The 56870-nt window shown below is 73.8% G+C and carries 48 protein-coding genes and 1 riboswitch (2 of these 49 cut by a window edge); of the genes, 22 read left to right on the top strand and 26 right to left on the bottom strand.

The window, feature by feature from the left end:
* From ACZ64A_RS31015 to ACZ64A_RS31005, 3 genes are all read left to right on the top strand, one after another.
* On the top strand, window positions 1-299 hold the 3' end of the coding sequence (locus ACZ64A_RS31015) for a pirin family protein (protein WP_469815095.1). Its footprint begins 679 nt before the window's first position; only the last 299 of its 978 coding nucleotides appear in the window; the start codon falls outside the window, past its left edge; the stop codon is at window positions 297-299.
* Window positions 300-417: 118 nt separating this feature from the next.
* Window positions 418-1458 (top strand): AI-2E family transporter, encoded by a 1041-nt coding sequence (locus ACZ64A_RS31010; protein WP_469815094.1) that lies wholly within the window; start codon window positions 418-420, stop codon window positions 1456-1458.
* A gap of 164 nt (window positions 1459-1622) precedes the next feature.
* Window positions 1623-3242: an MFS transporter gene (locus ACZ64A_RS31005; protein ID WP_469815142.1), complete on the top strand. Its 1620-nt coding sequence runs from the start codon at window positions 1623-1625 to the stop codon at window positions 3240-3242.
* A gap of 56 nt (window positions 3243-3298) precedes the next feature.
* Here ACZ64A_RS31005 and ACZ64A_RS31000 read toward each other — a convergent pair whose 3' ends face one another.
* On the bottom strand, window positions 3299-5521 hold the full coding sequence (locus ACZ64A_RS31000; RefSeq protein ID WP_469815093.1) for a SpoIIE family protein phosphatase: 2223 nt from the start codon (window positions 5519-5521) through the stop codon (window positions 3299-3301).
* Between the two features lie 220 nt (window positions 5522-5741).
* Here ACZ64A_RS31000 and aspS point away from each other — a divergent pair, with 220 nt between their 5' ends.
* Window positions 5742-7505 carry an aspartate--tRNA ligase gene (aspS, locus tag ACZ64A_RS30995; protein ID WP_469815091.1) on the top strand — a complete coding sequence of 588 codons (1764 nt, stop codon included), beginning with the start codon at window positions 5742-5744 and terminating at the stop codon, window positions 7503-7505.
* Between the two features lie 60 nt (window positions 7506-7565).
* On the opposite strand, the gene ACZ64A_RS30990 is transcribed toward aspS, so the two are convergent.
* The 5 genes from ACZ64A_RS30990 to ACZ64A_RS30970 all read right to left on the bottom strand — a co-directional run bounded on the left by ACZ64A_RS30990 (window position 7566) and on the right by ACZ64A_RS30970 (window position 13608).
* Entirely contained in the window at window positions 7566-7931 is a 366-nt protein-coding gene (locus tag ACZ64A_RS30990; RefSeq protein WP_469815089.1) for a PH domain-containing protein, read from the bottom strand.
* 48 nt (window positions 7932-7979) lie between these two features.
* The gene (locus ACZ64A_RS30985) at window positions 7980-8669 is read right to left on the bottom strand and encodes a hypothetical protein (protein ID WP_469815087.1); all 690 of its coding nucleotides are present in this window, start codon (window positions 8667-8669) and stop codon (window positions 7980-7982) included.
* A 117-nt stretch (window positions 8670-8786) separates the two neighbouring features.
* The gene (gene metG / locus ACZ64A_RS30980) at window positions 8787-10403 is read right to left on the bottom strand and encodes a methionine--tRNA ligase (RefSeq protein WP_469815086.1); all 1617 of its coding nucleotides are present in this window, start codon (window positions 10401-10403) and stop codon (window positions 8787-8789) included.
* Between the two features lie 107 nt (window positions 10404-10510).
* Window positions 10511-12322 (bottom strand): VWA domain-containing protein, encoded by a 1812-nt coding sequence (locus tag ACZ64A_RS30975; protein WP_469815084.1) that lies wholly within the window; start codon window positions 12320-12322, stop codon window positions 10511-10513.
* A gap of 347 nt (window positions 12323-12669) precedes the next feature.
* A complete protein-coding gene (locus tag ACZ64A_RS30970; protein WP_469815083.1) occupies window positions 12670-13608 on the bottom strand; it encodes a LysR family transcriptional regulator in 939 nt (312 codons plus the stop codon).
* Window positions 13609-13785: 177 nt separating this feature from the next.
* On the opposite strand from ACZ64A_RS30970, the gene snpA reads away from it, so the two are divergent.
* Complete coding sequence (gene snpA, locus ACZ64A_RS30965; RefSeq protein ID WP_469815082.1) at window positions 13786-14442, top strand: snapalysin; 657 nt, start codon at window positions 13786-13788, stop codon at window positions 14440-14442.
* 300 nt (window positions 14443-14742) lie between these two features.
* Here snpA and ACZ64A_RS30960 read toward each other — a convergent pair whose 3' ends face one another.
* Window positions 14743-15675, bottom strand: coding sequence for an endonuclease/exonuclease/phosphatase family protein (locus ACZ64A_RS30960; protein ID WP_469815081.1), 933 nt, complete (start codon window positions 15673-15675; stop codon window positions 14743-14745).
* 239 nt (window positions 15676-15914) lie between these two features.
* Window positions 15915-16706, bottom strand: a complete 792-nt coding sequence (locus tag ACZ64A_RS30955; protein WP_469815079.1) for an alpha/beta fold hydrolase — start codon at window positions 16704-16706, stop codon at window positions 15915-15917.
* 74 nt (window positions 16707-16780) lie between these two features.
* Here ACZ64A_RS30955 and ACZ64A_RS30950 point away from each other — a divergent pair, with 74 nt between their 5' ends.
* Entirely contained in the window at window positions 16781-18109 is a 1329-nt protein-coding gene (locus tag ACZ64A_RS30950) for an aminotransferase-like domain-containing protein (protein WP_469815077.1), read from the top strand.
* 134 nt (window positions 18110-18243) lie between these two features.
* On the opposite strand, the gene ACZ64A_RS30945 is transcribed toward ACZ64A_RS30950, so the two are convergent.
* Together ACZ64A_RS30945 and ACZ64A_RS30940 are read right to left on the bottom strand one after the other, a co-directional pair.
* Window positions 18244-19140 (bottom strand): hypothetical protein, encoded by an 897-nt coding sequence (locus tag ACZ64A_RS30945; protein ID WP_469815076.1) that lies wholly within the window; start codon window positions 19138-19140, stop codon window positions 18244-18246.
* 297 nt (window positions 19141-19437) lie between these two features.
* Window positions 19438-19926, bottom strand: coding sequence for a hypothetical protein (locus ACZ64A_RS30940; RefSeq protein WP_469815074.1), 489 nt, complete (start codon window positions 19924-19926; stop codon window positions 19438-19440).
* Between the two features lie 282 nt (window positions 19927-20208).
* Here ACZ64A_RS30940 and ACZ64A_RS30935 point away from each other — a divergent pair, with 282 nt between their 5' ends.
* The 5 genes from ACZ64A_RS30935 (at window position 20209) to ACZ64A_RS30915 (ending at window position 27377) form a co-directional block, all read left to right on the top strand.
* On the top strand, window positions 20209-21312 hold the full coding sequence (locus tag ACZ64A_RS30935; protein WP_469815140.1) for a PP2C family protein-serine/threonine phosphatase: 1104 nt from the start codon (window positions 20209-20211) through the stop codon (window positions 21310-21312).
* A gap of 468 nt (window positions 21313-21780) precedes the next feature.
* Complete coding sequence (locus ACZ64A_RS30930; RefSeq protein WP_469815073.1) at window positions 21781-22860, top strand: hypothetical protein; 1080 nt, start codon at window positions 21781-21783, stop codon at window positions 22858-22860.
* A 77-nt stretch (window positions 22861-22937) separates the two neighbouring features.
* Window positions 22938-23294: an effector-associated constant component EACC1 gene (locus tag ACZ64A_RS30925; protein ID WP_469815071.1), complete on the top strand. Its 357-nt coding sequence runs from the start codon at window positions 22938-22940 to the stop codon at window positions 23292-23294.
* 4 nt (window positions 23295-23298) lie between these two features.
* A complete protein-coding gene (locus ACZ64A_RS30920) occupies window positions 23299-25947 on the top strand; it encodes a substrate-binding domain-containing protein (RefSeq protein ID WP_469815069.1) in 2649 nt (882 codons plus the stop codon).
* Window positions 25948-26000: 53 nt separating this feature from the next.
* Window positions 26001-27377 (top strand): extracellular solute-binding protein, encoded by a 1377-nt coding sequence (locus ACZ64A_RS30915; protein WP_469815068.1) that lies wholly within the window; start codon window positions 26001-26003, stop codon window positions 27375-27377.
* Between the two features lie 56 nt (window positions 27378-27433).
* On the opposite strand, the gene ACZ64A_RS30910 is transcribed toward ACZ64A_RS30915, so the two are convergent.
* Both ACZ64A_RS30910 and ACZ64A_RS30905 read right to left on the bottom strand, forming a co-directional pair.
* Window positions 27434-27631: a hypothetical protein gene (locus ACZ64A_RS30910; protein ID WP_469815067.1), complete on the bottom strand. Its 198-nt coding sequence runs from the start codon at window positions 27629-27631 to the stop codon at window positions 27434-27436.
* Between the two features lie 317 nt (window positions 27632-27948).
* Window positions 27949-28731, bottom strand: coding sequence for a hypothetical protein (locus tag ACZ64A_RS30905; protein ID WP_469815066.1), 783 nt, complete (start codon window positions 28729-28731; stop codon window positions 27949-27951).
* Window positions 28732-28874: 143 nt separating this feature from the next.
* Here ACZ64A_RS30905 and ACZ64A_RS30900 point away from each other — a divergent pair, with 143 nt between their 5' ends.
* The gene (locus tag ACZ64A_RS30900) at window positions 28875-29840 is read left to right on the top strand and encodes a nucleoside hydrolase (RefSeq protein WP_469815065.1); all 966 of its coding nucleotides are present in this window, start codon (window positions 28875-28877) and stop codon (window positions 29838-29840) included.
* Between the two features lie 182 nt (window positions 29841-30022).
* On the opposite strand, the gene nicT is transcribed toward ACZ64A_RS30900, so the two are convergent.
* Window positions 30023-31129, bottom strand: coding sequence for a Nickel transporter NicT (gene nicT / locus ACZ64A_RS30895; protein WP_469815063.1), 1107 nt, complete (start codon window positions 31127-31129; stop codon window positions 30023-30025).
* Between the two features lie 27 nt (window positions 31130-31156).
* Window positions 31157-31340, bottom strand: a riboswitch (cobalamin riboswitch).
* Window positions 31341-31485: 145 nt separating this feature from the next.
* On the opposite strand from nicT, the gene ACZ64A_RS30890 reads away from it, so the two are divergent.
* Both ACZ64A_RS30890 and ACZ64A_RS30885 read left to right on the top strand, forming a co-directional pair.
* A complete protein-coding gene (locus ACZ64A_RS30890; RefSeq protein WP_469815062.1) occupies window positions 31486-31845 on the top strand; it encodes an ArsR/SmtB family transcription factor in 360 nt (119 codons plus the stop codon).
* 85 nt (window positions 31846-31930) lie between these two features.
* Window positions 31931-33574 (top strand): glycoside hydrolase family 13 protein, encoded by a 1644-nt coding sequence (locus tag ACZ64A_RS30885; protein ID WP_469815061.1) that lies wholly within the window; start codon window positions 31931-31933, stop codon window positions 33572-33574.
* Window positions 33575-33637: 63 nt separating this feature from the next.
* On the opposite strand, the gene ACZ64A_RS30880 is transcribed toward ACZ64A_RS30885, so the two are convergent.
* A complete protein-coding gene (locus ACZ64A_RS30880; protein WP_469815138.1) occupies window positions 33638-34348 on the bottom strand; it encodes a DUF4142 domain-containing protein in 711 nt (236 codons plus the stop codon).
* Between the two features lie 210 nt (window positions 34349-34558).
* On the opposite strand from ACZ64A_RS30880, the gene dnaK reads away from it, so the two are divergent.
* The 6 genes from dnaK to sigJ all read left to right on the top strand — a co-directional run bounded on the left by dnaK (window position 34559) and on the right by sigJ (window position 43196).
* Entirely contained in the window at window positions 34559-36481 is a 1923-nt protein-coding gene (gene dnaK / locus ACZ64A_RS30875; RefSeq protein WP_469815060.1) for a molecular chaperone DnaK, read from the top strand.
* Between the two features lie 201 nt (window positions 36482-36682).
* Window positions 36683-37402, top strand: coding sequence for an Ig-like domain-containing protein (locus ACZ64A_RS30870; protein WP_469815058.1), 720 nt, complete (start codon window positions 36683-36685; stop codon window positions 37400-37402).
* 115 nt (window positions 37403-37517) lie between these two features.
* Complete coding sequence (locus ACZ64A_RS30865; RefSeq protein ID WP_469815056.1) at window positions 37518-38180, top strand: DUF6445 family protein; 663 nt, start codon at window positions 37518-37520, stop codon at window positions 38178-38180.
* 181 nt (window positions 38181-38361) lie between these two features.
* A complete protein-coding gene (locus ACZ64A_RS30860; RefSeq protein ID WP_469815055.1) occupies window positions 38362-40674 on the top strand; it encodes an ATP-binding protein in 2313 nt (770 codons plus the stop codon).
* Between the two features lie 335 nt (window positions 40675-41009).
* The gene (locus ACZ64A_RS30855; RefSeq protein ID WP_469815054.1) at window positions 41010-42200 is read left to right on the top strand and encodes an NAD(P)/FAD-dependent oxidoreductase; all 1191 of its coding nucleotides are present in this window, start codon (window positions 41010-41012) and stop codon (window positions 42198-42200) included.
* Between the two features lie 195 nt (window positions 42201-42395).
* A complete protein-coding gene (gene sigJ / locus ACZ64A_RS30850) occupies window positions 42396-43196 on the top strand; it encodes an RNA polymerase sigma factor SigJ (RefSeq protein ID WP_469815137.1) in 801 nt (266 codons plus the stop codon).
* 39 nt (window positions 43197-43235) lie between these two features.
* Here sigJ and ACZ64A_RS30845 read toward each other — a convergent pair whose 3' ends face one another.
* From ACZ64A_RS30845 to ACZ64A_RS30815, 7 genes are all read right to left on the bottom strand, one after another.
* The gene (locus ACZ64A_RS30845) at window positions 43236-43568 is read right to left on the bottom strand and encodes a TcmI family type II polyketide cyclase (RefSeq protein WP_469815053.1); all 333 of its coding nucleotides are present in this window, start codon (window positions 43566-43568) and stop codon (window positions 43236-43238) included.
* A 12-nt stretch (window positions 43569-43580) separates the two neighbouring features.
* Window positions 43581-44066: an SRPBCC family protein gene (locus tag ACZ64A_RS30840; RefSeq protein WP_469815051.1), complete on the bottom strand. Its 486-nt coding sequence runs from the start codon at window positions 44064-44066 to the stop codon at window positions 43581-43583.
* Window position 44067: 1 nt separating this feature from the next.
* Window positions 44068-44349, bottom strand: a complete 282-nt coding sequence (locus ACZ64A_RS30835) for an acyl carrier protein (protein WP_469815050.1) — start codon at window positions 44347-44349, stop codon at window positions 44068-44070.
* Window positions 44350-44383: 34 nt separating this feature from the next.
* A complete protein-coding gene (locus ACZ64A_RS30830) occupies window positions 44384-45616 on the bottom strand; it encodes a ketosynthase chain-length factor (RefSeq protein WP_469815049.1) in 1233 nt (410 codons plus the stop codon).
* Entirely contained in the window at window positions 45613-46881 is a 1269-nt protein-coding gene (locus ACZ64A_RS30825) for a beta-ketoacyl-[acyl-carrier-protein] synthase family protein (RefSeq protein WP_469815048.1), read from the bottom strand. Before ACZ64A_RS30825 ends, ACZ64A_RS30830 begins: the two co-directional genes overlap by 4 nt.
* Window positions 46878-47285 (bottom strand): cupin domain-containing protein, encoded by a 408-nt coding sequence (locus tag ACZ64A_RS30820; protein WP_469815046.1) that lies wholly within the window; start codon window positions 47283-47285, stop codon window positions 46878-46880. The genes ACZ64A_RS30825 and ACZ64A_RS30820 overlap by 4 nt, the downstream gene beginning before the upstream one ends.
* Window positions 47286-47377: 92 nt before the next feature.
* Window positions 47378-48508 carry a SchA/CurD-like domain-containing protein gene (locus ACZ64A_RS30815; protein WP_469815045.1) on the bottom strand — a complete coding sequence of 377 codons (1131 nt, stop codon included), beginning with the start codon at window positions 48506-48508 and terminating at the stop codon, window positions 47378-47380.
* Window positions 48509-48726: 218 nt separating this feature from the next.
* Here ACZ64A_RS30815 and ACZ64A_RS30810 point away from each other — a divergent pair, with 218 nt between their 5' ends.
* A complete protein-coding gene (locus ACZ64A_RS30810) occupies window positions 48727-50409 on the top strand; it encodes an FAD-dependent oxidoreductase (RefSeq protein ID WP_469815043.1) in 1683 nt (560 codons plus the stop codon).
* Between the two features lie 616 nt (window positions 50410-51025).
* Here ACZ64A_RS30810 and ACZ64A_RS30805 read toward each other — a convergent pair.
* The 3 genes from ACZ64A_RS30805 to ACZ64A_RS30795 are packed head-to-tail and all read right to left on the bottom strand — an operon-like array spanning window position 51026 to window position 52432.
* Window positions 51026-51505 carry an RNA polymerase sigma factor gene (locus tag ACZ64A_RS30805; protein WP_469815041.1) on the bottom strand — a complete coding sequence of 160 codons (480 nt, stop codon included), beginning with the start codon at window positions 51503-51505 and terminating at the stop codon, window positions 51026-51028.
* The gene (locus ACZ64A_RS30800; RefSeq protein ID WP_469815040.1) at window positions 51495-52070 is read right to left on the bottom strand and encodes a class F sortase; all 576 of its coding nucleotides are present in this window, start codon (window positions 52068-52070) and stop codon (window positions 51495-51497) included. Before ACZ64A_RS30800 ends, ACZ64A_RS30805 begins: the two co-directional genes overlap by 11 nt.
* Window positions 52067-52432 carry a sortase-dependent protein gene (locus ACZ64A_RS30795; protein ID WP_469815038.1) on the bottom strand — a complete coding sequence of 122 codons (366 nt, stop codon included), beginning with the start codon at window positions 52430-52432 and terminating at the stop codon, window positions 52067-52069. The genes ACZ64A_RS30800 and ACZ64A_RS30795 overlap by 4 nt, the downstream gene beginning before the upstream one ends.
* A gap of 297 nt (window positions 52433-52729) precedes the next feature.
* Here ACZ64A_RS30795 and ACZ64A_RS30790 point away from each other — a divergent pair, with 297 nt between their 5' ends.
* Window positions 52730-55003, top strand: a complete 2274-nt coding sequence (locus ACZ64A_RS30790; RefSeq protein ID WP_469815136.1) for a peptidoglycan recognition protein family protein — start codon at window positions 52730-52732, stop codon at window positions 55001-55003.
* Window positions 55004-55079: 76 nt separating this feature from the next.
* Here the strand turns inward: ACZ64A_RS30790 and ACZ64A_RS30785 are convergent, their stop codons facing one another.
* Both ACZ64A_RS30785 and ACZ64A_RS30780 read right to left on the bottom strand, forming a co-directional pair.
* Window positions 55080-56306 carry a serine/threonine-protein kinase gene (locus ACZ64A_RS30785; protein WP_469815037.1) on the bottom strand — a complete coding sequence of 409 codons (1227 nt, stop codon included), beginning with the start codon at window positions 56304-56306 and terminating at the stop codon, window positions 55080-55082.
* 122 nt (window positions 56307-56428) lie between these two features.
* Window positions 56429-56870, bottom strand: partial view of a B3/B4 domain-containing protein gene (locus ACZ64A_RS30780; RefSeq protein ID WP_469815035.1) — the 3' portion only. Its footprint extends 266 nt past the window's final position; 442 of the gene's 708 nt are visible here — the last part of the coding sequence; its start codon lies beyond the right edge, outside the window; the stop codon is at window positions 56429-56431.

Raw genomic sequence — 56870 nt, 5'->3', positions numbered from 1 at the left:
TGGCCGGTCGCGGCAGCGTGGGCGCCGAGCGGCGGCCGATCCACCTGGGCCAGACCGCCGTGTTCGGCGCCGGGTCCTCGCTGACCGTCCGCGCGGACGACAAGCAGGACGGGCACACGCCGGACCTGGAGGTCGTGCTGCTCGGCGGCCGGCCGATCCGTGAGCCGATGGTCCACTACGGCCCGTTCGTGATGAACACCAAGGACGAACTCATGCAGGCCTTCGAGGACTTCCAGAAGGGCCGCCTGGGCACCGTCCCCGCCGTGCACGGCATGACGGAGGAAGGCCCGCAGGCCTGACACCCCGTACGTCGGCACCCTGTCGCACCCCGACGCACCCCGACGCACTCTGACGCCCTGTCACCCGGGCGGGCCGTCCCGACGGGACAGCCCGCCCGGGCCGTGGTGCGGTGAAGGGGTGCAGCTGCTCCCCGACTCCGCCCGCCGTCTCGCCGCGTGGTGCGCGCTCGCCCTGCTCGTCGCGGGCGTCGGCTGGGTCGGCGTACAGCTGTGCTCGGAGCTGCGGACGGCCGTGACGCCGGTGCTGCTGGCGCTGCTCGGCACCGCGCTGCTCGGGCCGCTGCACCGGCGGCTGGTGCGGGCGCACGTCAACCGGTCGCTGGCCGCGGGGCTGACCTGCGTCGCCGTCGTCGCCGTGGTCGGCGGCGCGGTGTACATCGTGGTGGCCGCGCTGATCGACACCGGCGACCAGATCGTCTCCTCCCTCAAGGAGGCCGCCCGGGGCGTCACCACCCACTTCGGGGCGGCCGGCACCTCGCTGGACGACCTCGCCACCAACGGCCGTCAGCTGCTCGGCAAGTTCGGCGGGACCGCCGCGCACAACGTGATCAGCGGCGTCAGCGTGGTCGGCGAGTCCATCGCCATGGCCGTGCTCGCCCTGCTGCTCGTCTTCTTCTTCCTGCGCGACTCCGACAAGGCCGCCGGCATCGTGCGGGCGCTGGCCCCGCGCGGGAACGCCGACACCCTGGAGGCGGTGGCCCGCCGGGCCTACCGCGCCGTCGAGGGCTTCATGCGCGGCACCACGTTCATCGCCCTCATCGACGCCCTGTGCATCACCGTCGGCCTGCTGATCCTGCGCGTGCCCGGCGCGGTCGGCCTCGGCGCGCTGGTGTTCGTCGGGGCGTACATCCCCTACCTCGGCGCGTTCATCTCCGGCGCGGTCGCCGTGCTCGTCGCGCTCGCCGACCGCGGGTTCGTCATCGCGCTGTGGGCGCTCGGGGTGGTGCTCGCGGTCCAGGTGCTGGAGGGGCACGTGCTCCAGCCGGCGATCCAGAGCCACACCGTGCAGATGCATCCCGCCGTGGTGATGCTCGCGATCACCGCGGGCGCCTCCGTGGCCGGCATCCTCGGCATGCTGCTCTCCGTCCCGCTGACCGCGGCCGCCTTCGGCGTCGTCCAGGAACTGCGCGAGCGCGGCGGCGAGCCCGCGGACGCGTAAGTCCTGGGAACGCCGCTGCGGATGGGTCGCACGGGAGTGGTCGTGCGGATGCGGCCTCAGGTGCCCGGGCGCAGACTGATCGGGTGAGCGGAACGCGCACGAGACGACGTCGGAGCGCGGACGGCGCCGGACGCGCCGCCTCCCAGCCACTGGCGCTCGCGGCCATGATGTGCGCCGTGGCGATGACCTTCATCGACCAGACGATCGTGTCGATCGCCGCCCCCGACATCGTCTCCGAACTCCATCTGACCAGCTCCGGCATGCAGTGGGTGGTCAACGCCTACCTGCTCGCCCTCGCGGCGTTCTTCGCGCTCGGCGGCCGCCTCGCCGACCTGTTCGGGCCGCGCCGTGTCGTCGTCGCCGGCTCGCTGATCTTCGTCGTCTCCTCGGTGCTGTGCGGCTGTGTGCCCACCGGCGGCTCCCCGCTGACCTGGCTCGTCGTCTTCCGGGCGACCCAGGGGCTGGGCGCCGCCCTGCTGTTCCCGGCGGCGCTCGCGGTGGTCGTGGCGGTGTTCCCGGTGGAGCGCAGGGGCCGTGCCCTCGCCCTGTTCTTCGGCCTGACCGGCGCCCTGACCGCCATCGGCCCGCTGCTGGGCGGCTGGCTGACGGACTGGACCTGGCGGGCGATCTTCTGGGTCAACGTCCCCGTCGCGATCGTGGCGCTCGCCCTCACCGCGCTCGCCCGCATCCCCGCCCAGCGCCGCGACGAGCCGCTCGACGTGCCCGGCGCGGTGCTCATCGCCGTCGGCATGGGCCTGAGCGTGCTCGGCTTCCAGCAGGCCGCGACCTGGGGCTGGGACTCCGCGGCCACCTGGGGCTGCATCGCCGGCGGCCTCGCCGTCCTCGGCCTCTTCTGCCGCTACGAGCTGGGCGTGCGCCACCCCTTGATCAACCTCGCGGTGTTCCGCGACCGGGCCTTCACCGTCGACGTGCTGGTGCTGTTCTTCGCGATGCTGGCGTTCGTCCCGCTGTTCTTCTTCGCCTCGGTCTACGCCCAGATCTCGCTCAGCGCCTCCCCCAACCAGGCCGCGCTGTTCCTGCTGTACTTCTTCGCCGGGTTCGCCCTCGCCTCGCAGTGGGGCGGGCGGATCCTGGACCGGCGGGGGGCGCGACCCGCGATGAAGGCGGGCTGTGTGATCGGCGCCGTCGGCTTCGCGCTGTGGGCCGGGAAGCTGACCGACCTGTCCATGCACGACCAGTGGCCCTACGCCGCGCTCGCGGGCGCCGGCATCGGCTTCATCCTCGCGCCCGCCTCCACGGACGCCGTCAACCGCGCGATCGGCGCCTCCTACGGCGAGGTCACCGGCGTCACCCAGACCGTGCGCAACTTCGCCGCGAGCATCGGCCTCGCCGTCTACGGCACGCTGCTGACCCACGCGATGACCGCCCATGTCACGGACACCCTGCGCGGACGCGGTATGCCACCGGACGCGGCGCGCTCCGCGGCCGGCCGCGTGGCCGAGGCGGTCACCGGCAACCCGGACGCCGCCACCCCCTCCGGCGGCGGCCCGCTCGCCTCGACCATGCGCACCGCGATGTCCGCGATCCGGAGCGACTTCGCCGAGGCCAACCAGTGGGTCTTCTACGGCATGGCGATCGCCCTCGGCATCGGCTACCTGTGCGCCCTGCGCCACCCGGGCGGCCGCGCCGGCCAGGAACCGGCCCCGGCCGCCCAGGAGCCGGAGGAGCGGCAGCGGAACGGCGCGGGCAGCGCCGGCAGTGGCGACAGCGCCGACAGCGCCGACAGCGGCGGACGGCGGTCGTCGGGGCACCGCGCCCGGTAAGGCGGCCGGCAGCCGGGAAGCCGGTTCGCCGACCGCGCCTACGCCCTGCTCAGCACCTACGCCTGGCTCTCCACCCCGTCGAGGTGCTCGCCGAGGTGCTCGCCGACGTGCTTGTCGAGCTGCTCGTCGGGGTGTGCCTCGCCGTCCCCGCTCCTTCCGCCCGGCGCGAAGCCGTCCCCGCTCTTCTCGCCCAGCTCGAACCAGATGCTCTTGCCCTCGCCGCGCGGGGCCACGCCCCAGGTGTCGGCGAGCAGCTCCATCAGGACCAGGCCGCGCCCGGAGGACGCCAGCTCGCCGGGCCGGCGCCGGTGGGGCAGGTCGTCGCTGGTGTCGGTGACCTCCACCCGGATGCGGCGCTCGCCCGGCGCGCCGCCGACCTCGGCGACGAGCAGCGCGTCGGCGTCGGTGTGCACGAGGACGTTGGTGAGCATCTCGGAGACCAGCAGGACGGCGGAGTCGACTTGGTCGGGGGAGGGCCAGTCGTGCAGCAGCTCGCGCAGCTGCTGCCGGGCCGTGGCGACCCGCTCCGGTTCGGCCTGCGCGACGGTCAGCACCGAGCGCCGTACCGGCGTCCGTACGGCGGCGGAGCCGTTCTCGCCCGCCGGGTGCCGGCCGAGCAGCACCAGGGCGATGTCGTCCTCGCGGCGGTCGGTGAGCGGGCCGGTGGTGTGGTGCGAGGACGGGCCGTGGACGGCCTGGACCAGGGCGTCGGCGAGGGCGTCGAGGTTCCCGTCGTGGGTCTCCATGATCGTGCGGACCCGGCTCCAGCCGGAGTCCAGGTCATGGCCGCCGGTCTCGATCAGGCCGTCGGTGCACAGCAGCAGCGTCTCGCCGGGCATCAGGGTGAGCCGGGTCGTCGGATAGTCGCTGTCCGGGTCGATGCCGAGGGGGAGGCCGCCGGCGGTGGGCCGGTGCAGCACCGTCCCGTCGGGCATGCGGACCGCCGGGTCGAGATGCCCGGCGCGCGCCGAGAGCACGACCCCGGACGCCGGGTCGACCTCGACGTAGAGACAGGTCGCGAAGCGCAGCTCGCCGGGGTCGTCGGTGTGGGTGATGCCGTGGAAGAAGCGGGAGGCGCGGGAGAGGACCGCGTCGGGCCGGTGGCCCTCGGCGGCGTAGGCGCGCAGGGCCGTGCGCAGCTGGCCCATCAGTCCGGCCGCCCGTACGTCGTGGCCCTGGACGTCGCCGATGACCAGGGCGAACCGGTTGCCCGGCAGCGGGATCATGTCGTACCAGTCGCCGCCGACCTGGAGTCCGCCGCCGGTCGGGACGTACCGGGCGGCGATGCTCATGCCGGGGATCTTCGGGCCCAGCACGGGCAGCATCGAGCGCTGGAGTCCGTCGGTCAGCTCCCGCTCGGTCTCGGCCGCGCCGGCCCGGGACAGGGCCTGGGCGAGCATCCGCGCCACCGTCGTCAGCACGGACCGCTCGTCGGGCGTGAAGGCGACCGGATAGGTGAACGCGGCCATCCAGGCGCCCATCGTGCGCCCGCCCACGGTGAGCGGCAGGAACGCCCAGGAGCGGCGGTTGAAGCGCTGGGCGAGCGGCCAGGTCAGCGGGTAGCGCGCCTTGTACTCCTCGGGCGAGGACAGGTACACCGCGCGGCCGGTGCGCACCACCTCGGCGGCCGGGTAGTCCGTGCCCAGCGCCATCTGCGCGAACGGTCCCTCGTCGCCGGGCTGCTGCCCGTGGTGGCCGATGATCGTCAGCCGGTCGGCCTCCGCGCCGAACACCGCGAGTCCGTCCGGTGAGAATCCCGGCATCGACAGCCCCGCCGCCACCCGCAGCACCTCGGCCGTGGAGCGGGCCTCGGCCAGCGCGCGGCCCGCGTCCAGCAGGAACGCCTCCCGGGAGCGCCGCCAGTCGCCGGTCACCGCGCTGCGGCCGGCCGGGGTGCCCGGCGCCGGTTCGGTGACCTCCTGGAGGGTGCCGATCAGTTCGTACGCCTTCTTCTTTGGGTCGAAGGCCGGCTTGGAGCGGGAGCGCACCACGCGCAGGACGCGGCCGGTGTCGTCCATGATCCGGATGCGTACCTCGGCGAGGGTGCCCTCGGCGACCGCCAGCTGGATCACGCCGGTGATCTCGTTCCAGTCGACGGGGTGCAGCCGGGCGCGCACCTGGGCCTCGGTGAGGACGACCGGCTCGGCGGGCAGCCCGAGCAGCCGCGCCGCCTCCGCGTCCACGGTGACCTGCCCGGCTGCGGTGTCCCAGTGCCACAGGCCGGTCGCGAGGGCGGCGAGGACCTCCTCCACGGCGGGCAGGGGCTCACCAGTACGCATTGCCCCACTTTAAGAAGATCTGTTCGCATCATGCCACCGAAGCAGGTCGGCGCAGGGGCCGACGGCTCTCCGGGAGGGCCCGCGCGGCGACGGAGACGGGCTCGTCGCGGCGGCCCGCGCGGTAATGGTGGGGAGGCGATCGCGGGGCGGCCGGTACCCTTGAAAAGTCCGGGCACCGGGCCCCGGAGATACCCGATCCGCGAAGACTGGATGAACGACGATGCATCGGTACAGGTCCCACACCTGCGGCGAGCTCCGCGCCTCTGACGTCGGCACCGACGTCCGGCTGAGTGGCTGGCTGCACAATCGGCGCGACCTGGGCGGCATCCTCTTCATCGATCTGCGCGACCACTACGGCATCACGCAGCTGGTCGCCCGCCCCGGCACCCCCGCGTACGAGGCGCTGGACTCGATCTCCAAGGAGTCCACGGTCCGCGTCGACGGCCGCGTTGTTTCACGTGGAACCGAGAACGTGAACCCCGACCTGTCCACCGGCGAGATCGAGGTGGAGGTCGCCGAGGTCGAGCTGCTCGGCGCGGCACAGCCCCTGCCCTTCACCATCAACGCCGAGGACGGCGTCAACGAGGAGCGGCGTCTGGAGTACCGCTTCCTCGACCTGCGCCGCGAGCGCATGCACAAGAACATCATGCTGCGCACGGCCGTGATCTCCGCGATCCGCCACAAGATGACGGCGCTGGGCTTCAACGAGATGGCGACGCCGATCCTGTCCGCGACCTCCCCCGAGGGCGCCCGTGACTTCGTCGTGCCCTCCCGCCTGAACCCGGGCAAGTTCTACGCCCTGCCGCAGGCGCCGCAGCAGTTCAAGCAGCTGCTGATGATCTCCGGCTTCGACCGCTACTTCCAGATCGCGCCCTGTTTCCGCGACGAGGACGCGCGCGCCGACCGCTCGCCCGGCGAGTTCTACCAGCTCGACATCGAGATGTCCTTCGTCGAGCAGGAGGACGTCTTCCAGCCGGTCGAGAAGCTGATGACCGAGCTGTTCGAGGAGTTCGGCGGCGGCCGTCATGTCACGTCCCCGTTCCCGCGCATCCCCTTCCGCGAGGCGATGCTGAAGTACGGCTCCGACAAGCCCGACCTGCGCGCCAAGCTGGAGCTGGTCGACCTCACGGACGTCTTCGAGAACAGCGAGTTCAAGGCGTTCGCCGGCAAGCACGTGCGCGCGCTGCCCGTCCCGGCGGTCCAGGACCAGCCGCGCAAGTTCTTCGACCAGCTCGGCGACTTCGCGGTCTCCCAGGGCGCCAAGGGCCTGGCCTGGGTCCGCGTCGGCGAGGACGGCCAGCTGTCCGGTCCGATCGCGAAGTTCCTCACCGAGGAGAACGTCAAGGTCCTCACCGAGCGCCTCGGCCTGGAGGCCGGCCACGCCGTCTTCTTCGGCGCGGGCGAGTTCGACGAGGTCTCCAAGATCATGGGCGCGGTGCGCGTCGAGGCCGCCAAGCGCGCCGGGCAGTTCGAGGAGAACGTCTTCCGGTTCTGCTGGATCGTCGACTTCCCGATGTACGAGAAGGACGAGGACACGGGCGCGATCGACTTCTCGCACAACCCGTTCTCCATGCCGCAGGGCGGCCTGGAGGCCCTGGAGACCCAGGACCCGCTGGACATTCTGGGCTGGCAGTACGACATCGTCTGCAATGGCGTCGAGCTGTCCTCCGGCGCGATCCGGAACCACGAGCCGGAGATCATGCTCAAGGCGTTCGAGATCGCGGGCTACGACCGCGAGACCGTCGAGGAGAAGTTCGCGGGCATGCTCCGCGCGTTCCGCTTCGGCGCCCCGCCGCACGGCGGCATCGCCCCCGGCGTCGACCGCATCGTGATGCTGCTCGCGGACGAGCCGAACATCCGCGAGACCATCGCCTTCCCGCTCAACGGCAACGCCCAGGACCTGATGATGGGCGCGCCGACCGAGCTCGAGGCGGCCCGCCTGAAGGAGCTGCACCTGACGGTGAACAAGCCGCAGCCGAAGTAGCGGCGACAGCGCGAGCGGCCCGGAACCGACGCAGGTTCCGGGCCGCTGCCGTACCCGCGGCTACTTGGCGACGAACTGCGTCAGGATCGCCTGGACCTCGTAGATGTCGACGCCCTTGGTGAACGTCTTCTCGATCGGGGCGGCCGTGCCGGAGACCCAGATCTTCAGCTCGGCGTCCAGGTCCAGATGGCCGGCGGTCTCCACCGAGAAGTGCGTGATGCTGCGGTAGGGGACGGAGTGGTACTCCACCTTCTTGCCGGTGATGCCCTGCTTGTCGATCAGGATCAGCCGGCGGTCGGTGAACAGGATGGTGTCGCGGATCAGCAGGTAGGCGGCGTGCACCTGCTCGCCCTGGCCGAGCAGCCGGGCGTAGTCCCGCTGGGCCTCGGCCGAGTCGATGCTGTGCGCGTTGCCGAACAGTGCCATGTGGTTCCCCCCACGTGTAGGTGATCTCCGTCGGTGATCACCGGCAATCTATCCGTCCGCACCCTCGGCGTCATCGGGTGAGGCGCCCTCCTCCAGGAGGCGTTCGGCGATGTCGTCGGACCAGTGCTGGGCCCAGGCGCGCAGCGCGGCGATCTCCTCCGCCGGCAGGCCGTACGCGGTGAAGGCGCCGTCCGGGTACCAGTCGGTGCCGGTGAGACGGGACTGCAGGGTCGGCAGGTCGAAGGGGTCGTGGGCGTGGCGGCGGCCCAGTTCCTCAAGGTCGGGGAAGCCGAAGCGGGCGGCGGCGGCCCGCGCGTCGATCAGGTCCACGGCGGCGCCCCGGTCGTACAGGGCCCGGATCTTGGTGCCGACCGCGTCCTCCAGGGACAGCGCGGGACCGGCCTCGCTGAGCACGGGCGGATGCCAGAACGCCTCTTTGTGCAGGGCCAGGGCGCACTCCTCGCCGGTGGGCGGGTCGGTGACGGCCAGCTGCGCGGACAGCGGGGTCAGGGAGACGGCGCGCACCTGACGCCCGCGTGCCTCCAGGGCCGTACGGACGTCGTCCGCGATCCGGTCCATCGGGTCGGGGCTCTGCGTCGCGAGGTCGACGTTTGCGTGCGGGCGGGTCAGCAGACCGTGCGCCTGAAGGGCGTATCCGCCGGCCAGGACCAGCCCGTGCGGGGGGCCGGCGGTGACGGCGTCCGCGAGGAGGCGGTGGTGGGGTGCGGAGAGGTTCACGAAGGCCCCATGCTGTCAGACGCCGGGGCCGTCGCGGTGCCGGGCGCGCCGGGGGCGGACAGCGGACCGCCCCCGGGAGCGGTGCTCCCCGGGGGCGGCCGGCGCGTGTCTACGGCGTCACGCGGTGGGCTTCTCCTCCAGGCGCGGGAAGAGGACCGCGCCCTTGGTGACGGTGGCGCCGGCGGGCAGGCGGCCCCAGTCGGCGGCCTCCTGGACCCGCTGCTCGGCCAGGGCGCCCAGGACGGGCTCCGCGCCGAGCGAGTCCCACAGCTTCTGCGAGGTCTCCGGCATGACCGGGTTCAGCAGCACCGCGACCGCGCGCAGCGCCTCGGCGGCCGTGTAGAGGATCGTCGCCAGACGGGCCCGGCCCTCCGCAGAGTCGTCCTTGGCGACCTTCCAGGGCTCCTGCTCGGTGATGTAGCCGTTGACCTGCTTGACGAAGTCGAAGACCGCCAGGATGCCGCCCTGGAAGTCCAGCTCCTCGCCGATCTTGCGGTCGGCCTCCGCGACGGCCTTGGCCAGCCCGTCGTGGATCGCCTTCTCGGCGTCCCCGTCGGCCGTCGCCTCGGGCAGCGTGCCGCCGAAGTACTTGCCGACCATGGCCGCCACCCGGGAGGCGAGGTTGCCGTAGTCGTTGGCCAGCTCGGAGGTGTACCGGGCGGAGAAGTCCTCCCAGGAGAACGAGCCGTCCTGGCCGAAGGCGATCGCGCGCAGGAAGTACCAGCGGTAGGCGTCCACGCCGAAGTGCGAGGTGAGGTCCTGCGGCTTGATGCCGGTCAGGTTCGACTTCGACATCTTCTCGCCGCCGACCATCAGCCAGCCGTTCGCGGCGATCTTCTTCGGCAGCGGCAGGCCCTGCGCCATCAGCATGGCCGGCCAGATCACCGCGTGGAAGCGGAGGATGTCCTTGCCGACGAGGTGCACGTCGGCCGGGAAGGTCGCCTCGAACTTCTCCGGGTTCTCGTTGTAACCGACCGCCGTCGCGTAGTTCAGCAGCGCGTCGACCCAGACGTAGATGACGTGCTTGGCGTCCCACGGGATCGGGATGCCCCAGTCGAACGTCGAGCGGGAGATCGACAGGTCCTGCAGGCCCTGGCGGACGAAGTTCAGCACCTCGTTGCGCGCGGACTCCGGCTGGATGAAGTCGGGGTTCGCCTCGTAGTGGGCGAGGAGCTTGTCCGTGTACTCGCTCAGCTTGAAGAAGTAGTTCTCCTCGCTGAGGATCTCCACCGGCTTCTTGTGGATCGGGCAGAGCTTCTGACCCGCGTACTCGCCCTCGCCGTCGAGCAGCTCGCCGGGGAGCTTGTACTCCTCGCAGCCGACGCAGTACGGGCCTTCGTAGCCGCCCTTGTAGATCTCGTCCTTGTCGTACAGGTCCTGCACGAACTCCTGGACGCGGTCGGTGTGCCGCTTCTGCGTGGTGCGGATGAAATCGTCGTTCGCGATCTCCAGGTGCTCCCAGAGAGGCTTCCAGGCCTCGGTGACGAGCTTGTCGCACCATTCCTGGGGGGTGACGCCGTTGGCGTCGGCCGTGCGCATGATCTTCTGACCGTGCTCGTCCGTGCCGGTGAGGTACCACACCTTCTCGCCGCGCTGACGGTGCCAGCGCGTGAGCACGTCCCCTGCAACGGTCGTGTAGGCGTGGCCCAGGTGAGGAGCGTCGTTGACGTAGTAGATGGGCGTGGAGACGTAGTACGCCTTCCCCGCCTGCTTCTCGGATCCAGTGGCCGCCATGGTCGAAATCCTACTGGGCTCGTGAAGATCGACTCACACGCGTTTCGGGGGGTGGACGGCCGTGGTCCGGCGTCCACCCCCCGGGTGCGGAGTGCTGTGCGGCGGGCTTACGGGCGCCAGGCCGCCAGTACGCCCTCGTAGAGCTCCTCGTCGGTGAGCTCGCGGGGTGCGGGGCCGGCGTGGAAGAAGGACGTGTTGTCCGTCTTCAGCCTGCGGAGGTAGTCGAAGGCCTTGTTGTCGTGCTCGCCGAAGGCGACGAAGGAGAAGAAGAGCGCGGGGTGGTCCTTCGCGGCGTCCGTGAGGGACCGGGTCGCGGGGGTCTTGGCGTCCGGGGCGCCGTCGGTCTGGAAGACGACGAGGGCGGGGGCCTTGGGGTCCTGCGACGTCCGGTGCAGGTCGATCACCTGCTGAACCGCGGCGTGGTAGCTGGTGCGGCCCATGCGACCGAGGCCGGCGTGCAGCTCGTCGATCTTGTTCTCGTGGTCGGTGAGGGTGAGCTCGCCGGTGCCGTCCACCTCCGTGGAGAAGAAGACGACCGGGACGGTGGCCTCGGGGTCGAGATGCGCGGCGAGGGCGAGGGTCTGCTCGGCGAGGGCCTGGGCGGAGCCGTCCTTGTAATACGGGCGCATGCTCGCGGAGCGGTCGAGGACGAGGTAGACCTTGGCACGGGTGCCGGTGAGATTCTGCTTCTCGAGGGCGGCGGTGGCGGCGTCGTAGGCAGTGGCGAGCGTCGGGCCGACGGGGGTGTCTTGCGGGGTGCTGTCCTGCGGGGTGCTGTCCTGCGGGGTGCTGTCCTGGGGGGTGTCCGTCGGGGCTTCGGCCTCGGCTTCGCCTTCGGCCGTCTCGTTCCCACCCGCACCACCCGTGCGGGATTCGTTGTCGGGTGCGGGTGGCCCCTGTGGGGCGTCCTCGCCGTCGGCGGCCGCGGGCTCCGGGGCGGCAGCCTCCGGCTGCTCTTCCGCCTCCGGCTCCGAGGCCGTCGGCTCCGCCTCCGGCGCCGGCTCCTCGGCCGTGGCCTCGGGCTTCGTCTCGGACGACTCCGGCTCCGCCGCGGTCGGCTCCGCAGCGGGCTCCGGTTCCGGTTGCGCCGCCTTCGGCTCCTCTGCGGGCTCCGGCTCCGTCGTCGCGGACTCCGGTTCCGCCGCCGTCGGCTCGTCCGCGGGCTGTGCGTCGGCGACGGTCGGCTCGTCCGCGGGTTCTGCCTTCGCGGCGGTCGGCTCCTCGGTGAGCTCCGGCTCGTCCGCCGTCGGCTCGTCTGCGGGCTCTGCTTCCGTCGCGGTCGGCTCCGTCGCGGTCGGCTCCGTCGCGGTCGGCTCCGCCGCCGGTTCCGCCTCCGCCGCTGGCTCCGCCTCCGCCGCCGGCTCCGCATCCGCCGCCGTCAGCTCAGCCGCCGGCTCCGCCTCCGGCGCAGCGGTCTCGCCCTCGGGCTCCGCCTGCACCGTCGGCTCAGCTGTGGGCTCTGCCTCCGCCGCCGTCGGCTTCGGCTCGTCCGCAGTCGGCTCCTCTGTCGGCGCCGCCTCCGTTGCCGTCGGCTCGGCCGTGGGCTCTGATTCCGCCGCTGGCGACTCCGCCTCCGCCGTCGGCTCCGTCGGCGTGGCCTCCGTCGTGGGGGTCTGTTCTGCGGGGCGGGTGGGGTTGGGGACCGTTACGTGGTCGAAGGCTGCTGCTACCAGGTCGTGGGTGTCGCGGACCTCCGGGCGGGGTTCCGGGATGCGGGGAGTGGCCGCCGGTTCCGCCGGCAGAGCCGCCGCCGGGATCTCCTCGGCCGCCGCCGGGGTTTCTTCGGCCGCCGTCGGCTGCGACGGCTGCTCGGCCGCCGTCACCTGGTGCTTCGCCGTCGGTTCCGCACTCTCTGCCTCGGCCGTGCGTCCCTTGCGTGATCGGCCGAACGCGTTCCGCAGGAGAGTGAGAATGCCCATGTGCGCAACCCTTCGCGTGAGTTGATGCCCGTAGATCCCTGGCCAGGACGGACACGTAAGGTTAGCGGCCCCCGGTGGTGATCTTGGGGAGGGGTGAGCAGGGCCGGAGGCCCGGTGTCAACACCCCGAAGGCCCCGGCGGGTTCACCCTCTTTTCATCCGGCCGCAGCGCTTCCGCGTGCGCTCGTCCCTGCCGTCACGGTCACACCAAGGGCACGCAAGGGGAGAGTAAAGGCGTACGGCGGCCCGCCCCCGTACGGCGGCCCGCCCCCGTACGGCGGCCCGCTCCCGTCCGGCGGTCCGCCGCCGCACGATGGTCCGTCGCCGTCCGGCCGCCCGCGCCGGTCCTCACGCCTGGGAGAACGCGAGCGTGGTGGCGCTGCTTTCCAGCCACTCCCGGTACGCCGGGGACTGGCGCGCCGCTTCCCAGTAGGCATCCCGCAGAGCGGGGCACACGCCGTCCAGTTCGGTCTCCGTGCGGGCTGCGAGCAGCAGCCGTACGCCGAGGGGGTCGCCCCGCAGCCGGCGTACGGCCGACTCGGGGCGGGACAGGGACGTCGGCTGGCAGACGGTGACGACCTCGCCGGTGGCCACCAGGGAGGCGGCCGTGTGGTAGTCGCCGTGCAGCACGCGGGGGCTCAGTCCGGCCAGCCGCAGCATGCGGTGGACGGCGTCCCACTCGCCGTCCACCGTGGGGTCGACCATCCAGCGGTCCCCGGCGAGGTCGGCGAGGTCGACGACGGGTTTCGCGGCGGCCGGGTGGTCGGCGGGCAGCGACACGAACTGCGGTTCGCGCTCGACCAGGACGCGGGTGCGCAGCCCTTCGGGGACGCGCAGCGGGCAGCCCTCGACCTCGTGCACGAACGCCACGTCGAGCTGGCCGTCGGCGACCATGCGCAGCAGGGCGTTGGGGGAGACGTCCATGTGCAGGCTGGGTTCCTGACAGCGTTGCCGCAGCCGGCGCAGCCAGCCGGGCAGGGCGCGGCTGGCGGTGGAGCCGATGCGCAGATGGGGTCCGCCCAGGGCGGCGGCCCGGGCCTCGGCGACCAGCGAGCGCAGGTCGGCGACCAGAGGGCGGGCCCGGCTGAGCACCAGCCGGCCGAGCGGGGTGGGGCGGCAGCCGGCGCGGGTGCGCAGGAACAGCGTGCCGCCCAGCTCCTGTTCGATGCGGCGCAGCTGGCCGCTCAACGAGGGCTGGGACACGCCGAGATGGCGGGCGGCCCGGTGCAGGCTGCCGGTGTCCGCGATGGCGCACAGCGCGCGGAGGTGCCTCACCTCGAGCTCCATGCCCCCGGAGAGTAAAGCGGAAGCCAGGGTTTCACCAGGGGTTCAACTACCGGCTTAAAAGGGCTGGTTGGGCGGGGATAGGGCCGGGCTATCACCGGTTGCCATCATCACAGGCGTCGCGGCGGCGCCGACACTCACGGATGGCAAGTGACTCGACCCCCACCCCAGGAGTCATCGATGCGCATGCGTATGCCCCTGTCCGCCGTCACGGCGGCCACCGCGATCGCCCTCGGCCTCGCCGCGCCCGGCCTGGCCACGGCCTCCCCGGCGCCGGCCCCGCAGCAGTACCAGGGCTACACCGGCTCGGCGGCCGAGGCCAGGGCGAACCAGGCCTTCTTCGACGCCGTCGTGAAGTCCGTCGCGGCCAAGCGGGCCGCGAACCCGAGCAGCACCGCCGCCGTCACGGTGGTCTACGACCCCTCCGGCGCGCCGTCGTTCCGGACGCAGATATCCCGGGCCGCCCAGATATGGAACAGCTCGGTGTCCAACGTCAGACTCGCGGCGGGTTCCAACGCCGACTTCGCGTACTACGAGGGCAACGACTCCCGCGGCTCGTACGCCTCGACGGACGGCCACGGCAGCGGGTACGTCTTCCTCGACTACCGGCAGAACCAGCAGTACGACTCGACGCGGGTGACCGCGCACGAGACCGGGCACGTCCTCGGCCTGCCGGACCACTACAGCGGGCCGTGCAGTGAGCTGATGTCGGGCGGCGGCCCCGGCCCGTCCTGCACGAACCCCTACCCGAACGCGACCGAGCGTTCCCGGGTGAACCAGCTGTGGGCGTACGGTTTCGCCGCCGCCCTCGACAAGGCCCTGCACAAGGTGCGTTAGGGTCTGCCGTTTGGATCAGGCCGGCCTCGAGCCGCGGTGCGTCTCGGCCGACCCGAGCGGGGTCTGGTGCGTGCAGCTGCAAGGCGGAGGAGGGCGCCAACGCGGTGGGGGTCCCCCCTGCTCGAAGAGCTAGGGGGAGTTGGCAACCGACGACAACGCGGCAGATGTGCGTGCCAGACCCCGCGACGCCGGCGTGATCCAAACGACAGGCCCTAAGCCGCTGCCGCTCCCCACACCCCCCACCGGGACGCGGGTCGCCCTCCTGCACAGGGCGGCCCGCGTCGCCGTTCGGGCGGTGGGTCAGCGGTGGTGCAGGGTGATGTCGGCGACGAGCGTGCGGTGGTCGCTGCCGGCCAGTTTCACAAAGCGGGTCCGGGTGACGGAGAAGTCCCCGGACAGCAGGACGTGGTCGATCTGCACGCCGAAGGCGGGCGTGGTGCGGGCCGGCCAGCTCGGGGCGCGGTCGTGCCCGGCGAGCCGGGCGGCGTCGTACAGTCCGGTGTCCAGGATGCGGCGGAAGGCGGCGTGGTCCTGGGAGGCGTTGAAGTCCCCGGCGATGATCACCGGGTTGCCCCGGGCGGACGCGGCGAAGTCGCGCAGCCGGCCCAGCTCGCGGCGCCACGCCCCGAGCCCGCCGGGCACCGGTGGCATGGGGTGCGCGAGCTGCAGCCGTACGGCGTAGCCGTGGACGTCGGCGACCGCGCCGGGCTCGCCCATGGCGGCGGGCACTCCGGGCGTGGGGGTGAGCGGGAAGCGGCTGAGGATGACGGAGCCCTGGGAGCCGGCGCCGTCCACGGACTGCCGGTAGGGGTAGGTGCCGGAGAGTTCCCGGCGCAGCGCGGTGTCACAGCGCACGTTGTCGCACTCCTGTACGAACACCAGGTCCGGCCGCTGCTGCCGTACGGCCGCGAGCAGGGCGTCGGTGGCGCGGCCGAACTGCGTGTTCGAGGTCAGGACGCGGAAGGAGGCGACGGCCGGCCCCGCGGGCTCGCTGTCCTTGCCGTACGGCTGGATGAACCAGGCGAGCAGGGCCATCACGACGACGCCCCACACCACCCCGCCCCACCACCGGCCCAGCACCGCCAGCAGCAGCCCGGCACCGGTCGGCACCAGCAGCCACGGCAGGAAGGCCAGCAACTGGGGCACGGGCGTGACGCCGTCGGTGCCGGCGATCCGGCATCCGAGCAGGACGCTCACCGCGGCCAGCAGCAGCGCCGCGAACCAGGCGCTCATCCGCGGCCCCGGACCGCCGGCGGCGAAGCGCCGGGCGGCCCCGGTGCCCACGTCAGGGGAAGACGTGCACGGCCTCGATGCGGCCCACGATGTGCGCGTTGAACTCGTCCGGTTCCTCGGCAGGCACCCACAGCTCCAGGATCGTCTCTCCACCGGCCTGCCGCACGGGGTGGCGCGAGAACGCCGGCCACTTTCCCCCGCGGGACGCGGAGGGCGTGGGGTGCCCGTGGTCCGCGTGCTCAGACGGAGGCCGCGGCGTCCACCCGGGCCAGGAACGCGTCCAGTGCCGTGTTGAACTCCCGGGGGCGCTCCAGGTTGGGCAGGTGGGCCGCGCGCTCGATCACCACCAGGGTGGAGTCGGGGAGGGCGGCGTGCATGGCCTCGGCGTCGCCGACCGGCGTGTACGTGTCGTCGGCGCCGACCACCACCAGCGCCGGCACTGTCACCCGGGTCAGCAGGGCGCGGTAGTCGGGGCGTTCGGCACGGCCGCGCAGGGCCGCGGCGGCGCCCTCGGGAGGTGCGGACGTCATCATGCGGTGCACGTGCGCCTTGACGGCCTCCTCCGCGTACGGGGCGACCATCTTCTCCAGCACCTCGTCGGCGTATCCGCGCATGCCTTCGCGCAGCAGACGGTCGGCCATCGCGTTGCGTACGGCCTTGCCCTCCTCGCTCTCCGCCGCCGGGAAGGTGTCGGCGAGGACCAGGCCGCGCACCCGGTCGCCGAAGCGGTCGTAGCACTCCATGGCGATCTGCCCGCCCATGGACAGGCCCGCCAGCACGAAGCCGTCCACGGCCAGCTCGTCCAGCAGCGCCTCGATGTCCCGCGCGAAGACGGACAGCGGTGTGCTGCCCGGTACGACCGGGGAGGCGCCGTAACCGCGCAGGTCGGGGACGATCACCCGGCGGGCGGACGCGAAGGCGGCCGTCTGCGGGGCCCACATCGTGCGGTCGAAGGGATGACCGTGGACGAGGACCAGGGGCGGCCGCGAGGAGTGCGGACCGCGGTCCTCGAAGGCGAGGAAGGGAGGCATGCCCGAGACCCTAGGAGCGGCCCGCCGCTCGGGGCAATGAAATCTTTGCCCTCGGTGCAATGAGAGGGGACGGCATGCAGGACTACCGGCGGATCGCCGACCGTATCGCCGCCGACATCGCCGCGGGCCGGCTGAGCCCGGGCCGGCGACTTCCGCCGCAACGGGCGTTCGCCCGCCGCCACGGGATCGCCACGTCCACCGCGGAGCGGGTGTACGGCGAACTGGTGCGGCGCGGGCTGGTGGTGGGCGAGGTCGGCCGGGGCACGTTCGTGCGGGCAGCCCCGGCGCCGCCCGGCGGACGCGCGCTCGCCGAGGAGGCCACCGCGGCGCCGGTCAACCTGGAACTCAACTACCCGGTCGCCGACGGCCAGGCGGACCTGCTCGCCCCCGCCCTCGCCCCGCTCCTGCACCCCGGCGCGCTCACCGAGGCGCTGCGCCCGGCCGCCGCCGACGGCACCGCCGAGGCCCGCGCGGCCGTCGCCGACCTGCTCGCGGTGCCCGGCTGGCGGCCCGACCCGGGGCAGGTCCTCTTCACCGGCAACGCCCGCCAGGCCATCGCCGCCGCGCTGGTCTCCCTGGTCCCGCCGGGCGGCCGCGCGGGCGTGGAGGAACTGACCTACCCGCTGGTCAGGGACATCGCGGCGGGGCTGGGCCGCACACTGGTCCCGTTGCCTGCCGACGCCCAGGGCGTACGTCCCGAGGCGATCGCCGCCGCGCACCGCTCCGCTCCCCTGGCCGCGCTCTACCTCCAGCCGACGCTGCACAACCCGACGTCCGCCAGCATGAGCGTCGAGCGCCGCGAGCAGGTGGCCGCGGTGATCACCGGGCTGGGCCTGCCGGTCGTGGAGGACCGCATCTGGTCCTTCCTGCGCCCCGCCCTGCCGCTGGCGGCGCACGCGCCCGAGCTGGTGCACGTCGTCGACGGACTGTCCAAGCGGGTGGCGCCCGGGCTGACCGCCGGCTTCCTGATCGTCCCGCCCGGACGGGTCACGGCCGTGGCCGACGCGGTGCGCGCGGGCGGCTGGAGCGCGGGGCGCTTCGCGCTTCAGGCGGCGGTGCGGTGGGCCGGGGACGGGACGGTGGCCCGCCTCGTCGCCGCCAAGCGGGCCGAGGCGGCGCGGCGGCAGCGGCTGGTGCGGCGGGAACTGGCCGGGTTCGCGGTGCGGTCGGATCCGCGGGCGTGCTACGCCTGGTGGGAGCTGCCGGCGCCGTGGCGCGCGGACACCTTCACGGCGGCGGCCGCGGCGCACGGCATCGCGGTCACGCCGGGGACGGCTTTCGCGGTGGCGTCCCGCGCGACCCCGAACACGGTCCGCCTGGGCCTGGCCTCGGCCCCGGCCCCGGATCTGCGCAGGGCACTGAGAGTCCTGGCGGAACTGGCACGGGGCGCCCGCGGCGGCTGACGGGGCCGCAGGCACCAAAGGGGCGCGCGGAACCGCGCGATCAGCCACGACGCGACCTGTACGGGCCGCCGCAGGGCAGAACACGCACCCGCACGGGCCGCCGCGGGCGAAAAGAGGCGCGGGGAACCGCGCGGTCAGGCCGGTGGGGCCGCCGGGGCGGGGTCCGGTGTCGGGTCCGGGGCCGGGGCGGGGCGGTGGCGGGCGGTGCGGGCCAGCAGCCAGGTCAGGGCCGCCACCGTCAGCCCCAGCGTCAGCAGCATCCACGACGCGGTGCGCAGCGTCTGTGTCAGCGCGTCGTACACCGCCCCCGCCGCCTGCGCGGAGACCTCCGCCGGCAGCCCCCGCAACGTCACCCGCCGCACCACCGCGACCGCCACCCCGAGCAGCGCGCCGCCCACCGCCGTGCCCAGGGCCGTCGCGGTCAGCGCCCGCCGCCGGCACGCGGCGAGCCCGATCCCGGCGGCTGCCAGGGCGACGGCCGCGACGGGCAGCCAGAACCCCGCGACCTCCAGCACGTCGTAACCCTTCCGCAGCCGTGACAGATCTTCCGCCGGCAGCAGCGCGACCTCCGTGTGCCGCACGGGAATCCGCTCGGCCAGCGGCACGTGGTCCTCGGCGAGCTGCCGTTTGACCTGCGCGGTGACCGGCGCGAGATCGACGGTCACCGGCCGGTCGTCGTCCTCCCGCAACGCCCGCAGCACGGCGTCGTGGGCGGACCGGTTCGCCGTGTCCCACGCGGTGCGGAACGCCTCGGTCTGTGTGAACGACCGCACCGCGTCGTGCACGAACGGCCCCATCGCGCCCTGCGCCGTCCCGGTGCCGACCTGCCGCAGGATGCCTTCGCCGACGGCGTCGGCGATCTGCCCCTGCACGGCGGGGTCACCGGCCAGCGGCGCCATCGTGGCGACGTAGCGCCCGGTGTCCGTCAGGCCGTACGCCGCCCACGCCGCCAGTGCGCCGAGCGGCACCAGCAGGCAGGACAGGACGATGAGTACGGCCGACAGAGCGGTCCGCAGGCGTCGTGACGACACGCTCCCAGGCAACGCCCCCACCGCGCACGCCGCCAGCGGACCTGCGCCGTCCGGGTGACCCGGGCCGCCGCTCCGACCTGGGCTTTCCGCCCTCCGGTGGAGGGTTCACCCGAACGGGTGTTTCCTGGTGCTTGCGGACGTTTCCGGTGCGGGGGAGCAGGAAGCGCCGCATGCGTTTCGTCCGAATCCTCTCCGGAGGCCGGAACCGGGTTCCGGCGGTCCGGTGAGTGGAGGGATGAGGGAAACGTGGGCCCCGGTGCACCACACCGGGGCCCACGTGTGCGCGCCGGAGGCGCCCTACCGGATGCGGTTGCCCTCCGCGTCCTCCCGTGTGTAGTAGCGGTAGAAGAACACCAGGTAGATGGCCGCCCCGGTGACCAGCCCCAGGGCCACGGAGCGCAGGATGGTGTCGCCGGTCTGGCTGTACAGGAAGCCGATGGAGATGCCGGCGAAGGCCGACTTCACGCCCGAGTGCAGTTCACGTGTGAGCCGCGGGGCGAAGAGGGCGACGCCGATGCACGCCACGATGAACACGATCGCGGTGACGAAGCCGAACAGCAGGTTCCAGCCCGTGATGGGCCCGCCGCCGCGCCGGTTGGCCGCGGCCCAGTAGCCGTAGACGAGCCCGAGGACGACGGGGATGCCGTACCTCGCCAGGGTGTGGGTGCGTTCGCCGAAGACGTCGGGCAGTCCGTTGGGCGCCCGGCGGGCGCCGAGCGCGCCGAGGCGGGTGCCGATCGAGCCACGCGTACGGCCGCTCCCGGGTGCGGGTGCCGCATGAGCCATGAGAGCGCTCCTCTCTCTCCTCGCCCCCGCCTTCCAGGGCACACCTGGCGGGGACCACCGGCAAGTCGACGTGTGCCCCTGTGGCGGACGCTGATGCGGGCCGCGCGGGCCCGTGTTTCGCTGGGGTGCGTGAACGGCGGCACGGACAGCGACGGCCTGGCCGGCGGCGAGGGCGGCACGGACAGCCGGCGCAAGCGGGCGTCCGGCGCCGGGAACCGACGGCTTCCCGGCGCTGTCTCCCGCTTCCTTGCCTCCCCGCGCTCCCCGAGTCGCCGGGACGTCGTGCACCGTCACCAGTTGCTGCAGGTCCGCGGCCGCAGCGTGGCCTGGGTGCCGCCCCTGCTGCTGCTCGCGGTGATCGTCACCGTCGACGTCAGCACGCCCGGCGAGTTCCGTGTGGTCGTGTGGATCGTGCTGGTGCCCGGCATCGCGGCGGCGATCTGCGGGGTGCGGGGCACGGCCGCCTACACGGTGCTCGCGGTGATCACCTACATCGCCGTGGACGAGGTCTGGCCGAACCGGTACCACGCCGGGCTGGCCGACTTCGTGCTCGTCGCCGTCGGCGGGGTGCTCGCCACGCTGGCCTGCGCGGTCCGGGTGCGCGACGAGCGGCGGATGCTGCACATGATGCAGATCGCCGACACCACCCGCCGTACCGTGCTGCGGCCGCTGCCGTCGCACTGGGGCGGCCTCGACCACGCCGCCGTGTACCTCGCCGCGGACACCGACGCCCGGATGGGCGGCGACTTCTACGACATCCAGCCCGGCCCGCACGGCACCCGGGTGCTGCTCGGCGACGTCCAGGGCAAGGGGCTCGGCGCGGTGGAGGCGGCGGCCGCGCTGCTGGGCACGTTCCGGGAGGCGGCGTATCACGAGCCGGACCTGCTGACCGTCGCCCGGCGCCTGGAGACCCGGATGGCGCGCCACCGCGGCCTCACGGTCGCCCTCGGCCGCGCCGACGCCGACCGCTTCGCCACCGCCGTCCTGCTGGACTTCCCGCCCGGCCTGCCCGACGCCGTCGACCTGGTCCTCTTCGGCCACGAGCCGCCGCTCGTGGTCGGCGCCGCCGGGGTGCGGCCGCTGCCGGAGGGCGACGGGCTCCCCCTCGGCCTCGGCGACCTCACCGGCGCCCCGCCCCGTGCGCGCCGGGTGCCGGTGGCGCCCGGCGAGACACTGCTGCTGGTCACCGACGGGGTGACCGAGGCCCGGGACGACACCGGCTGCTTCTATCCGCTGGCCGAGGACCTCGCCCGCGCGGTGCGGGCCGACCCGCGCACCGCCGAGCCGGACCGCCTGGTCACCCGTGTCCGCGACGCGACCCTGCGCCACTGCGGGGGCCGCCTCGCCGACGACACGACGGTCTTCGCCGTACGCCGCCGACGCTGACCCGGCAGCCACAGCGGGCACCCGGCAGCGGGCACCCGGCAGCCGAGCGCGCGGGCTCGGCACCCGACCGCGCGCCCACCCCGGCCCCGCCCCCCGACCGCGCACCACCCACGCCCACGACCGCCGGCCCCGGCCCCCGACCGCGCACCACCCACGCCCACCACCGCCGGCCCCGGCCCCCGACCGCGCACCACCCACGCCCACTCCCGGCGGGCCGTGCTCCGGCACCCGGTCGCGTGCCGAACCAGGTCTTCCACCCCGGTACCGACCAGCGGCGCGCCCCGCCGGAATCCCGCCGCCGCGCCCCGCCGGAATTCCCGCCGCCGCACCCCCGCCCCGAGCCTTCGGCCGGCCGCCGCCCCCGTGCCGGTCCGGACGTCGTCGCCGTCCCGCGGTCCCCCTTTGCACCCGCAGCCGTTACGGTGCTGCCGTACGTGATCCACGACAGTCGTCAGGGGGGAGTGGCCCATGGCCGGAACCGTGCTGCTGCTCGCGGCCTCGCCGGTGGGGCGGGGATGTCTGGTGGACGCGGCCTCCGTGCTCCCCGTCCTGGCCGCCGTGCCGCCCGCCGTGCTCGCCGGGACGGACACCGCGAACGTCGTCGAACTCGCCGACCCGCTCGAGCCGCAGGCCGTGCTGACCCGGCTGCGGGCCGCCGCGGCCGCGCCGGGGCCGCTGACCGTGTTCGTCACCGGGCAGCTCCAGCTGGACCGGCGCCAGCGCCTGCCGCACCTCGCGCTGGCCCGCACCACCGCCGCCAGCGTGCGCTACACCGCCTTCCCCTGGCACTGGTTCCGCGAGGAGCTGCGGCTGCGGGCCGGCGGCAGCACCACCCTGCTGGTCGACCTGCACGCCGACGCCGAGTGCTGGCAGTGGCTGCGCACCTCGGCGCTCGACTCCGGCCGCGGCACCGCCGTTTACGGTCGCATCGCACCGCCGCCCGGCCGGCGCAGCGTGGCGGCACCGGCGTACATGAAGGCCGTCGCGACGATCCTGCGCAGCGGTCGGCGGCCGCCGCTGCCGCAGCTGCACGAGCAGGCGCTGGCCCGGATCGCCGCGGACGGCCCGCTGCACGACCTGGTGCTCAGCGCGCCCGGCCCGGCCCCCAGTGACCCGCACGTGGCGCTCAGCACCGCCGTGCGCGAAGGGCGGCACGCCGACGCCGACGCGCTCGCGGCGCAGTGGGAACAGGCGGCCCGGCGGGCCCACGGCCCCGGCTCCGACGAGGCGCTGCACTGGACCGAGGTCCGCGCCGACCTCGCGATGCTCGCCGGGGACCCGGTGCGCAGCTGCCGTACCTGGCTCGCGGTCGCCTCGGCGCGGCTCGCCGCCGGGCAGGCAGCCGACGCGCCGGAGGTGGAGGCCGCGGTGGACCGGGCGCACCACCAGTGGGCGTCGATCCGCGACGCCGACCGGGCGCGGGACCTGGGCGCGGCGCTCGCCGAGGTGCGGGGCCGGGTGCCGGGACGGCGGGAGGGCGCACTGGATCATGTGCTCGGCCAGCTGCGGCAGTTGGACGGCCGGCCGGAGTCGCCGACCAGGGTGTGAGCGGTCGCGCACGCCGGGTGGGCGAGGTTCGTCCGAGGTCTCCCTCCACCACCTGACCCGGTGTCATGATGAGGCACATGGCTGAGGGGGACGCAGTGGCCGGGGCGGGCGTACGGGTCAGTCTGGACGCGAGCGCGAGCAGAACCGACGTGAGCGCGCTCCAGGCGTGGCTGGAGCAGGAGCAGCCGCTCCAGGACCTGGTGCGGGCGGGAACGCTGCAGATCGAGGTGCGGCCCGGCACGGACGCGGCCGGGGAGCACATGGGCTCCGCGTGGGAGATCGCGCTCCACATCGCCGGGGACGTCACCACGGTCGCCGCGCTGGCCGAGTACACCTCGCGCGCGGTCAGGGCCTGGCAGGCCAACCGCCGGCGCGTCGAGGACGGCGAACCGCCGAGGACACGGATCGAGCCGCTGGACTCCGACGAGGACTGAACCGGTGAGCTTCGACCCACGGGGGAAGGCCAACCGGGCGCTCGTCGTCGGCGTGTCCGAGTACGACCACACCAGGGCCGACGCCCCGGACGGCGTGCCCGGACAGCTGCCCGCCGTCCGCTACAACCGCACCGCCCTCACCGAGGCCCTCTACCGTGGCGGGCTGTTCCGCGAGGGGGAGGTCGTGCCGTGCGTCTCGCCGGCGCACGACGAGTTCGCCGCCGCCCTGCACCGGGTGGCGCGGGACGCGCGGGGGCTGCTGCTGCTCTACTTCGCCGGGCACGGCATCGTCACCGCCGCCGGTGACGAACTCTTCCTGCAGATGCGCAACGCGCGCGTGGCGCGCGGCCGGCACGACGTGTTCCCCGGCGCCGTGGCGCTGACCGAGGTGCTCGCCGTGCTGGCGGCCAGCAGCGCCGAGCGGATCGTGGTGATCCTGGACTGCTGTTACGCCGGCAACGCCGCCGGTGTCTGGCACCGCTTCGAGCCGCGCGAACGGCAGAAACTCCTGCTGCTGATGAGCGTGCAGGCCAACCGGCTCATCCACCCCGGCGGCGGCAACCGGGCCACCCCCTTCACCCGGCACCTGGTCCGCGCCCTCGACACGAGCGGACCCGACGGCGCCGGCGGCAGCGGTGAGCTGTGGCTGACCGAGCTGTACGCCGCGCTGAAGGAACGGATGGCCAAGGCGCGGGTCCCCACCGGGGCCGGCGACCACCAGGATCCGCAGGCGGCCTGGGAGCCCGGGCAGGACGTCCTGCTGCGTGGGGTCGCCCGTGGACCGGCGCCCGGGCCCCCGCCCACGCCCACGCCCCGGCCGGAACCGGCTCCCCGGCCCCAGCGGGCGCCCCGGCGCGTGGGGCGCGGCGTGTTACGGGCGGTCGCCGCCCTCGGCCGGGAGACGGCCGCCCGGCTGCGGCGCCGGCTGCGCCTCTGGCTGATCCTGCTGCTCGTCCTCGCCGCCACGGCCGCCGGGGGCTACGCCGTCGCCGTCCTGCTCGGCGATCACGCTCCCTGCGCCCCGCCGCTGGAGCTGCGGGTGCTGACCGACCCCGACCTGGAGCCGGCGCTGACCGCGGCAGCGGACGCCTACCTCGCGTCGGACACCGCCGACGGCTGCCGCCGTACCGGCATCACCGTCGACAGCGCGGGCGCCGCCGACGCGGTCGCCGCGCTGCGGGACCGCACCGACGCCTGGCAGCAGCCGCGCGACGACGACGATCCGCAGCGGGACGTCGGCCCGCAGCCGGACGTGTGGATCCCGGCCTCCCCCGCCGACGTCACCCGGGTGACCGCCGGGCAGGGAGAGCGGGTCTTCGCGCATGTGGAGCCGCTGGGACAGCCGTTGGCCTACTCCCCGGTGGTCCTCGCGGTGCCGGCCGGTGACGGCTCCGCGTCCGCCGGGTCCGCCGCGTCCGGTGGCACCGGGTCCGCCGGGTCCGGGGCGGGGGCCGGGTCCGGCGGTGGGCTGGCCGAGCTGGTCGCCCGCTTCGAGGCGCGCGGCGGACGGGCGCAAGTCCTGCGGCCGGACCCGGAGTTCACCGACGCCGCGCTCCTCGCCACGCTGGGGCTGTACGCCGGCGGGGACGACACCCGGGCCGCCGAACGGAGCGTGCGGCAGAGCGGGTCGCCCGCGCGGACCGCCGGCGAGCTGCTGTGCTCCCTGCCCTACGACCCCGACCAGGACCGGCGCACCGCCGTGCTCGCGCCCGAGTTCCTGCTCAAGAGCGGCCTCGGCTGCGCCTCGGAGATGGTGCGGGCCGGGCGCGTCGCGCAGTACCCGGACGACGTGCCCGCCCTGCAGCCGGCGTTCGTACGGGTGCGCTGGGAGGACGGCGACCGGGACGCTCAGGCCCGGGACGAGGCCGTACAGCGGTTCCACGACTGGCTCGACGGTGACGGCGGACGCAAGGTCCTCGGCGACTACGGCTTCCGCTCCGCCGACGCCCCGCACCGGCTGCTCGGCCCGGGCAGGGCGGCGCCCGGCGTGGCGACGGACCCCGGCGCCCCGCGCCACGCCGCCGAGCCGACCGCGATGAACGCGGCGCTGGAGCGCTACCGCAGCGCGGGCGGCCCCGGCCAGGTGCTGTTCCTGCTCGACAGCTCCGGCTCCATGGCCGGGCTGTGGGAGGGGCCCAGCGGCGGCCCGGGCCTGCTGAAGCAGTCCCTGGGCGGGCTCGGTGACCGTGACGAGTACGGCGTGTGGGCGGTGGCCGGCACGTTGGGCCCCACCCACACCGAGCTGCTGCCGTTCGGCGCCCATCGGCGTGCCGACGGCATCCGCGCCCTCGATCCCGCCGGCCGGGCCCGGGTGCGCGACGCCGAGGCCGACCCGCACGCGGCGCTGCTGGACGCCCTGGAGTTCCTGCACGGCCGCGGCACCGACGACCAGCGGCCGCAGCTGATCGTCTACCTCACCGACGACGAGGACGACAACCGGCTGAGCGGACACGCTCTCGACGAGGTCCTCCAGCGGGCGCGTACGGCGCGTGTGCCGGTCGTCATGGTGTCGCTGGCCAACGGCGGGTGTGACGGCGGCCGGCCCGACGCGCGTGTCGCCGCGGCGAGTTCGGGGCGCTGCCTGGACCCCGGGGACGACCTGGGGGCGGCGCTGCACGACGAGGTCGCACGGACCGGGACGGGGGAGGAATGAGGCCGGGCAGGAGGAGGACCGCGGCAGGGACGGGACTGCGGCGGATCGCCGCCGTGCTGACGCTGCTCGCCGTGACGGCCTGCACCGGTACGGGCGGCACGGACGAGGACACCACGCCCGCTTCCTCGTCGTCGTCCCACTGGATCGTCGTCGCCAGCGGGCGGGACGTCACCGGCAAGGGCGGCATCCGGCAGCAGCTGATCGACGCCTGGAACCGCACGCAGCCCGAGGGCGGCTACCGGGCCCGGCTGGTGGAACTGCCCGGCTCGGCCGACGCGCAGCGCAGCCAGCTGCTCGGTGCGCTGCAGTCCGGCAGCGCGTCCTACGACGTGGTCAACCTGGACGTGACCTGGGTCCCGGAGTTCGCCGCGGCCCGGCTGATCCAGCCGCTGCCGGACAGTGCCGTGGAACGCGGGCCCGATCTCGTGCCGTCCGTGGACGACACCGCGAAGTGGGACGGCGAGCGGTACGCGGTGCCGTTCAACAGTGATGTCGGACTGCTGTACTACCGGCGGGACCAGGTGGCGGCGGTCAGCGGGCGCAGCGATCTGGGCACCAGTGTGAGCTGGGACGAGCTGCGGGCGCTGATCGAGGCGCTCAACCGCACGCGGCCGAAGGGGTACGAGGCCGGCTGGACCACCCAGCTCGACGGTTACGAGGGGCGGACCGTCAACGCCGTCGAGGCGTTCGCCTCCGCGTGGGGCGACGACGTCCGGCTCACCGACTCCCGGGGCCGCTACCGGGGCGACGAGGAGCAGCTCGCGGCCGGGATCGGCGAACTGCGCCGGCGCACCGGGACGGCGTACACGCTGCGGGACGCCTACGACTCCGACGAGGCGCGCTCGCTCGACGACTTCGCGCAGGGCCGCACGACGTTCCTGCGGCACTGGCCGTACGTGTACCCGACGCTGTACGGGACGTTCAAGGACAACCTGGGGGTGACCCGGCTGCCGGGCAAGGCGGTGCTCGGCGGGCAGGACCTGGCGGTGACGTCGACGACGGCGGGCGAGCGGGCGGCGCGCGCGTACGACCTGATCCGCTTCCTCACCGGTCCCGACAGCGAGCGCTGTCTGCTGCGGGCCGGGTTCGCGGCGACGCGGGCGTCCGCCTACGAGGACGGTGCCGCGTGCACGCACGCGCCGGTGTACGCGGAGACACCGTCGGCCTCCCCGACCGGCGAGAGCCCCGGCCGGACGCCACCGGACCGGCTCGGCGGCCTCAGCTACCGGCGGCAGATCCTGCTGCCGGCCCTGCGCGGGGCCGTGCAGCGCCCGCGCACCCCCCTGTACGGCGCGGTGTCCCGCACGCTGATCACCACGCTGGGCCCGCTGTACGACGTGGGGCCGGGCGGCGGGGGCGCGCAGGTGCCGAGCGATCAGGAACTGGCGAAGTCGCTGGACCGGGCGCTGAGGCGGGAGCTGCCGCACTGACGGCCGGCGGGCGCCAAGTCTGCCTGGGGGCCGGGCGGCTACGGGTGGCCCGGCGGCTACGGGTGGCCGGGCCAGCGGGGCTGTACGGCGGTGGCGGGGTGGGCCGCGGCCTTGGCCGGGCAGGCGTTGGCCGCCGTGATGAGCGCCGCGACGGCGAGGACCGCGGCGACGACGCCCCGGGTGACGGGCGTCGCACCGGCCGGGCGCGGGCGGGCATAGGGCTGGTCGTGGCGTGCGGAGGGGCGGACGTGCACGGCAACCTCGCAGCGGGCGGGCGATGACAGTGACTTGTCGAGTGGGCTTGAGTCGCTGTTCAACCTAGGGGCTGCCGGAAGCCAACGGCAAGGGTGACCGGGGGAGTTGGGGGTGGACTGGGTGTCGTGGGTGGCGGGGCCGGGTGCGTGGTGCCTGCGGCGCCGGGTTGTCTTTCGGTGCGGGGCGGTGAGAGGTTCTCGCGCCGTTCCCCGCGCCCCTTTTTGCCTGCGGCGGCCCGTTGCCGTCCGGTGGGTGGTTGCTGCCGCGCCTGCGGTGCGTCGTGAGTCGGGGCCGTCCGTCCTCGGTCGGCGTTGGTCTACACCTGTGCTCGGCCCTGTTTGCGGACCTCCGCCAGGCGCAGGGCTCCCAGTTGGACCGCTACTTGGGTCGCGTCGGAGGGGACGTCGGAGAGGCCGCCGTTGGTGAGGGTGAACGCGTCCGTGCCCTGGCGGACCACCGCCACGTCGAGGGTGAGGACCGTCGGGTCCTGTGCGCCCTCGGCCGGTGGGGCCGTCACCGTGACACGCAGGCCCGCTCTCGCGTCCCCGACCGGCGGCAGGGAGGCGGGGGAGACCTGGACGTCCTGGGCCACGCCCCGGTCCGTCGTCGCGGTGAAGTGCGCGCAGGTGCGCGGCACCGTCGCGAGCCAGGCCAGGGTGCGGTCGACGTCGGCGGGCGGCTGGGCCGAGACCTGGTAGCGCAGCTGGGCGCCGGTGTCGGTGTCGTCCAGGCCGACGACCGCGCGGGCCGGGGAGCCGAGGAGTTCGTCGGAGTACAGGGCGTCGAGGAAGCGGGCGCAGTCGCCGGGTGCGCCCGTCGTCTTCAGCATGCCGTCCCGCCAGGTCGCCGCGCCCCGGGTGGGCGTCCAGGCCGGGCCGAGGTCGGATTCGGTGACCAGGACCGCCTGGGCCTGGGCGGCGGTCAGTGCGGGGGTGGTGGTGGGGGAGGCCGGTGCCGTGCGGGGGGCGGCGGACGTGGTGGGGGTGCCGGTGGGGGCCTCCTCCATGTCGAGGTAGCGGCCCGAGCAGGCGGTGGCGGTCAGGAGGGTGCCGGCGGCGAGCGTCAGGGCGAGGGCGGCGGGGGCCGGGGGTCGGGGCATCGGGGCTCCTGGGCGGGGCGGGGTGCGTAGGTCCAGGTCAGCACCGTGATCGCCGGACGACCAGCGCACAGGACCGTCCGGGCGACACATGCGCTCCCGGTGCCGCGGCGCTTATCGTCGGGGGACGACGGAAGGAGGCCGTGGTGGCCGCTCAACCCATCCCCGTGATCATCGACTGCGACACGGGTGTCGACGACGCCCTCGCCCTGCTGTTCGCCGTGCGTCACCCCGGTCTGGATCTGCGCGCGGTCACCTGTGTCGCCGGGAACACCGACGTGGACGGCGTCGTGCGCAACACGCTGACCGTGCTGGAGCAGGCGGGGGCGCCGGAGATTCCGGTGGGGCGGGGCGCTGAGCGTCCGCTGATCGAGCCGGCGCGGTCGGCACGCCACGTGCACGGCCACGACGGCATGGGCGACCTGGGGCTGCCCGCACCGGCCCGCCGGCCCGCCGACGTCGACGCGGTGACGCTGCTGCGCCGGGAGATCCTCGCCAGCGAACGGCCGGTGACCCTGATCCCGACGGCGCCGCTGACCAACATCGCCCTGCTGCTGCGCACCCATCCCGAGGTGACCCGCAACATCGAGCGGATCGTCTTCATGGGCGGCGCGGTCGCCACCGGCAATGCCACGCCGGTCGCGGAGTTCAACGTCTGGCACGACCCGGAGGCCGCGGCGATCCTGCTGACGGCCGGGGTGCCGATCACCATGTACGGCCTGGACGTGTTCATGCGGGTGGTCGTGCCCGGCAGCGATGTGCACCGGATGCGGGCGAGCGGTGAGCCCGGGACCCGGCTGGCCGGTGAGCTGCTCGCCCACCGGCCGACCACGCAGGGCGGCGAGCCCGAGGCCGAGGAGGCGGGCGGCCTCGGTGACGCGGGCGCGGTGTGCGCGGTCGCCGACCCGGCGGGCCTGACGACGCGGCTGCTGCCGGTGGAGGTGTCGCTGGCGCCGGGGCCGGGACGCGGGCAGACCGTCGTCGACCGGCGCCCCCGGCCCGGCGAGTCCGAGATCCACGAGGGCGCCCGCGAACAGCCCCTGGTCGACGTCGCGTTGGAGGTCGACGTCGACCGCTACGTCAAGCTGTACCTGGAGACGGTCGAGCGCTAGGGTCTGTCGTTTGGATCAGGCCGGCCTCGAGCTGCGGTGCGTCTCGGCCGACCCGAGCGGGGTCTGGTGCGTGCAGCTGCAAGGCGGAGGAGGGCGCCAACGCGGAGCGTTGGCAACCGACGACAACGCGGCAGATGTGCGTGCCAGACCCCGCGACGCCGGGATGATCCAAACGACAGGCCCTAGTCGGCAGTGGCGGAGGCCGTCCAGCGTTCCTCCACCCTGGCCAGCCTCCAGTACGTCAGGGCCGCCGCCCACACCAGGACGAACAGGCCGACGATGAGGTAGCCGACGTTGTCCAGGTCGATGTCGGCGATCCAGGCGGTGACGCCGTCGCGCAGGCCGAACTTGTCGTGCAGGACGCCGACCAGCTCGATGGTGCCGATCACGAACGCGACGGCGATGGACAGGCCGGTGATGGCCAGGTTGTAGAACACCTTGCGCACCGGGTTGGAGAACGCCCACTGGTAGGCGAAGTTCATGAACGTGCCGTCCAGGGTGTCGAACAGGCTCATCCCGGCGGCGAACAGCAGCGGCAGGCACAGGATCGCGTACCAGGGCAGGCCGGCGGCCGCGCCGGAGCCCGCCATCACCATCAGCGTGACCTCGGTGGCGGTGTCGAAGCCGAGACCGAAGAGGAAACCGAGCGGGTACATCTGCCCGGGCCGGGATACCGACTTGGTGAGGCGGCCCAGGATGCGGTTCATGAACCCGCGCGAGTCCAGGTGCGCCTCCAGCTCCTGCTCGTCGTACGTCCCCGCGCGCATCGCCCGGAACACCTTCAGGATGCCGACGAGGGCGATCAGGTTGAGCGCCGCGATCAGGTACAGGAACGTCCCGGAGATCGTCGTGCCGAGGAAGCCGAGGACCTGGTGGGTCGTCGAGCCTTCGTTCATCACCTTCCCGGCCAGCGAGGTGCCGCCCGCGATCAGCAGCGCCAGCACGACGACGACGCTGGAGTGGCCGAGCGCGAACCAGAAGCCCACGGACACCGGGCGTTTGCCGTCGGCCATCAGCTTGCGGGTGGTGTTGTCGATGGCGGCGATGTGGTCGGCGTCGAAGGCGTGCCGCACGCCCAGGGTGTAGGCGGTGACACCGAGTCCGATGCCGAACGCCTTGGAGCCGACTTCGTAGTGGCCCGGCACGACGAGCAGGAAGAGGATCCCGAAGGCGGCGACGTGCAGGGCGGCGATGGCGGCCAGCAGCCCGGCGGTCTTGACGGTGTCCTCGCGGCGCCACTTGAAAGTGGCGGCGGTGGTCGTCGTCGGGGCAGGGTCGGGCAAGGTCATCCGGTCACGCTCCAGCACCTCGTGGATCACTTCGTGAGTGCCGTGGCCGGTCTCCTGGCTGACGGGTCGTGCGTCCGCCGTCCCTGCCTTCCCGGTCGTAGGACCAGTGGCCCGGCGTGAGCCGGACGGGACGAGAACTCCCCGATCACAGTGGCGAGGGCCGCGTCGGTTCCACACCGACTTCCCGAACACCACGGCCCGCCCACGGTAGGGGTGCGGGACCACTTCTGCATAGCTGCACAGCTGAGCAGGTATCCAAGATCACAGGGCGGAAGGGGCACGGGTCACGCCGAGGGGCGGCGGACGCGGGCGGAGCCGCTGCGCGGGGGCCGGGGTGCGGGCGGGAGAATGCCGGCATGCACCTCGTGCCTTCCGACCGCGCCGGCCGCCGCACCATCGACGGCCACCGGGTCTGTGACGCCATCGCCGCCATCGGCGACGCCGCTCACGTGCGTGCCTGGGCCGACCGTTTCTCCCTGCTGGCCGACCCCAACCGGCTCGCCCTGCTGCTCGCCCTGCACCGCACCGGCCCGCTCGCCGTGTCCGACCTGGCGATCGCGACCGGGATGAACGACCCGGCCGTGTCCCAGGCCCTGCGGCTGCTGCGGGCGGCCGGCGCGGTGGCGGGCGAGAAGCAGGGCCGTGTCGTCCGCTACCGGGTGGTCGACGCGGACGTACAGGCGCTGCTCGCGCAGTGCACCGCCGACGGGGTCTGAGCCGGGAGGCCGCCGCGGTGTTCCCTTCCGACGGGAAATGGACAGTCATCTTCTTGACGATCCGTGACCGGCGAACGGAGTCCGCGTGCCCGATCTCTCCTCCCGCGACCCCGGCTGGTGGCGGCAGGCCGTCGTCTACCAGGTCTATCCCCGCAGCTTCGCCGACGCCGACGGCGACGGGCTAGGCGACCTGCGCGGGATCACCGGCCGCCTGACCCACCTGGCCGCGCTCGGCGCCGACGCGCTGTGGCTGAGCCCCTTCTACCCCTCCGAACTGGCCGACGGCGGCTACGACGTCGCCGACCACCGCGCCGTCGACCCGCGCCTCGGCACCCTGGACGACTTCGACGCGCTGGTCGCCGAGGCGCACCGGCTCGGCCTGAAGGTCGTCGTCGACATCGTCCCCAACCACACCTCGCACCGGCACGCCTGGTTCCAGGAGGCCCTGCGGGCCGGGCCCGGCTCGCGCGCCCGGGAGCGGTACGTCTTCCGGGACGGCCGTGGCGCCCACGGGGAGCTGCCGCCGTCGGACTGGCAGTCGGTGTTCGGCGGCAGCGCCTGGGAGCGGGTGCCGGACGGGCAGTGGTACCTGCACCTGTTCGCCCGCGAGCAGCCCGACCTGAACTGGGCCGACGACGAGGTCCGCGCCGACCTGCGCACCACCCTGCGCTTCTGGGCCGACCGCGGCGTGGACGGCTTCCGGGTGGACGTCGCCCACGCCCTGGCCAAGGATCTGTCCGAGCCGCTGCGCGACCTCGGCGCGCCCGAGCTGAGCGACGAGGCGGCGCTGGCGGTGCTGCCCCCGGGCAGCCATCCCTTCTACGACCGCGACGAGGTGCACGAGATCTACCGGGACTGGCGCCGCCTCCTCGACACCTACTCCCCGCCCCGCGCGGCCATCGCCGAGGCCTGGGTGCCGGGCGAGCGCCGCGCGCTGTACGCCCGGCCGGACGAACTGGGCCAGGCGTTCAACTTCGAGTACCTCCAGGCACCCTGGGACGCGGACGCGCTGCGCGAGGTCGTCACCTCCTCGCTGGCCGGCGCACGGGCCGTCGGCGCCTCGGCCACCTGGGTGCTGTCCAACCACGACGTCGTCCGGCACGCCTCCCGGCTGATGCTGCCGCCGGGCGCCGACGACAACGCCTGGCTGCTGTCCGGCGGCCGCGCGCCCCGGATCGACCCGGCGGCCGGGCTGCGCCGGGCCCGCGCGGCGACGCTGCTGATGCTGGCGCTGCCCGGCTCGGCGTATCTCTACCAGGGCGAGGAGCTGGGGCTGCCCGAGGTCGCCGGACTGCCGGCCGAGGTGCTCCAGGACCCGATCTGGGAGCAGACGGGCCATGTCCGCAAGGGCCGCGACGGCTGCCGGGTGCCGCTGCCGTGGACGGTGAGCGGCCCGTCGTACGGCTTCGGGGCGGGCGGCGCCTGGCTGCCGCAGCCGCCGTCCTTCGCGTCGTACGCCGTGCAGGCGCAGGACGGTGTGGAGGGCTCGACGCTGGAGCTGTACCGGTCCGCGCTGAAGCTGCGCCGCAAGCTGGCGGAGGGCGAGGAGCTGCGGTGGGCCGAGGACGTCCCGGCCGGGGTGCTCGCCTTCGCCCGCTCCCAGGGCTGGCGGTGTGTCGCCAACCTGTCGGAGCGGGCGGTGCCGCTGCCGGCCGGTGAGGTGCTGCTGGCCAGCGCACCGCTGGAGGAGGGCCGCCTCGGCCCGGACACCACGGTCTGGCTCGGCTAGCGCACGGACACCGCGGTCCGGCTCGGTCAGCGCCCGGGCACCACGGTCCGGCTCCCGGCTCGGTCAGCGCACCGTCGGGGACGGGTCGCCGGGCAGCGGGACCGGGACGGACGTCGGGTTCGGCGGCGGGGTGAGGACCACCTGCGGCTGACCCCCGGCCGGAGGTGGCGGGGTGACGTCGTTCGAGGGCAGCTTCGGCGGGGAGGTCTGCTGGAAGAGGGCCTGGTCGAAGTTGACCAGGCCGGTCTTCTCCATGACCGTGATGTGGTCGAGCACGGTGTCGTTGGCCTGGTCGGCCAGCGCGCGCACCAGCGTGTTCTTCGTCGTGGAGCGGATCTTCGCGACCGTGTTGAAGATCGACCCGTGCGTCACCCGCAGGATGTTGGCGAAGTCCGAGTCGAACTGCTTGCCGCTGTCCGCGTTGAGGGTGGCGATGAAGCCCTGCTGCTGAGGGCTGGGCAGGTTGGGCAGCGTGATGTTCAGCATCGGCGCGATCCTGCGGCAGGTGATGTCCAGGGCCGCGTGCCCGTCGATGAGGTGGCGGCCCGCCGTGAGGACCGCCTTGTCGGTGCTCTTCTTCAGGGCCATCTGCCCGACGGGGTACTCCCACAGCCCGGCCGCGCGCACCTTCACCACGAAGTCCCGGTCGCCCTCCGTGAGCGGCCCCCACTGGGTGTTGGCGATCACCCGAGAGGTGTCGCTGGACACCGTCTGCAGGCCCAGCATGGCGGGATAGGCGAGCGCAACGAGGGTCAGGCCGAGGGCTCCGCCCATGAAGAGGGTTCCCGTCGCGGTCCGCGAGAGTCGCACCATGCCTCCTGTCGTCGTCCGGTCGGACGCACAGGAGTACGCGGCCGGCGGCGCTGGTGTTCGGGGGGCGCCGTAAAAAATCTTCCTTGACGGTGGTCGGATCCCGATTTATGCAGGAATGTGAGGTGAGGCCCGCAGCCCCGGCAGCTACGGCACCCGAGAAGGGAGAGCCCGATGGCGCGTTCGGTCGGAATCGATCTCGGCACCACGAACTCGGTGGTCGCGGTCCTGGAGGGCGGCGAGCCCACCGTCATCACCAACACGGAGGGCGCCCGCACCACCCCGTCCGTCGTCGCCTTCGCCAAGAACGGCGAGGTGCTCGTCGGGGAGGTCGCCAAACGGCAGGCCGTGACGAACGTGGAGCGCACCGCCCGGTCCGTGAAGCGGCACGTGGGCGACCACTCCTGGCGGTTCCCGGAGAGCGGCGACGTCGACGGCAAGCGGTACACCGCGCAGGAGGTCTCCGCGCGGGTGCTGCAGAAGCTGAAGCGGGACGCGGAGGCGTACCTCGGGGAGGACGTCACCGACGCCGTGATCACCGTGCCGGCGTACTTCGACGACGCCCAGCGGCAGGCCACGAAGGAGGCCGGGGAGATCGCCGGCCTGAACGTCCTGCGGATCGTCAACGAGCCGACGGCGGCGGCCCTGGCGTACGGGCTGGACAAGGGCAACGACCAGACGGTGCTCGTCTTCGACCTGGGCGGCGGCACGTTCGACGTGTCGCTGCTGGAGATGGGCGACGGTGTCATCGAGGTCAAGGCGACCAACGGCGACACCCACCTCGGGGGCGACGACTGGGACCAGCGGATCGTCGACCACCTGGTCACCGGGTTCAAGAACAACTACGGCGTCGACCTGTCGAAGGACAAGATGGCGGTGCAGCGGCTCCGGGAGGCGGCGGAGAAGGCGAAGATCGAGCTGTCCTCGTCGACGGAGACGAGCATCAACCTGCCCTATGTCACCGCCTCCGCCCAGGGGCCGCTGCATCTGGAGGAGAAGCTCACGCGGGCGCAGTTCGAGCAGCTGACGGCGGATCTGCTGCAGCGCTGCAAGGGGCCGTTCCAGAACGCGGTGCGGGACGCGGGGATCTCCGTCAAGGACATCGATCACGTGGTGCTGGTCGGCGGGTCGACGCGGATGCCGGCCGTGACGGAGCTGGTGAAGGAGCTGACGGGCAAGGAGCCGCACAAGGGCGTCAACCCCGACGAGGTCGTGGCGGTGGGCGCCGCGCTGCAGGCCGGTGTGCTCAAGGGCGAGGTCAAGGACGTCCTGCTGCTGGACGTCACCCCGCTGTCCCTCGGCATCGAGACCAAGGGCGGCATCATGACCCGGCTCATCGAGCGCAACACGACGATCCCCACGCGGCGTTCGGAGATCTTCACGACGGCGGAGGACAACCAGCCGTCGGTGACGATCCAGGTGTACCAGGGGGAGCGGGAGATCGCGGCCTACAACAAGAAGCTCGGCATGTTCGAGCTGACCGGACTGCCGCCGGCGCCGCGCGGGGTGCCGCAGATCGAGGTGGGCTTCGACATCGACGCCAACGGGATCATGCACGTCTCCGCGAAGGACCTCGGCACCGGCAGGGAACAGAAGATGACCGTCACCGGGGGCTCCGCGCTGCCGAGGGACGACATCGACCGCATGGTGCGCGAGGCCGAGCAGCACGCCGAGGAGGACCGCGGCCGGCGGGAGGCGGCGGAGACCCGCAACCAGGGGGAGCAGCTGCTCTACCGGACGGAGCAGCTGATCCGGGACAACCCGGAGAACATCCCGGCGGACGCCAGGAGGGAGACGGAGGAGGCGCTGGCGGAGCTGAAGGAGGCGCTGAAGGGGGAGGACACCGGGGTGATCCGCTCCGCGGTGGACAAGGCGGCTCAGGCGGCACAGAAGATCGGCACGGCGATGTATGCCTCCGCGGGGCAGGGGGAGGGGGGCGGTGCTTCCGGTGCGTCTAGTGCGTCCGGCGCATCCGGTGCGTCCGGTGCGTCCGGTGCGTCCGGTGCGTCCGGTGCGTCCGGCGCCTCCGGTGCCGACGCCGGTGAAGACGTGGTGGATGCGGAGATCGTCGACGACGACAAGCGGGAGGCGGGCTGAGGACCTCTCTCGTCCGCGGGTGGGTGGGGGCGGGTCGCGCCCGCGCGGCGGAGCCGCACGTCGAGCAGCGCCCCGCGCCCCTGAGGGCCGGCTGCCGTTGCTGTCACTCGCATGGGCGCACCGGCGCGGCGCGTGACGCGCAGGGGACCGAGAATCGGCGTGGGGGGTCGACACCCGTTCGTTCAGGGAGATCGCGCCACCATGAGACGCCCCCTCGCTTCGCTGGGCTGCTGCGCAGCTCTCGCTTTGACCGTCCTCGTCCAGTCGCCCGCCGGCGCGCAGGAACGCGAGCTGTGGGGCTCGGTGACCATCGTTCCCGGCCGGCAGGGGCTGCTGGAGGTCTCCGGCTACGGCGGTCCCGCGCTGGGCGCCGGGTCCCGGCTGACGCTCACCGTGGCGGAGCCCGCCGCGGTGACCGGTACGCCGCTGGCCGACGGCGGGTACCGGGGTGCCGTCGCCTCCGACGGCGGCACCGGCAGCTACACGTTCACCGGTACCGCCGCGGCCGGTCCGTGGTCCGGCCGGACGTTCCCGTTCGTGCTCTCCGTTCCCGCGGACGCCGTGCCGGGGACCCGGCTGAGCGCGTGCGCGATGGTCGTCACGGACGCGGACGGCGGCCGCCGGGACGAGGGGGCCTGCTCCGTGACGGTGGGGCTGCCCGAGCCGACGCTGACCCAGCCGCTGGCCGGTGTGCCGCTCGGGCCGCGGCCGCGGACCGCCGGGACCGCCTACCCGGGCGCCCAGGTCACCGTCCGCGACCAGGACGAGAACGAGGTGTGCTCCACGACCGCCGCCGCCGACGGCACCTGGTCGTGCGTCCCCGCGGCCGACCTGCCGGCGGGCGCCGGGCGGCTCCAGGCCACGGCCACCTTCAACGGGGTCGGCGCGGCGAGCGAGCAGATCCGCATCACCGTGACGTAAGGGGCGGTAACGGCGCAGCACCGCAGATGAGTTGGTGAAAGGTTGACCTTTCCTCCGGGAGTGTTGACCCTTCCCCGGGAGAGTCCATAGCCGGGCCGCCCCTACATTCGGCCGCATGTCCGTGCCGCTGCCCGTCCTGCCGTATCGCAAGCCCACCAAGGGGCGCGACTACTGGGTCTTCGACGACGTCCTGCCCGACCCCGACGCGGTGCGCGAGCGCGTGCTGGGCCGGGACGACTGGGTCAAGGGCTATCCGTACACCTCCGAGAGCTGGCCCGGGCTGCGCACCATGCCCGGTCTGGAACCCGACGAGCTGGCGGCCGTCGAGAAGCTCGTGCGCAGGGCGACCGGGGCGAAGGAGCTGTGGGTACAGCAGGCGCCGGGCGGCGGCACCCTCAACCACAACTGTGTGCAGGTCGTGGGAGAGGGCGAGAGCGAGCCCCGGCCGCACACCGACTCCCGGGCACTGTGCCGGTACGCGGCCGTGCTGTACCTCAACCCGTCGGTGCCCAAGGGCTGCGGAACCGCCTTCTACCGCCAGTCCCTGCCCGGGGGGCGGCTCGGCGGCAACGTCGTGCAGGCGCCGCACACCAATCTCGTCCAGGCCCTCGGGACCCGGTTCGTCGCACCGGACGCCTTCGAGGAGGACGTGACCGTTCCGCACCGGTACAACCGGCTGCTGCTCTATCACGCCAACCTCGTGCACAGCGCGACCGGTTACCACGGCGTCGCGCTGGAGGAGAAGCGCATGACGGCGGTGTTCTTCTGGATGGCCTGACGTCCACTCCGGTCGCCGGCTCACCCCTCGGACGGTTGTACGGGCGGCATCACCGCTGCGGGTGACACCTAGGCACCGTGCGTCCTCCGACCGGGCGGTGTACGGACGTGTGAAGGCAACGCCGTGCCTCCGCATCCCTACGCTGTGACGAGTTCCGGCAGCAGGACCGCACGGGGGTCGTATGGGATTCGGATTCGGTCAGCGGCGCGGCGGACAACTCCCGGCCGAGGTCACCGGTTTCGTGGGACGCGCACGGGAACTCGTCGTGCTGCGCGAGGCGTTGGCCCAGGCGCGGCTCGTCACGCTGGCCGGGCCCGCCGGTGTCGGCAAGAGCCGTACGGCGCTGCGGGCGGCCGGGGAGGCGGCCGCACGGTACGCGGACGGGGTGCGGCTGGTCGAGCTGTCGGCGCTGCACGACGCCGAGCTGGTCCCGGCGACGCTCGCCGGGGTGCTGGAGCTGCCCGAGCAGTCCGGCATGAGCGCGCTGGACGCGGTCGTGGAGCATCTGCGCGGCCGGCGGATGCTGGTCGTCCTGGACACCTGTGAGCATCTGCTCGACGCGTGCGCGACGCTCTGCGACATCCTGCTGCGCGAGGCGCCCGGGCTGAGCGTGCTCGCCACCAGCCGGCAGCCGCTGGACGTGCCCGGTGAGCACTGTCTGACGCTGGCCCCGCTGCCCCGCGAGGACGCGGTGGAGCTGTTCCTGCAGCGGGCCGCCACCGTCACCGCGGGGCAGGGCGTCACCGACGCGGACCGGGAGCGCACGCTCGCCCTGGTCGACCGGCTCGACGGCATTCCGCTCGCCCTGGAGCTGGCGGCGGTCAGGCTGCGCGCGCTGCCGCTCGCGGAGCTGGTCGCCCGGCTCGACCGCCGCTTCGAGGTCCTCACCGGGGGCCGGCGCACCGCGCTCACCCGGCACCAGACCCTGCGTACCGCCATCGACTGGTCCCACGAGCTGTGCACCCCGCCGGAACGGCTGCTGTGGGCCCGGCTCTCCGTGTTCGCGGGGCCCTTCGACCTGGCGGCGGCCGAGGAGGTCTGCGCCGGGGGCGGCCTGCCCGCCGAGCGGGTCGTCGAGGCGCTGGTCGCCCTGGTCGACAAGTCGGTCGTGCAGCGCGTCGACGAGGACGGCGGCGCGGCCCGTTACCGGCTGCTGGACACGATCCGTGAGTACGGGCGGGGCCGGCTGTCCCTGGCCGACGAGCACGAGGTGGTCCTGGAGCGGCACTTCGGGCGCTGCGAGCGGCTCGTGGGCCGCTTCTGGGACGAGTTCGTCGGGCCGTCCCAGGTCGCCCTGCACCGCGCGGTACGGCGGGAGGCCGCTGATGTGCGGGCCGCCCTGGAGTACGGCTGCGCGAGCCCCGCGAGGGCGCCGCGGGCGCTGTGGCTGGCCGCCCGGCTCGGGCCGTACTGGCGGGCCGCGGGCACCTTGTCGGAGGGGCGGTACTGGATCGACAAGGCGCTGGAGCTGACCCCGCGGGACTGCCCCGAGCGGGCCTGGGGGCTGTTCATGACCGGGGTGTTCGGGGTGTGGACGGCCGACCTGGACACCGCCCTGGAGCGTTTCCCGGAGGCCCACGCGGTGGCGCGGCGGGCCGGGGAGCGACGGGTGGAGCTGTTCGCCGAGGCGTATCTGGGGGCGATGACCGCGCTCGGCGGCAGGGTCGAGGAGGGGCTGGCGGATCTGGAGCGGGCCCGGCAGCGGATCGTCGCCGCCGGTGACGCGCTCGGTATCGGGGTCGTGCACTACGAGGGCGCCCTGCTGCGGGCCGTGCTCGGCGACACGATGGGTGCGCTGGAGCTGTGCGCGACGGGGCTGGCGTATCTCGAGGGCACCGGGGAGCGGCAGATCTACGCCTCCACGCTGGCGGTACAGGGGCTGATCCTGTCGCTCGCCGGGGACCACGACGACAGCGCGGTGTGCTTCGAGCAGTCCCTTCAGGCGGCCGCGGAGATGGGCGAGGTGCTGGTGGCGGCCCTGGCCTGTCTGGGGCTCGCCTGGTACGAGGCCCGGCGCGGCCGGCACGCGCGCGCATGCCGGCTGCTCGGGTACGCCGAGCACGCGCGGCGTCTGGGCGGCGACCCGGTGGCGATGCTGCCGCGGCTGCTGCAGGAGCAGGAGGCGGTGCAGCGGGCGGTGCGGGCGGCGCTGGGCGCGGAGGAGTTCGGGCGGCTGCGGGACGCCGGGGCGCGGATGTCGGGGCGGCAGGTGCTGGAGGCGGTACGCGCGGGTGCCGACGAGCCGGAGCCCGGGGACGGCGTACGGCGGCCGCCGCGGCCCCGGGAGCCGGTCGAGGGACGGGCGGCGGACGCGCTCACCCGGCGCGAGCGGGAGGTCGCCGCGCTGGTCGCGCGGGGGCTGTCGAACCGGGAGATCGCCGAGCGGCTGGTCATCTCCAAGCGGACCGTCGACGCCCATGTCGAGCACATCCTGGCCAAGCTGCGCGTCACCTCCCGCACGGAGATCACGACGGTGACCGGCCCGGGTACCTAGGTAGGGGGTGGGGCCGGGCCGGGTGGGACCTGGCGGGAGTAGGTATACGGAGCTTCCCCGGTCGTGGTGCGCGGTGCCCGGCGGGCACGGCAGCCTGGGGGCAGCCGCCGCGGGGACGGAGCGCCCGGGTGCCGACAGTGGTCGGATCCCCCACGGCTGTCATGGCAGGCATCCGGCGCGGTACCTCCCCCCGGCGGCTGCAGCGGGGCTGCCCCTGGTCGGCGGGGCAGCCCCGCCGTGTGTGACGGGCGTCACTTCCGGTACCTGTCACATCAGTTCCCCGTCCCTTGTCCCCTGGGCGTCACCGCATGGGTGGCCCGGACCCGGGAGGGACCATGACGCATCAGGATCAGTACGCAGAGCACCGCATCGTCGTCCTCGGCGCCGGCTACACCGGCATGCTGGCGGCCCTCCGCCTGGCCCGCCGCACCCGCCGCGCCAGGGGCGTCCGCATCACCCTGGTGAACCCCTCGGACCGCTTCACCGAACGGCTGCGGCTGCACCAGCTGGCCGCCGGTCAGGAGCTGGCCGACCACCGCATCCCGGACCTGCTCGCCGACACCGGCGTCGCCTTCGTGCAGGGCACGGTCACCGCGCTGGACGCCGCGACTCGCACGGTGACCGTCGACGAGGGTGCGGCGGTGCTGCCGTACGACACGCTCGTCTACGCCCTCGGCAGCGCGCCCGACACCGGGCGGGTGCCCGGCGCGGACGCCCACGCGCACACCCTGAACGGCAGGGACGCGGCGCTCGCCCTGGCCGGCCGGCTGCGCACGCTCGCGGCGGCCGGCGGCGGCACGGTGGCCGTGTGCGGCGCCGGGCTGACCGGCGTGGAGGCGGCGACGGAGATCGCGGAGACGTACCCGGAGCTGACGGTGACGCTGATCAGCACGGGCGAGCCGGGCGCCCTGATGGGCGAACGGGCCCGCGCCCATCTGCACCGCGCGCTGCACCGGCTCGGGGTGCGCACCCGCACCGGCGCCGCGGTCACCAAGGTGCTGCCCGACGGCGTCGAACTGGCGACCGGCGAGGTGGCGCCGGCCGACGTGTGCCTGTGGACGACCGGCGTGCGCGCGCCGCGTCTGGCCACCGACGCCGGGATCGAGGTGGACGACACCGGCCGCGTGGTCACGGACCGCACCCTGCGATCCGTGTCCCACCCCGAGGTGTACGCCGTCGGGGACGCGGCCGCCGTGCGCATGCCGTGGGGACCGCTGCACGGCACCTGCCAGAGCGGGATGCCCACCGCCCAGTACGCCGCCGACACGATCGCCCGCCGGCTGCGGGGCAAGCCGGTCGAGCCGTTCCGCTTCGGCTATGTGCACCAGCCGGTGAGCCTCGGCCGGCGCGACGCCGTCATCCAGTTCACCCACCCCGACGACACCCCCCGCCGGGCGTACCTCGGGGGCCGGGCCGCCGTGCTGTACAAGGAGACGGTCAGCGCGAGCCCGCTGCCGGCGTACCGGCTCGTCAAGCGGGTCGATGTGAACCTGGCCCTGTCCCGGGGCGGCCGGGCGACGCGGTGAGGGGAAGCGGAAACGATGACGGAACCGACGACCGGGCAGCACCGGCGGGACGAGCCGGACCGGCAGGACCGCCAGGACGAGCCGGACCGGCAGGACCGCCAGGGCGAGCCGGACCGGCAGGACCGCCGGGACACCGGAGACCGGCAGGATCCCTACCTCGCGCACCGCCGGCTGCTGTTCGCCACCGCCTACCGGATGCTCGGCAGTGTCGCGGACGCCGAGGACGTGCTCCAGGACGCCTGGCTGAGCTGGCACCGCGCGGACCGCTCCGGCGTGCGCGACCCGCGGGCGTATCTGGTCCGCACGGTCACCAACCTCGCCCTGAACCGGCTCACCTCGGCCCGGGCGCAGCGCGAGAAGTACGTGGGCCCCTGGCTGCCGGAGCCGCTGCTGACCTCCCCCGACGCCGCTGAGGAGACGGAGATGGCGGACAGCGTGTCGACGGCCATGCTGGTGGTCCTGGAAACCCTGACGCCGGTCGAGCGGGCGGTGTTCGTGCTGCGCGAGGTCTTCGGGTACAGCCACGCCGAGATCGCCGAGACCCTCGACCGCCCCGAACCGGCGGTCCGGCAGATCGCCCACCGCGCCCGTGAGCACGTGCGCGCCCGCCGCCCCCGCTACGACACCGACGCCGGCCGCCGCGCGGAGGTCACCAGCCGCTTCATCGAGGCGTGCGGGGGCGGTGACCTGAACGCGGTGCTGGAACTCCTCGCCCCGGACGTCACGTGCTGGTCCGACGGCGGCGGCAGGGTCACCGCGGCCCGGCGTCCGCTGTACGGCTCCGACCACGTGGGCCGCTGGATCCTGGGCGTCCTCGCCAAGCCGCAGACCCGGGGCGTGGTCATGGAGCGCGCCGAGATCAACGGCGAGCTCGGCCTGCTCATGATGCTGGGCGGCACGCCGGTCGGCGCGCTGACGTACGACGTGGTGGACGGCCGTATCCGCAGCCTGCGGCTGCAGGTGAACCCGGACAAACTCGCCGGGGTGCGCGGCTGAGCCCGGCCGTGGTCGGCCGGGCCCGGGCGGGGGCCGCGGTCAGCGGACCGTGGCCGCGTCCCAGTGGTAGAAGCGGTGGGCCATCGCGTCCTTGGGGCTGCGCCAGGTCGCCGGGTCGTACGCGGAGACGAACGGCGTCAGACGTTCGCTGACGTCACGGAACTCCGGGTGGTCGACCAGGCGGGCGATCGCCGGGGACGGGTCCTGCTCCGCCTCGATGAGGTGCAGGTAGATGTCGTTGAACTGGAACAGGCTGCGCCGGCTGACGCCCACCAGGTGCGGCAGCTCGCCCCGGTCGGAGTCGGCGAAGACCTGCGCGATGTCGTTCTCCGAACCGGGCTTCATCCGGGCGACGATCAGGGTGTGGTGCATCGGTGCGCCCCTTCAGTCCGTGGCCAGCGCCGGCTCGCGGCGCTCGTCGCCGGCCGCCTGCTCGATGCGGTCCCGGATCAGCGCCATCTGCGTCTTCGAGTTGCGGTTGATCATCGCGGTCATGCCCGCGTCGTCGACCGGCGCCTCGGGCTTCATCGCGAAGTCCTGGATCCAGCGCATCCGCACACCCTCGGACGTCTCGCGGTACTCCCAGCGGATGTTCATGTACTGGAAGGGCCCGGTCTCCACGCGGTGCGCGCGCACCGTGCGGCTCGCCCGGTCGGCCGTGCGCTCCGACACCCAGCTCCACACCTTGCCCTGCTCGTCGGGGTGCATGGTGAGCCGGAAGGTGACCGTGTCGCCCTTGCGGTCGAGAACGTCGACGGAGGCGTACTCGCTGAACAGGTCCGGCCAGTTCTCCAGGTCGTTGGTCATGTCCCAGACCAGGTCGAGCGGGGCGGCGATGGTGATCTCGTTCTCGGTGTGGCCGTCGGTCATGTCAGGCTCCGCTCGTCAGGGCGTCGTTCACCAGCGCGAGGAACTCGGCCGGCGTCTTGCACTTCTCCGCGTTCTCCGGCAGGCCGGCGCCGTGCCGCTTCTCCAGCTCGGCGACGATGCCGAGCAGGCCCAGCGAGTCCAGCCCGAAGCTGTCGAAGCCCGAGGCGGACTGCCGCTCCAGCTCCTGCGGCTCGACGCTGACGCCGGCCGTCCGCTTCATCAGCTCGGCCAGGTCGGCGTAGGTGACGCGGGCGGTCAGCCGGTGGTCCAGTTGGTCGGTCATGTGCTGTTCCCTCTCTCGTGGCTCGCGTGGATGGTCACGGCGCGCGCAGGACGAGCGCCGCGTTGTTGCCCATCAGGCCCCGGCTGACGACCAGGGCCGTACGGACCTCGGCGGTCCGGGCCCGGCCGGTCACCAGGTCCAGCTCGTGGCAGGGGTCGAAGACGTTCGGCGTGGGCGGGATCAGGCCGTGCTCCATCGCGAGCACCGCCGTCGCCACGTCCAGCACCGCCGCCGCGCAGTGCGCGCGGCCCCCGCCGGTCTTCGGCGCGGTCACCGGCACCTTCCGGGCGTGCGGCCCGAGCGCGTCGGCGAGGGCGAGGACCTCCGCCTCGTCCGCCTCGGGCACCCCGAGCGCGTCGGCGAAGACGACGTCCACATCCTGTGGACGGCACCCCGCCTGCTCCAGCGCCCCGGTGATCGCGCGGGCCAGCCCCTCCCGGGAGTCGGCCCAGCGGGAGGCCCCGGTGAAGGTCGCCGCGTGACCGGCCACCGTCGCCCGTGCCTCCGCGCCCCGCTCGCGCGCCGCCCGCTCGTCCTCCAGGACGAACATCGCGCCGCCCTCACCGGGCACGAAACCGCACGCGCCCGAGGTGAACGGGCGGTACGCGCGCTCGGGGTCGTCGCTGGTGCTCAGCTCGGGATAGCCGAGCTGGCACACCATCGAGTACGGCGCGAGCGGCGCCTCCGTGGCGCCGGCCACCACCGCGTCGGTGCCCCGGCCGATCGCACGGGCCGCGTGCGCCAGCGCGTCCAGGCCGCCCGGCTCGTCCGCGCACACCACGCCGCACGGGCCCTTGAACCCGCCGCGGATGGAGGTCTGGCCGGTGCTGGCGGCGTAGAACCAGGCGATCGACTGGTACGGCCCGACGTGCTTGGGACCGTCACCCCACAGTTTCTGCAGCTCCCGCTGGCCGAACTCGCCGCCGCCGGAGCCCGCCGCCGTCACCACGCCCACCGCGTACGGCGAGTCGAGGTCGGCAGGCGCCAGCCGGGCGTCGTCCAGGGCCAGTTGGGCCGCGGCCATCGCGTGGTGCGTGAACCGGTCCGTCTGGACCAGGTACGTCGCCTCGATCAGCGCCGCCGGGTCGAACTCCCGCACCTCGCCGCCCACCTTCAGCGGCAGATGCGTGCAGCCCTCCCGGGTGATCGGGCCGAGGAAGCCGCGGCCGTCGGCCACCGCCTTCCAGTACGTCTCCACGCCGACGCCCTGCGGCGCCACCACACCCAGCCCGGTGACGACGGCCCGCCGGGTATCCGGTCCGCTCATCGCAGTCTCCTTACCGGTCCTGTCAGCACGACCGCCGACTGGAACCCGCCGAACCCGCTGCCCACCGACAGCACCGTGGACAGCTGCCGTTCCCGCGCGGTGCGCGGCACGTAGTCCAGGTCGCACTCGGGGTCCGGCACCTCGTAGTTCGCGGTCGGCGGCACCACCTGGTGGGCCATCGCCAGCACGCACGCCACCAGCTCGATGGAGCCGATCGCGCCGAGCGAGTGACCCACCATCGACTTGATGGAGCTCATCGGGGTGTCGAAGGCGTGCGCACCCAGGGCGCGTTTGACCGCGGCGGTCTCGTGCCGGTCGTTCTGCTGGGTGCCCGAGCCGTGCGCGTTGACGTAGTGCACGGCCGTCGGGTCCAGCCGGGCCTGACCGAGGGCGTCGTCGATGGCCCGCGCCATCTCCAGGCCCTCCTTGGTCAGACCGGTCATGTGGTAGGCGTTGCCGTACGTGGCGTAGCCCGCCAGCTCGCAGTAGATCTCCGCGCCCCGGGCCCGGGCGTGCTCCAGGTCCTCCAGCACCAGGACCGCGCCGCCCTCGCCCATCACGAACCCGTTGCGGCGGGCGTCGAAGGGGCGGGAGGCGTGCTCGGGGTCGTCGTTGCTGGGCGAGGTCGCCTTGATCGCGTCGAAGCACGCCATGGTGATCGGGGAAATGGGCGAGTCCGACGCACCCGCGATGACCACGTCCGCGCGGCCCTCGGCGACCGCCTGCGCGGCGTAGCCGACCGCGTCCAGACCCGAGGTGCAGCCCGTGGAGACGGTCTGCACGACGCCACGCGCCCCGAACTCCTCCGCCACGGCCGCGGCGAGGGTGCTCGGTGAGTACGCGCGGTGCAGGTCCGGGCCGGCCTTCGTGTGGTCCACGTCCCAGCGGGCGCCGCGCTCGCTGACCAGCACGTAGTCGTGCTCCAGCCGGGTGGTGCCGCCGACCGCGGTGCCGAGGAAGGCACCCATCCGCCACGGGTCCTCGACCGCCGTGTCCAGGCCCGCGTCCCGGACCGCCTCGGCGGCCGCGACCAGGGCGAACTGTATGTACCGGTCGCAGCGCTGGACGGTCGCGAGGTCCAGCCCGTGCGCCGCGGGGTCGAAGTCGCACTCGGCGGCCATCTGCGAGCGCAGGCCCTCCGGGTCGAACAGGGAGATCCTGCGGGTGGCCGTACGGCCACTGGAGAGCAGGTCCCAGAAGGCGGGGACGCCGATGCCGCCGGGTGCGACGACGCCTATGCCGGTGACCGCGACGCGCCGGTTCATGACACCGCCCCGGCCGGTTCGGCGTCCTCCGTGTCGACGTGCCCCATGTCCGGGCGCGGCGCCAGCGGGCCGAGGTGGAAGACGATCCGCGCCTCGGTGTCCCCGACGTTGCGGAAGCGGTGCCGCACGTGCGGCGGGATCAGCAGCCCCTGCTCGGTGCGCAGGTGCTGCGGCTCGCCGTCCAGGTCCACCTCGAACACGCCCTGCGTGACGAAGACGAACTCCTCGGAGTACGGGTGGTAGTGCTCGGCGATGCGCTCCCCGGGCTGCACGATGGCCACGCCCATGAAGCCGCTGGTCGAGCCCGCGGTCGTCGGCGTCAGAAGCGCGCGGACGTCACCGCCGCGCCGGCGGTTGGGGGCGATCGAACCGAGGTCGACGATGCGTGCCTGCTGTTGCGTCATGACGTTTCACTCCGGGAGGGAAGAGGGTTCGGGGTGAGTCGGGAAATACGCGCGGCGAGGACGTACGGCCGCCAGGGCCGCCGCCGCGCGGGTCAGGAGGCCGCCGTGCGGTCCGTGAGCGGCCGCATCCGGGCCCGGGCCAGGAGGCGGGGCAGCGCCCGCTCGTCCGTCAGCGGGACGTCGAGGCCGAGGGCGTCGCCGTCCAGCAGCTCGGCGGCCGCGGCGCGCGCCTCGGCGTCGGCCAGGGCCAGGACGTCCCCGGGGGTGTCCTGCGGATCGCCGGCCACGTCGACCAGGCGCACCACGAGGTCGTCGCGGTGGAAGACGGTGCAGGACGTCACCGGGGTCCGCGGGACGCCGGCGGCCGCCGCGTCCTGCCGTGCCAGCAGCCGGGCCAGCGCCGGACCGGCCCCCGGGCGGGCGTAGTAGAGCAGGGCCACCCGTTCCACGTCGGCGCCCGGGGTGACGGCGTCCACATGGTGTACGGCGGGCAGCGCGGCCCGGGTGAAGAAGGCCCGCGCCGACTTGGGGTCCTTCAGGTCGCGGTCCTGCTCCAGATAGGGGTTGATGGCCTCCTCGACGGCCCGCACCTCCGGCTGGCGCGACACGTGCCGCAGCGCCGCCTGCAGGTCGCCGCGGACCTCGACCGCGCGCACCACCCGGTTGCCGTGCAGGAACAGGGACGTGCGCAGCAGCCGGGTGGTGTCGTCCACCCGGGGCTGCGGCGAGGCGTAGTGGGACAGCAGCTCGGCGACGACGGCCTCGCTGCCCGGGGTGACCGTGAAGGTCAGGGCGTGCCGGACGACGTTGCCGCCGGTGCGCGGGGCCGGCTGCAGACCGCCCGTGGGAAGGGCGTCGGCGCTGCCGAACGTCTCGCGCAGCACGGTGTAGCGCAGGGAACGGGTGTCGCGCACGCAGCCGCTCATCGGCTCGACCATGTCCAGGTGCTGGTCGCTGTTGACCCAGGCGAGGAAGGGCTCGGCGCTCTCCCACTCGCTGGTGATGAGCCACTGGGTGGGGTTCTCCAGGGACTGGCACAGCTGGTCGCTGATGTGTCCCGGTACGGAGGCCACCTGCGCGCACATGCGCTCGTAGGCGGTCAGGAACTCCTGCTGGGTTCCGTCGTGGATGTCCACCATGAGCACGACCCGCACCCGGGACCCGTCGAACGCGTCCGTGGCGACGCGGTCCGGGACCGTCGACACGGCGGGGGAGACCGTCATCCTGCACACCTCTTCTTCGGGTGGGGAGTTTTCGTTTTCCGCGGTGGGTGGTGGGTGGGGGTCGCCCGGGGCGGCCTCCGCGGCCACGTAGGGACGATCCTGAGCCGAGCCGCACGAGCGCGCGATCCGGGCGGGGTGAGCGGGTGAAGCGTGAGCCGCCGACGGCGGTTGGGGGCATGGATGTGAACCCGTGGGATCGATGCGCTGGAGGCGAAGCGATGAAGCAACAGGCCGGTCAGGAGGCCGTGCACCGGGTTCCTGTCCTGATCGTCGGAGGGTCCCTGGTGGGACTGTCGACATCCGTGTTCCTGGGCCGTCTGGGGGTACGGCACACGCTCGTGGAGCGGCATGCCGGTACGTCCATTCACCCGCGTGGGCGCGGCAACAACGTCCGGACGATGGAACTGTTCCGCGTCGCGGGCGTCGAGGGGGACATCCACCGGGCCGCGGCCACACTCGCCGACAACCACGGCATCCTGCAGACGCCGACGCTCGTCGGGGACGCCGGGGAGTGGCTGTTCAAGGAGATCGACCCGGGCGGCGGGCTGGCCCGCTTCAGCCCCACCGGGTGGTGCCTGTGCAGCCAGAACGACCTCGAGCCGGTACTGCTCGACCACGCCGTGGCGCTCGGCGGTGATCTGCGCTTCTCCACCGAGCTGATGTCCTTCGAGGTGGACGGCGACGGCGTGACGGCCGTGGCCAAGAGCCGGGAGACCGGCGAGCACCTGAAGGTGCGGGCGGACTACCTCGTCGCCGCCGACGGGCCGCGCAGCCCCGTGCGTGAGCAGCTCGGCATCGGGCACAGCGGGCCCGGCGACCTGTTCCACAACATCAGCGTCACGTTCCGCTCGCGCGCACTGGCGGAGGTGGTCGGGGACCGGCGGTTCATCGTGTGCTACCTGACGTCCCCCGACGCCGACGGGGCGCTGCTGCCCGTGGACAACCGGGAGAACTGGGTGTTCCACGCGCCCTGGCACCCCGAACGCGGGGAAACGGTCGAGGAGTTCACCGACGAGCGGTGCATCGCGCACATCCGGCGCGCGGTGGGTGTCGACGACCTCGACGTGGAGATCACCGGGCGGGCGCCCTGGCACGCCGCCCAGCGGGTCGCGACGGCCTACCGGTCCGGGCGGGTCTTCCTCGCCGGGGACTCCGCGCACGAGATGTCACCGACGGGGGCGTTCGGGTCCAACACCGGGATCCAGGACGCGCACAACCTCGCGTGGAAACTCGCGGCGGTGCTCGGGGGGTGGGCCGGGGACGGGCTCCTCGACAGCTACGACGCCGAACGGCGGCCGGTGGCCGAGGCGACGAGTGCGCGGGCAGCGGTGCGGTCGGTGGAGCACGAGCATCCCGGGTTCGCGCCGGCCGCCGGGGCCGGCGGGGGCGGGGGAGGCGGGGGGCGGCGGCCCGGGGGGATCCTCGATGTGGCGCTCGGGTACCGCTACCCGGGTGGTGCGGTCGTCGGGGCCGATGCCGGTGGGCCCGTGGTGCCCGACCGGCTCGAGCTGTCCGGGGCGCCGGGCAGTCGTGCGCCGCATCTGTGGGTGCGGCGGCGGGAGGGCTCCGGCGAGGGCGACGCGCGGGTGTCGACGCTGGATCTGTACGAGACGTCGCTGGTGCTGCTGTGCGATGCGGTGGCGGGGCGGGCCTGGTACGACGCGGCGCTGCGGCTGGCCGACGAGCTGCGTGTGCCGTTGCGGCCGCATCGGGTGGGGGCGGGCGGGGATCTCGTGCCGGAGCCTTCTGTGTCGTGGTCGGATCTGCACGGGGTCGCTGCGGGAGGTGCGGTGCTGGTGCGGCCGGACGGGTTCGTGGCGTGGCGGACGGCGCATGCGGTGCAGGACGCGGAGCGGGAGCTGAGGGGAGTGCTGGGGAGGGTGCTGTCGCTGCGGACCTGATCACTCGTCTACGGGGTGCGGCGTCGTCTGCGGGTTTCGTTGTGGCTGGTCGCGCCGTTCCCCGCGGCCCTTTTGGTGCCTGCGGCGGCCCGTTTCCGACCGGTGGGCGGTTGCGGTCCCGCCTCCGCTGCGTTGTGGGTCGGGGCCGGGGCGGGCGGTCCGTCCAGGGCGGTCGGTCACCGTGGTCACCCAGGGGCGCGGGGAACTGCGCGACCGGCCACGACGTACCCGCACCCGCCGACGCTCCTTCCGGGCCGGGTGCTGCCGCAGGCGTTACGGCGTCGGGGCCGTTGTCGGCGTTGCTGACGGGGGTGACGACGGGGACGCCGACGGCAGCGGGGTGGGGGATGCCGACGTGGGGGATGCCGACGTGTGGGGTGGTGGGGTGGTTGCCCGGGGCGGGGCCGCAGGCCGTACGGGGGGCTGGGGCGTGCCCCGGTGCAGGGGGAGTGCGAGCAGCGTCGCCGCCGCGCAGCACACCGCCGTCGTCGCCGCCGCGCGGAGCAGCCGGCGTGTGCGCGCCGCGCGGCGCAGCCGGCGGTAGTGGCCCGGGGGTGGGGGCAGGTGCCCGGTGGGGGACCGCAGGAGCACCACGAGGGGGTCGTCGTCGCCGTCGTCAAAGCGAGTGGTCAAGGCTTCTCCTCAGGTGGACGCGGAGCAGTTCGCGGGCCGCGTGCAGGTCGGCCTTGACGGTTCCTTCCTTGCGTCCGGTCAGCACCGACACCTCCCGGATCGGCATGTCGGCGTAATAGTGCAGCAGGATCGGGACGCGCAACCGCCGGGGCAGGGACTGCACCAGGAGGCGGACGGAGGGGTCCGCCTGTTCCGTGTGCGCGGGCACCTCCGCACCGGCCCGGCGGATCGCCCTGCGTTCGCGTTCCTGTTTGCGCCAGTGGTCGCGCACGAGGTTGGCCGCGGTGACGTAGAGGAAGCCGCGGGGTTCTTCCACCTTCGTCCAGCGGGCCCACAGCCGGGTGAACGCCTCCGAGGCGATCTCGTGGGCCGTCCCGTCGTCGTCGACGAGGCGGCGGCACCAGCCGGCGAGGCGCGGGTAGAGGACGGCGAACAGTTCGGCCGCCTCCTGGTCACGACCCACCGTGCGCCGGCTCCGCGAAGACGATGACGTTGTCGGGGTAGCCGTCGTCCGTGCGCCGGCCTCCGCAGGTGATCAGGCGCAGCACCGGCCGGCCGACGTCGCCGTACACGTCGGCCGTGGGGAAGCGCGACTTGGCGACGGTCCGTACGGCGCTCACCGTGAACGCCGGGCCGGTGCCGTCCGACAGGCGAGTGGTGATGCGGTCGCCGCTGCGCAGCCGGGCCAGATGGCGGAAGACGCCGTCGCCGTAGCGGCCGACGGTGACATGGCCGAGCAGGACCGCCGGGCCGGTGCGGCCCGGCACCGGTGAGTACCGGTACCAGCCCGCCCGGTCGTGGGCGGTGACCGGCGGCACCTCCACCGTGCCGTCGGCCGCCAGACCCAGCTGGATGACGGGGGTGTCCACGCCGATGACCGGGACGAGGAGGCGGACGGGAGCCGGTGTGCCGGGCGGCAGCGGGGAGTTGTGCCGGGGTGCCGCCGGGCGGGGCTTCGGCGCGGCGCAGGCGGTGAGGAGTGCCGCCGCCGCCGCGCCGGCGAACGTCCGCCGGGTCAGGGGGCTCACGCTCCGGTCGCCCGTCGGCGCCGTACGGCGAAACCCGCGCCGCCCGCCACGAGCAGCGCGGCGGCTCCCCCGCCGATGAGGCCGGAGTGGGACTCGGTGGGGGTCACCGCCCCGGTGTTCGGGGCGCCGCTCGGGACGACCGAGACCTGGCCCGGGGCCGGGGCGGCCGACGGTGCCGCCGTGGGTGCGGCGTCCGGCAGGGTCGGGGACGCGGAGGGTGTGGCCGGGAGGGTCGGGGACGCGGAGGGTGCCGTCGAGGGCACCGGGGTGGGGGTCGCACTGGCGGTGGCGAACGCGGGGGCGGTGGCCGCCAGGACGGCCGCGCAGGCGAGAGCCAGGGTCGTGAGGCCGCTTCGGCGCATGGGTGTGTCTCCCTCGGGACGGGCGGGTGGTGCTCGGTCGTGCGGGGAGACGACCGGGCCCCCGGGCAGGTTGTAAAGGGATGGCAAAGGAGCCGGTGGCGTGATCTGCGTCACCGAAGGGCCGCCTCCTGTGATGTCGGCGCAGCCCCCCGCGCTGTAGTGAACGGTGCACGCGAGTGACCGGTGCGCCCTCTGTGACTTCGCTTCCTCTGCCGCCGTTCCGCGGCCTTCTTCGGGGTGGGATACGCCGTGAGTCGTCCTGCGACGCGTGCTTCGCATGCGTACAGACCGCTGAGCCTGAAACGACGGGCGTGGCTGACGCTCGGTGCCGTGGTGCTGGGAGGCGGGGGCGTCGTGACGTACGCCGTCGCCAGCCCCTCGCACGACTCCGGACCCGCGATGCGGGCGAAGCGGCCCGCGCGGGTCTACGACCTGGCGCTCGGCGGTGCCGCCGGCGACAAGCGGGAACTGCCGCGCACGGACACCCACGCGTTCTCGCTCGTCGGCGTCTCCTGGAGCGGCCCGGCCGTCCGGCTGCACGGCACCGCGCAGGTGCGCACCCACAGCAGCGTCAGCGGTGAGTGGAGCGACTGGCAGAACCTCGACGTGGACGCCGACCCGCTGGAGCACCCCGGCCAGGGTGAGCGCGGCGCGTCCGAGCCGCGGTGGGTCGGTCCCTCCGACGGGGTCGAGGCCCGGGTGCTGCGCAGGAACGGCAGCACGCGCGCTCTTCCGAAGGGCCTCCAGGTCAACCTGGTCGACCCGGGCGTCGTCACCGACGCCGAGAGGCGGGTGAGTCCCTCCGCGCCGGCCGCGTTCGTGGCCGAGGCGACGCCGGCCGACTCCGCCTCCCCGACGGACTCCGCCTCCGCGACCGACTCCGCCTCCCCGACGGACACCGCGCCGGCTCCGGTGACCGACTCGCCGTCGCCCACGGATTCCGCCTCGGCCACCGATTCCGCCTCGCCCACGGACTCCCCGTCGCCGACGGACTCCGTGTCCCCCTCGCCGACGGCCACCACCCCGCCCCCGCCCACCGCGCCGCCGTCCACCGTGCCGCGGCCGCCGATCACCTCGCGGGCCGCGTGGGGCGCCGACGAGTCGCTGAGCCCCGATCCGTCGGAGTACAACGCCGACGTCAAGGCCGTCTTCGTGCACCACACCGACGGTGACAACACCTACGCGTGCACCGACTCGGCGTCGATCGTGCGCGGCATCTACGCGTACCACACGCAGGTCAACGGCTGGAACGACATCGGCTACAACTTCCTCGTCGACAAGTGCGGCACCGTCTTCGAGGGCCGCAAGGGCGGCGTCGACCTGCCGGTGCTCGGCGCGCACACCTACGGCTGGAACCGGGAGTCCGCGGGCATCGCGGTGCTCGGCCAGTACAGCACCACCGCCGCGAGCAACGCCGCGCTGGAGGCCGTCGCCCGGGTCGCGGCCTGGAAGCTCGGGCAGTACGGCGCCGACCCGGCGGGCACGGTCCAGCTGACCTCGGGCGCCACGCAGACCAACTACTTCGGCAGCGGCTACACGGCCGGGACGAAGTACACCTTCCAGCGCGTCTCCGGTCACCGCGACGGCTACAACACCCAGTGCCCGGGCAGCTCGCTGTACGCGCAGCTGCCGACGGTCCGGGCGTGGGCGGCCGGTCCCGTGCAGGGGCTGAAGGTCACCTCGGTGGCCGGCGGGGCGAGCCTGTCCGGCTCGACGTACTACACCAAGGGCGCCGTCACCGTGAACTGGTCGGCCACCACGCCGCGTTCACTGGTCAAGGGCTTCGATCTGCTCGTCGACGGCAAGGCCGTGACCTCGGTCGCCGGCACCGCGTCCGCCGCGAGCACCACGCTCGCCCTCGGCAGCCACACCGTCGCCGTGCGGGCCGTGCACCAGTCCGGCAGGACCGCCACGACCGCGTCGGTGAACGTCGTCGCCGAGACGACCGCCCCCACCTTCACCACCAACCCGGCGCTGTCCCTGCGCACCGGCACCGTGAACACCACGGCCGTCCCGGTCACGCTCGGCTGGAAGGCCGCCGACAACGCCGCCCTGCGCTCGGTGAGCCTGCTCTCGCCCGGTACGGCGACGTACGGTCCGACCACCTACAGCGCCGCCCGCACCGCCGCGTCCGGTACGGCCGCCACCTGGTCGCTGCGGGCCGCCGACTGGGCCGGCAACACCCGTACCGCGTCGGCCGCCTTCACCCCGGTGATCCTCCAGGAGAGCTCGGCCGTGAAGTCCGGCAGCTGGTCCGCCCGCTCCGGCAGCAGTTACCTCGGTGGCGCCTCGTACTCCAGCTCCTCCACCGGAGCGAGCCTGACCTGGACCTTCACCGGGCGGTCCGCCGCCTGGGTGGTCTCCCGGGCCTCCACCTCGGGCCAGGCGTACGTGTACGTGGACGGGGTGAAGACCGCGACCGTGGATCTGAAGTCCGCCACCACGCTGTACCGGCAGGCGATCTGGACGAAGACGTGGTCCGCGAGCGCCAAGCACACCGTCAGGATCGTGGTCGTGGGCACCAGCGGCCGGCCGACCGTCACCACCGACGGGCTCGTCTACCTGAAGTGACGCCGTCCTGACTCATGCGAGGAGGGCCCCGTCCGGGGCCCTCCTTCGTCGTCTCGGCCGTCTCTCAGCCGTTGTCTCAGCCGTCGTCCTCGGAGTGCTTCTTCTTGTGGTGCCTGCCCTGCGACTGCTGCTGCGGCTCGCCGTCCGTGACGGTGGCGGCCGCCGGCCCAGTGGCCTGCGGGGCCGGTGACTGCGGCCCGCCCGGGGCGGGCGTACCGGTCACCGGGGTCTGCGGGGTCTCGGCGGAGCTGCGGTCGGGCGCGAACCAGGTCATGCCGGCCAGCAGCGCGCCGACGAAGAGCAGGACGCCGGCGAGCGTGGCGGCCACCTTCTTCCCGGTGCCGCCGAGTCCGCGGGTCCTGGCCGGGCGGCGGTGCTGCTCGCGGGCCGGGAGTCGGTAGGTGGCCACGGCGGCGGTCGCCGCGGGCGGCGGTACGGGGGCGGCCGGCTCCCGGCTGGGCGGCAGCGGCTCGGCGCGCCCGTGCCAGGCGCCGCCGGCGAACCAGTCGGCGATCGCCTGGGCGCTGGGCCGGTCCTCGGGCTCCTTGGCGAGCAGGTCGAGCAGGAAGTCCTCGAAGGCGGGAGGCAGGCTGACGCCGAGGTCGCGGGGCGGGACCGGGGCGGCGTCCAGGTGCTGGTGCAGCACGCCGAGGGCGGTGTCGGCCTGGAACGGGGGCCGCCCGGTGAGGAGTTGGTACAGCACACAGCCCAGCGCGTACACGTCGGACGGCGGTCCGGCGGGCCGGCCGAGGGCGCGTTCCGGCGCGAGGTAGAGACCGGTGCCGACGATCTGCCCGGTCGCGGTGAGGGCCGCGCCGGGGTCGTCGAGGAAGCGGGCGATGCCGAAGTCGCCGATCTTGACGGTGCCGTGGGGGTCGAGGAGCAGGTTGGCGGGCTTGATGTCGCGGTGCACGATGCCCTGCTGATGTGCGGCGGCGAGACCGGCGGCGGCCTGCGCGGCGATGCGGGCGACCCGCTCGGCGCTCTGCCGGCTGAGGCGGGCGAGGCTGTGGCCCTCCACCAGTTCCATGACGAGGAACAGCCGCTCCTCGTGCTGCCCGAAGTCCAGCACGCCGACCACGTGCGGATGGTTCAGCGCTCCCGCGGTCTGCGCCTCCAGCCGGAACCGGGCGGCGGCGGTGGTGTCCGAACTCGCCTGCTCCAGCAGGAGTTTGACCGCGACGGGTCTGGCGAGCATCTCGTCGTGCCCGCGCCAGACCTCTCCCATCGCGCCCCGCCCGATGGGTTCGAGCAGCCGGTACCGGCCCGCTATCAGCACCTGTGACTCATCCTCGTCTCGCACGATTCGACGTGACCGCCGCGGGCCGTGCGCACCGCCGGAGCCGGCGGGAGCAGTGGGGGGAGGCCGCAGCGAGCACAGCGTACTGGCGTACGGACCGTCCGGTCCCAACTGCCCCGTGGGATTCAGGCGGTGGCCTCGGGGCCGGCGGGGTCGAGGTAGGTCACGCCGACCCGTGCGGCGTGCGGCGCGAGCAGGCCGAGGAGTTCGTCGGCCGCGACCTTCACGAGGTCGCCGTCGCGGTCGGCCCGGACGGTCTCCAGGAGGAAGGCGACGTGGGTGGAGTCCTCGGTGACCCGGGTGCGGTGGGCGTCACGGTGGTTCCAGTGGCGGGTCAGGACGCCGGCCGCGTCGGCGTAGACGATCTCGCCGGGCGCGGGGTGTTCGGTGGTGCCGGGTTCGCCGAGCGGGGTGAAGGTCTCGGTGCCGTCCGCGGGGCGGATGGTGACGTCACCGCTGACCTGGTCCAGGTCGAAGGCTCCGGCCGGCAGACCGTGGCGTACGGAGACGGCGTTGTAGGAGTCGACGGCCGGGTTGATCCGGGGCAGGGTGCCCTTCTTGGCCAGG

The organism is Streptomyces sp. NPDC104814, assembly GCF_055583185.1.
Note: the sequence above shows the minus strand (reverse complement) of the source record. Positions and strands in the feature narration are given on the sequence as shown.

Excerpts from the sequence above, each read along its gene's own strand:
- dnaK (WP_469815060.1), top strand. The coding sequence starts at position 34,559 with ATGGCGCGTTCGGTCGGAATCGATCTCGGCACCACGAACTCGGTGGTC.
- ACZ64A_RS30795 (WP_469815038.1), bottom strand. The coding sequence starts at position 52,432 with ATGCGCCGAAGCGGCCTCACGACCCTGGCTCTCGCCTGCGCGGCCGTC.
- ACZ64A_RS30880 (WP_469815138.1), bottom strand. The coding sequence starts at position 34,348 with ATGGGCGGAGCCCTCGGCCTGACCCTCGTTGCGCTCGCCTATCCCGCC.
- ACZ64A_RS30810 (WP_469815043.1), top strand. The coding sequence starts at position 48,727 with ATGAAGCAACAGGCCGGTCAGGAGGCCGTGCACCGGGTTCCTGTCCTG.
- ACZ64A_RS30905 (WP_469815066.1), bottom strand. The coding sequence starts at position 28,731 with ATGCCCCGACCCCCGGCCCCCGCCGCCCTCGCCCTGACGCTCGCCGCC.
- aspS (WP_469815091.1), top strand. The coding sequence starts at position 5,742 with ATGCATCGGTACAGGTCCCACACCTGCGGCGAGCTCCGCGCCTCTGAC.
- sigJ (WP_469815137.1), top strand. The coding sequence starts at position 42,396 with ATGCTCGGCAGTGTCGCGGACGCCGAGGACGTGCTCCAGGACGCCTGG.
- ACZ64A_RS30820 (WP_469815046.1), bottom strand. The coding sequence starts at position 47,285 with ATGACGCAACAGCAGGCACGCATCGTCGACCTCGGTTCGATCGCCCCC.
- ACZ64A_RS30865 (WP_469815056.1), top strand. The coding sequence starts at position 37,518 with ATGTCCGTGCCGCTGCCCGTCCTGCCGTATCGCAAGCCCACCAAGGGG.
- ACZ64A_RS30815 (WP_469815045.1), bottom strand. The coding sequence starts at position 48,508 with ATGACGGTCTCCCCCGCCGTGTCGACGGTCCCGGACCGCGTCGCCACG.
- ACZ64A_RS30955 (WP_469815079.1), bottom strand. The coding sequence starts at position 16,706 with ATGCCTCCCTTCCTCGCCTTCGAGGACCGCGGTCCGCACTCCTCGCGG.
- ACZ64A_RS30845 (WP_469815053.1), bottom strand. The coding sequence starts at position 43,568 with ATGCACCACACCCTGATCGTCGCCCGGATGAAGCCCGGTTCGGAGAAC.
- ACZ64A_RS30950 (WP_469815077.1), top strand. The coding sequence starts at position 16,781 with ATGCAGGACTACCGGCGGATCGCCGACCGTATCGCCGCCGACATCGCC.
- metG (WP_469815086.1), bottom strand. The coding sequence starts at position 10,403 with ATGGCGGCCACTGGATCCGAGAAGCAGGCGGGGAAGGCGTACTACGTC.
- nicT (WP_469815063.1), bottom strand. The coding sequence starts at position 31,129 with ATGACCTTGCCCGACCCTGCCCCGACGACGACCACCGCCGCCACTTTC.
- ACZ64A_RS30890 (WP_469815062.1), top strand. The coding sequence starts at position 31,486 with ATGCACCTCGTGCCTTCCGACCGCGCCGGCCGCCGCACCATCGACGGC.
- snpA (WP_469815082.1), top strand. The coding sequence starts at position 13,786 with ATGCGCATGCGTATGCCCCTGTCCGCCGTCACGGCGGCCACCGCGATC.
- ACZ64A_RS30970 (WP_469815083.1), bottom strand. The coding sequence starts at position 13,608 with ATGGAGCTCGAGGTGAGGCACCTCCGCGCGCTGTGCGCCATCGCGGAC.
- ACZ64A_RS31005 (WP_469815142.1), top strand. The coding sequence starts at position 1,623 with ATGATGTGCGCCGTGGCGATGACCTTCATCGACCAGACGATCGTGTCG.
- ACZ64A_RS30930 (WP_469815073.1), top strand. The coding sequence starts at position 21,781 with ATGGCCGGAACCGTGCTGCTGCTCGCGGCCTCGCCGGTGGGGCGGGGA.
- ACZ64A_RS31000 (WP_469815093.1), bottom strand. The coding sequence starts at position 5,521 with ATGCGTACTGGTGAGCCCCTGCCCGCCGTGGAGGAGGTCCTCGCCGCC.
- ACZ64A_RS30825 (WP_469815048.1), bottom strand. The coding sequence starts at position 46,881 with ATGAACCGGCGCGTCGCGGTCACCGGCATAGGCGTCGTCGCACCCGGC.
- ACZ64A_RS30860 (WP_469815055.1), top strand. The coding sequence starts at position 38,362 with ATGGGATTCGGATTCGGTCAGCGGCGCGGCGGACAACTCCCGGCCGAG.
- ACZ64A_RS30990 (WP_469815089.1), bottom strand. The coding sequence starts at position 7,931 with ATGGCACTGTTCGGCAACGCGCACAGCATCGACTCGGCCGAGGCCCAG.
- ACZ64A_RS30940 (WP_469815074.1), bottom strand. The coding sequence starts at position 19,926 with ATGGCTCATGCGGCACCCGCACCCGGGAGCGGCCGTACGCGTGGCTCG.
- ACZ64A_RS30835 (WP_469815050.1), bottom strand. The coding sequence starts at position 44,349 with ATGACCGACCAACTGGACCACCGGCTGACCGCCCGCGTCACCTACGCC.
- ACZ64A_RS30870 (WP_469815058.1), top strand. The coding sequence starts at position 36,683 with ATGAGACGCCCCCTCGCTTCGCTGGGCTGCTGCGCAGCTCTCGCTTTG.
- ACZ64A_RS30840 (WP_469815051.1), bottom strand. The coding sequence starts at position 44,066 with ATGACCGACGGCCACACCGAGAACGAGATCACCATCGCCGCCCCGCTC.
- ACZ64A_RS30925 (WP_469815071.1), top strand. The coding sequence starts at position 22,938 with ATGGCTGAGGGGGACGCAGTGGCCGGGGCGGGCGTACGGGTCAGTCTG.
- ACZ64A_RS30975 (WP_469815084.1), bottom strand. The coding sequence starts at position 12,322 with ATGGGCATTCTCACTCTCCTGCGGAACGCGTTCGGCCGATCACGCAAG.
- ACZ64A_RS30830 (WP_469815049.1), bottom strand. The coding sequence starts at position 45,616 with ATGAGCGGACCGGATACCCGGCGGGCCGTCGTCACCGGGCTGGGTGTG.
- ACZ64A_RS30855 (WP_469815054.1), top strand. The coding sequence starts at position 41,010 with ATGACGCATCAGGATCAGTACGCAGAGCACCGCATCGTCGTCCTCGGC.
- ACZ64A_RS30960 (WP_469815081.1), bottom strand. The coding sequence starts at position 15,675 with ATGAGCGCCTGGTTCGCGGCGCTGCTGCTGGCCGCGGTGAGCGTCCTG.